The 57,671-nt window shown below is 32.5% G+C and carries 53 protein-coding genes (2 of these 53 running past the window's edge); 23 read left to right on the top strand and 30 right to left on the bottom strand.

From position 1 onward, the window contains the following. The 6 genes from VOI25_RS04805 to VOI25_RS04780 all read right to left on the bottom strand — a co-directional run. Positions 1-115, bottom strand: partial view of a DUF2256 domain-containing protein gene (locus VOI25_RS04805; RefSeq protein WP_323787864.1) — the 5' portion only. It extends 29 nt beyond the left edge of the window; only the first 115 of its 144 coding nucleotides appear in the window; its start codon is at positions 113-115; its stop codon lies off the left edge, out of view. Next, complete coding sequence (locus VOI25_RS04800; RefSeq protein ID WP_323787862.1) at positions 108-1,532, bottom strand: SDR family oxidoreductase; 1,425 nt, start codon at positions 1,530-1,532, stop codon at positions 108-110. Before VOI25_RS04800 ends, VOI25_RS04805 begins: the two co-directional genes overlap by 8 nt. Positions 1,533-1,540: 8 nt before the next feature. Continuing rightward, positions 1,541-2,155, bottom strand: coding sequence for a flavin reductase family protein (locus VOI25_RS04795; RefSeq protein ID WP_323787861.1), 615 nt, complete (start codon positions 2,153-2,155; stop codon positions 1,541-1,543). Further along, positions 2,155-3,465, bottom strand: coding sequence for an ABC1 kinase family protein (locus VOI25_RS04790; RefSeq protein ID WP_323787860.1), 1,311 nt, complete (start codon positions 3,463-3,465; stop codon positions 2,155-2,157). Before VOI25_RS04790 ends, VOI25_RS04795 begins: the two co-directional genes overlap by 1 nt. Positions 3,466-3,475: 10 nt before the next feature. Then, positions 3,476-4,132, bottom strand: coding sequence for a TetR family transcriptional regulator C-terminal domain-containing protein (locus VOI25_RS04785; protein WP_323787859.1), 657 nt, complete (start codon positions 4,130-4,132; stop codon positions 3,476-3,478). Between the two features lie 101 nt (positions 4,133-4,233). Then, positions 4,234-4,890, bottom strand: a complete 657-nt coding sequence (locus VOI25_RS04780) for an MIP/aquaporin family protein (protein ID WP_323787858.1) — start codon at positions 4,888-4,890, stop codon at positions 4,234-4,236. A 101-nt stretch (positions 4,891-4,991) separates the two neighbouring features. Between VOI25_RS04780 and VOI25_RS04775 the strand changes: the two genes are divergently transcribed. Beyond that, positions 4,992-5,843, top strand: coding sequence for a DUF2911 domain-containing protein (locus VOI25_RS04775; protein ID WP_323787857.1), 852 nt, complete (start codon positions 4,992-4,994; stop codon positions 5,841-5,843). Between the two features lie 104 nt (positions 5,844-5,947). Here VOI25_RS04775 and VOI25_RS04770 read toward each other — a convergent pair whose 3' ends face one another. The 6 genes from VOI25_RS04770 to dnaA form a co-directional block, all read right to left on the bottom strand. Continuing rightward, a complete protein-coding gene (locus VOI25_RS04770) occupies positions 5,948-7,651 on the bottom strand; it encodes a sodium:solute symporter (protein WP_323787856.1) in 1,704 nt (567 codons plus the stop codon). A 111-nt stretch (positions 7,652-7,762) separates the two neighbouring features. Next, a complete protein-coding gene (locus VOI25_RS04765) occupies positions 7,763-10,264 on the bottom strand; it encodes a PIG-L family deacetylase (RefSeq protein WP_323787855.1) in 2,502 nt (833 codons plus the stop codon). An 84-nt stretch (positions 10,265-10,348) separates the two neighbouring features. Then, a complete protein-coding gene (locus VOI25_RS04760) occupies positions 10,349-11,065 on the bottom strand; it encodes an SAM-dependent methyltransferase (RefSeq protein ID WP_323787854.1) in 717 nt (238 codons plus the stop codon). A gap of 2 nt (positions 11,066-11,067) precedes the next feature. Beyond that, the gene (locus tag VOI25_RS04755; RefSeq protein ID WP_323787853.1) at positions 11,068-12,465 is read right to left on the bottom strand and encodes a PQQ-dependent sugar dehydrogenase; all 1,398 of its coding nucleotides are present in this window, start codon (positions 12,463-12,465) and stop codon (positions 11,068-11,070) included. A 69-nt stretch (positions 12,466-12,534) separates the two neighbouring features. Next, the gene (locus VOI25_RS04750; RefSeq protein ID WP_323787852.1) at positions 12,535-12,999 is read right to left on the bottom strand and encodes a low molecular weight protein-tyrosine-phosphatase; all 465 of its coding nucleotides are present in this window, start codon (positions 12,997-12,999) and stop codon (positions 12,535-12,537) included. A gap of 8 nt (positions 13,000-13,007) precedes the next feature. Beyond that, positions 13,008-14,435, bottom strand: coding sequence for a chromosomal replication initiator protein DnaA (gene dnaA, locus VOI25_RS04745; protein WP_323787851.1), 1,428 nt, complete (start codon positions 14,433-14,435; stop codon positions 13,008-13,010). 191 nt (positions 14,436-14,626) lie between these two features. Between dnaA and VOI25_RS04740 the strand changes: the two genes are divergently transcribed. Further along, the gene (locus VOI25_RS04740) at positions 14,627-15,037 is read left to right on the top strand and encodes a thioesterase family protein (protein ID WP_323787850.1); all 411 of its coding nucleotides are present in this window, start codon (positions 14,627-14,629) and stop codon (positions 15,035-15,037) included. Here VOI25_RS04740 and VOI25_RS04735 read toward each other — a convergent pair. The 5 genes from VOI25_RS04735 to VOI25_RS04715 are packed head-to-tail and all read right to left on the bottom strand — an operon-like array spanning position 15,034 to position 18,578. Continuing rightward, the gene (locus VOI25_RS04735) at positions 15,034-15,654 is read right to left on the bottom strand and encodes a YigZ family protein (protein WP_323787849.1); all 621 of its coding nucleotides are present in this window, start codon (positions 15,652-15,654) and stop codon (positions 15,034-15,036) included. The two genes, VOI25_RS04740 and VOI25_RS04735, sit on opposite strands and share 4 nt — an antisense overlap. Beyond that, positions 15,654-16,517 (bottom strand): EamA/RhaT family transporter, encoded by an 864-nt coding sequence (locus VOI25_RS04730; protein ID WP_323787848.1) that lies wholly within the window; start codon positions 16,515-16,517, stop codon positions 15,654-15,656. The genes VOI25_RS04735 and VOI25_RS04730 overlap by 1 nt, the downstream gene beginning before the upstream one ends. After that, positions 16,514-17,131 carry an HAD family phosphatase gene (locus VOI25_RS04725; RefSeq protein WP_323787847.1) on the bottom strand — a complete coding sequence of 206 codons (618 nt, stop codon included), beginning with the start codon at positions 17,129-17,131 and terminating at the stop codon, positions 16,514-16,516. Before VOI25_RS04725 ends, VOI25_RS04730 begins: the two co-directional genes overlap by 4 nt. Then, entirely contained in the window at positions 17,118-18,122 is a 1,005-nt protein-coding gene (ribD, locus tag VOI25_RS04720; RefSeq protein ID WP_323787846.1) for a bifunctional diaminohydroxyphosphoribosylaminopyrimidine deaminase/5-amino-6-(5-phosphoribosylamino)uracil reductase RibD, read from the bottom strand. The genes VOI25_RS04725 and ribD overlap by 14 nt, the downstream gene beginning before the upstream one ends. Then, complete coding sequence (locus VOI25_RS04715) at positions 18,123-18,578, bottom strand: hypothetical protein (protein WP_323787845.1); 456 nt, start codon at positions 18,576-18,578, stop codon at positions 18,123-18,125. Between the two features lie 53 nt (positions 18,579-18,631). Here VOI25_RS04715 and VOI25_RS04710 point away from each other — a divergent pair, with 53 nt between their 5' ends. Together VOI25_RS04710 and prmC are read left to right on the top strand one after the other, a co-directional pair. Beyond that, on the top strand, positions 18,632-19,123 hold the full coding sequence (locus tag VOI25_RS04710) for a GNAT family N-acetyltransferase (RefSeq protein ID WP_323787844.1): 492 nt from the start codon (positions 18,632-18,634) through the stop codon (positions 19,121-19,123). Beyond that, a complete protein-coding gene (gene prmC / locus VOI25_RS04705) occupies positions 19,093-19,977 on the top strand; it encodes a peptide chain release factor N(5)-glutamine methyltransferase (RefSeq protein WP_323787843.1) in 885 nt (294 codons plus the stop codon). The genes VOI25_RS04710 and prmC overlap by 31 nt, the downstream gene beginning before the upstream one ends. On the opposite strand, the gene VOI25_RS04700 is transcribed toward prmC, so the two are convergent. From VOI25_RS04700 to VOI25_RS04685, 4 genes are read right to left on the bottom strand one after another with little or no spacing between them, the layout of a single operon-like run. After that, positions 19,978-22,452 (bottom strand): beta-mannosidase, encoded by a 2,475-nt coding sequence (locus VOI25_RS04700; RefSeq protein ID WP_323787842.1) that lies wholly within the window; start codon positions 22,450-22,452, stop codon positions 19,978-19,980. It abuts the gene before it with no gap. A 1-nt stretch (position 22,453) separates the two neighbouring features. Further along, a complete protein-coding gene (locus VOI25_RS04695) occupies positions 22,454-23,653 on the bottom strand; it encodes a peptide-N-glycosidase F-related protein (protein ID WP_323787841.1) in 1,200 nt (399 codons plus the stop codon). Then, a complete protein-coding gene (locus tag VOI25_RS04690) occupies positions 23,650-24,351 on the bottom strand; it encodes a copper homeostasis protein CutC (protein WP_323787840.1) in 702 nt (233 codons plus the stop codon). The genes VOI25_RS04695 and VOI25_RS04690 overlap by 4 nt, the downstream gene beginning before the upstream one ends. 1 nt (position 24,352) lies before the next feature. Beyond that, on the bottom strand, positions 24,353-26,620 hold the full coding sequence (locus VOI25_RS04685) for a beta-N-acetylhexosaminidase (RefSeq protein ID WP_323787839.1): 2,268 nt from the start codon (positions 26,618-26,620) through the stop codon (positions 24,353-24,355). A gap of 60 nt (positions 26,621-26,680) precedes the next feature. On the opposite strand from VOI25_RS04685, the gene ligA reads away from it, so the two are divergent. Together ligA and VOI25_RS04675 are read left to right on the top strand one after the other, a co-directional pair. Next, the gene (gene ligA / locus VOI25_RS04680) at positions 26,681-28,675 is read left to right on the top strand and encodes an NAD-dependent DNA ligase LigA (RefSeq protein WP_323787837.1); all 1,995 of its coding nucleotides are present in this window, start codon (positions 26,681-26,683) and stop codon (positions 28,673-28,675) included. A 97-nt stretch (positions 28,676-28,772) separates the two neighbouring features. Then, positions 28,773-29,513, top strand: a complete 741-nt coding sequence (locus VOI25_RS04675; protein WP_323787835.1) for a hypothetical protein — start codon at positions 28,773-28,775, stop codon at positions 29,511-29,513. On the opposite strand, the gene VOI25_RS04670 is transcribed toward VOI25_RS04675, so the two are convergent. Then, entirely contained in the window at positions 29,498-29,893 is a 396-nt protein-coding gene (locus VOI25_RS04670; RefSeq protein ID WP_323787834.1) for a DoxX family membrane protein, read from the bottom strand. The two genes, VOI25_RS04675 and VOI25_RS04670, sit on opposite strands and share 16 nt — an antisense overlap. Before the next feature lie 148 nt (positions 29,894-30,041). Here VOI25_RS04670 and VOI25_RS04665 point away from each other — a divergent pair, with 148 nt between their 5' ends. Next, positions 30,042-30,815, top strand: a complete 774-nt coding sequence (locus VOI25_RS04665) for a hypothetical protein (RefSeq protein WP_323787833.1) — start codon at positions 30,042-30,044, stop codon at positions 30,813-30,815. 2 nt (positions 30,816-30,817) lie between these two features. Here the strand turns inward: VOI25_RS04665 and VOI25_RS04660 are convergent, their stop codons facing one another. Continuing rightward, the gene (locus VOI25_RS04660; RefSeq protein WP_323787832.1) at positions 30,818-31,729 is read right to left on the bottom strand and encodes a metallophosphatase; all 912 of its coding nucleotides are present in this window, start codon (positions 31,727-31,729) and stop codon (positions 30,818-30,820) included. Between the two features lie 5 nt (positions 31,730-31,734). Next, positions 31,735-32,490 (bottom strand): 5'-nucleotidase C-terminal domain-containing protein, encoded by a 756-nt coding sequence (locus VOI25_RS04655; RefSeq protein WP_323787831.1) that lies wholly within the window; start codon positions 32,488-32,490, stop codon positions 31,735-31,737. Between the two features lie 72 nt (positions 32,491-32,562). On the opposite strand from VOI25_RS04655, the gene VOI25_RS04650 reads away from it, so the two are divergent. From VOI25_RS04650 to VOI25_RS04575, 16 genes are all read left to right on the top strand, one after another. Next, on the top strand, positions 32,563-33,081 hold the full coding sequence (locus tag VOI25_RS04650) for a DUF6913 domain-containing protein (protein ID WP_323787830.1): 519 nt from the start codon (positions 32,563-32,565) through the stop codon (positions 33,079-33,081). Continuing rightward, positions 33,081-33,959 (top strand): 4-hydroxy-tetrahydrodipicolinate synthase, encoded by an 879-nt coding sequence (gene dapA / locus VOI25_RS04645; RefSeq protein WP_323787829.1) that lies wholly within the window; start codon positions 33,081-33,083, stop codon positions 33,957-33,959. Before VOI25_RS04650 ends, dapA begins: the two co-directional genes overlap by 1 nt. Positions 33,960-34,082: 123 nt before the next feature. Further along, on the top strand, positions 34,083-34,898 hold the full coding sequence (locus VOI25_RS04640) for an outer membrane protein assembly factor BamD (RefSeq protein ID WP_323787827.1): 816 nt from the start codon (positions 34,083-34,085) through the stop codon (positions 34,896-34,898). A gap of 10 nt (positions 34,899-34,908) precedes the next feature. Then, the gene (locus VOI25_RS04635; protein WP_323787826.1) at positions 34,909-35,241 is read left to right on the top strand and encodes a DNA-directed RNA polymerase subunit omega; all 333 of its coding nucleotides are present in this window, start codon (positions 34,909-34,911) and stop codon (positions 35,239-35,241) included. 5 nt (positions 35,242-35,246) lie between these two features. Next, positions 35,247-36,458 (top strand): bifunctional phosphopantothenoylcysteine decarboxylase/phosphopantothenate--cysteine ligase CoaBC, encoded by a 1,212-nt coding sequence (gene coaBC, locus VOI25_RS04630; RefSeq protein WP_323787825.1) that lies wholly within the window; start codon positions 35,247-35,249, stop codon positions 36,456-36,458. Further along, entirely contained in the window at positions 36,451-37,338 is an 888-nt protein-coding gene (locus tag VOI25_RS04625; protein WP_323787824.1) for a DUF4835 family protein, read from the top strand. The genes coaBC and VOI25_RS04625 overlap by 8 nt, the downstream gene beginning before the upstream one ends. 94 nt (positions 37,339-37,432) lie before the next feature. Further along, on the top strand, positions 37,433-39,085 hold the full coding sequence (recN, locus tag VOI25_RS04620; RefSeq protein WP_323787823.1) for a DNA repair protein RecN: 1,653 nt from the start codon (positions 37,433-37,435) through the stop codon (positions 39,083-39,085). A 123-nt stretch (positions 39,086-39,208) separates the two neighbouring features. Then, positions 39,209-40,021 (top strand): enoyl-ACP reductase FabI, encoded by an 813-nt coding sequence (locus VOI25_RS04615; RefSeq protein ID WP_323787822.1) that lies wholly within the window; start codon positions 39,209-39,211, stop codon positions 40,019-40,021. A 188-nt stretch (positions 40,022-40,209) separates the two neighbouring features. Further along, on the top strand, positions 40,210-43,230 hold the full coding sequence (locus tag VOI25_RS04610; protein ID WP_323787820.1) for a T9SS type A sorting domain-containing protein: 3,021 nt from the start codon (positions 40,210-40,212) through the stop codon (positions 43,228-43,230). 132 nt (positions 43,231-43,362) lie between these two features. Continuing rightward, positions 43,363-45,108 carry an FG-GAP-like repeat-containing protein gene (locus tag VOI25_RS04605; protein WP_323787819.1) on the top strand — a complete coding sequence of 582 codons (1,746 nt, stop codon included), beginning with the start codon at positions 43,363-43,365 and terminating at the stop codon, positions 45,106-45,108. Positions 45,109-45,251: 143 nt separating this feature from the next. Further along, positions 45,252-47,141, top strand: coding sequence for a T9SS-dependent choice-of-anchor J family protein (locus VOI25_RS04600; RefSeq protein WP_323787818.1), 1,890 nt, complete (start codon positions 45,252-45,254; stop codon positions 47,139-47,141). A 72-nt stretch (positions 47,142-47,213) separates the two neighbouring features. Beyond that, positions 47,214-48,227, top strand: a complete 1,014-nt coding sequence (locus VOI25_RS04595; protein ID WP_323787817.1) for a glycosyltransferase — start codon at positions 47,214-47,216, stop codon at positions 48,225-48,227. Then, positions 48,217-49,185: a CdaR family protein gene (locus VOI25_RS04590; RefSeq protein WP_323787815.1), complete on the top strand. Its 969-nt coding sequence runs from the start codon at positions 48,217-48,219 to the stop codon at positions 49,183-49,185. Before VOI25_RS04595 ends, VOI25_RS04590 begins: the two co-directional genes overlap by 11 nt. Next, entirely contained in the window at positions 49,182-49,781 is a 600-nt protein-coding gene (gene coaE, locus VOI25_RS04585; protein ID WP_323787813.1) for a dephospho-CoA kinase, read from the top strand. Before VOI25_RS04590 ends, coaE begins: the two co-directional genes overlap by 4 nt. Before the next feature lie 63 nt (positions 49,782-49,844). Continuing rightward, the gene (locus VOI25_RS04580) at positions 49,845-51,413 is read left to right on the top strand and encodes a HAMP domain-containing sensor histidine kinase (RefSeq protein ID WP_323787811.1); all 1,569 of its coding nucleotides are present in this window, start codon (positions 49,845-49,847) and stop codon (positions 51,411-51,413) included. Between the two features lie 3 nt (positions 51,414-51,416). Continuing rightward, positions 51,417-52,127, top strand: a complete 711-nt coding sequence (locus VOI25_RS04575; protein ID WP_323787809.1) for a response regulator transcription factor — start codon at positions 51,417-51,419, stop codon at positions 52,125-52,127. A 109-nt stretch (positions 52,128-52,236) separates the two neighbouring features. Here VOI25_RS04575 and VOI25_RS04570 read toward each other — a convergent pair whose 3' ends face one another. From VOI25_RS04570 to VOI25_RS04545, 6 genes are all read right to left on the bottom strand, one after another. After that, positions 52,237-52,428: a cold shock domain-containing protein gene (locus tag VOI25_RS04570; protein WP_323787808.1), complete on the bottom strand. Its 192-nt coding sequence runs from the start codon at positions 52,426-52,428 to the stop codon at positions 52,237-52,239. A 94-nt stretch (positions 52,429-52,522) separates the two neighbouring features. Beyond that, positions 52,523-53,425: a tRNA (adenosine(37)-N6)-dimethylallyltransferase MiaA gene (gene miaA / locus VOI25_RS04565; protein ID WP_323787807.1), complete on the bottom strand. Its 903-nt coding sequence runs from the start codon at positions 53,423-53,425 to the stop codon at positions 52,523-52,525. Continuing rightward, on the bottom strand, positions 53,418-54,296 hold the full coding sequence (locus tag VOI25_RS04560; RefSeq protein ID WP_323787806.1) for an ion transporter: 879 nt from the start codon (positions 54,294-54,296) through the stop codon (positions 53,418-53,420). The genes miaA and VOI25_RS04560 overlap by 8 nt, the downstream gene beginning before the upstream one ends. A gap of 22 nt (positions 54,297-54,318) precedes the next feature. Next, positions 54,319-56,277, bottom strand: a complete 1,959-nt coding sequence (locus VOI25_RS04555) for a DUF3857 domain-containing protein (RefSeq protein WP_323787805.1) — start codon at positions 56,275-56,277, stop codon at positions 54,319-54,321. Between the two features lie 4 nt (positions 56,278-56,281). Then, complete coding sequence (locus VOI25_RS04550; RefSeq protein ID WP_323788155.1) at positions 56,282-57,646, bottom strand: exonuclease domain-containing protein; 1,365 nt, start codon at positions 57,644-57,646, stop codon at positions 56,282-56,284. Between the two features lie 12 nt (positions 57,647-57,658). Further along, on the bottom strand, positions 57,659-57,671 hold the end of the coding sequence (locus tag VOI25_RS04545) for a YggS family pyridoxal phosphate-dependent enzyme (RefSeq protein ID WP_323787804.1). The gene runs 650 nt beyond the window's last position; only the last 13 of its 663 coding nucleotides appear in the window; its start codon lies beyond the right edge, outside the window; its stop codon occupies positions 57,659-57,661.

Here is a 57,671-nt window from a genome sequence, read left to right as displayed (position 1 = left end):
CACTACAATATTTTACATGGTCCCAGTTCTTTTCCCATTTTTTTCGCCAATCAAATGGTAAACCACAAGTTTGACAGGTTTTAGCTGGTAAGTTTATCTTTTTATGATTAGACATCAACAAGTTTGTTAATCATGCCTTTGAATATAAATCCGTGAAAAGGCAAAACACTATACCAATATAATCTTCCCCAAAGTCCACGAGGTCTAAAGGTTGCCGTTTGTTTAAGCAAGCCATCTTCAATTTTAAATTCTAACCAAGCTTCACCAGGAAGTCGCATTTCGGCATAGAGGAGTAGTTTTTTTTGTTCTTTATCTGCGAAAATTACGCGCCAAAAATCTAAAGCATCACCAACATCTAAGTCGGTTGGACTAGTTCTTCCTCGACGTAATCCGATACCTCCAAAAAGTTTATCAATATAGCCTCTAATTTTCCAAAGAAATGTTCCGTAATACCAACCGTTGGTTCCACCTATACTCCAAATTTTATTGATTGTTTTTTCGGCATTTATAACCTTTCGTTCTTTGTAATCTGTAAAGCATCCATATTTAGGAACATTAATATATTTATGAAGATTGTTTCGAAGTCTACCACTACTAATCATGGAGTCTTTCCAACTGGAAACAATACTATTTTGTTCTATTTTTTCAAAGGCCAATTGAACAGCTTGTTTGTAAGTAAGAGGTTTGACATTTAGAATTTCGTTAATATCACTTGATTTTCCTATGATTTGAACACCCATACTATCTACTAAAGATGACGCCAATTTATAGGATGTTGATGTTACAAAATATAACCAATACGACGATAGTTTTGGAGTCATAACTGGAACAGTCAAAATGTATCGTTTCAATCCTCTAACTTCTGCAAATTGCAACAGCATTTGCTTGTATGTTAAAACTTCAGGACCGAATACATCAAAGGATTTGTTGTATAAATCTTCTCGTCCTGCACTTCGATATAAAAAGGCTAAAACATCCCTTACAGATAAAGGTTGTGTTTTGGTATTGAGCCACTTTGGAGCTATCATAAAAGGAAGTTTTTCAACTAAATCTCTTATGATTTCGAAGGAAGAACTTCCAGAGCCTACAATAATTCCAGCTTTAAAAATTGTTAGACCATATTGATCAGATTCTAAACATTCTTCAACATTTTTTCGAGATTGAAGATGCTTGGATAGATTGTCTTCATTTGTAATTCCACTGAGGTAAATGACTTGTTTGGCATTCGTGGTTTCAATGTAAGTTTTGAAATTGATTGCACATCGTTCTTCAAGGGATTCAAAATCTTTTGAAGAATTTGACATAGAATGAATTAAGTAATAAGCAATATCAATGTCTTTAGGAATGTTGTGAAGCGTTTCAGGCTTTAGGAAATCGGCTTCAACGACATCAATTAAATCCTCTTCAGCGTAGTTCTTATCAGCACGAAGTTTATCTCGAATCGCACATACAACGTGATGCTCATCATTGACTAATAACGGAATTAAGCGTTTTCCAATGTAACCAGTTGCACCTGTTACGAGAATTTTCATATGTTAAATTATTTAGGTCTTTGATAGCCAAAACGGTTATTTTCTTGAGGAACCGCATAGCCATCTAAACCGTTAATTGCAGCGACGTTGGCTTTAGATAAATTTATAAACCCATCGTCTTCAAGTATGTCTTCATTGACATGTAAGCCAACTATTTTTCCTATTACTAAAAGCGTATTGTTTGCTTTGATTTCATATTCTTCAACATATTCCATGGCTAATTGTAAAGGTACGTCTTTTACAAAAGGCGCTTCAAAGTCATTTTTGTATTCTGAAATTAAATTTGTTTTATCAAATTCTGAGATTTCGGAATCGTACTTAGCTGAAGTATGATGCGCATCTTCTAGAATAGGTTGATGTATATGATTGATGGTGTAAAACCCTGAAGCTTTTATATTCTCATAAGTATTTCTAAATACAGTGGTTGGTCTTAAGAAAAAACCTAACATTGGAGGATTGGAACCAATATGAGTAACAGAGCTAAAAACGGCAACATTTTCGACTCCAACTTTAGATTTAGTGCCTAATAAATTAGCAGATTTGTAACCAGAACAACTATTAATTAGGTTTATTCGGTATACATGGTGAAAGTTGTCAATATCTTCATTACTTAAGTGAATCATTATAAGGTTCGAAAATTATTGATATTGATGTCTTTTGCTTTCAAATCAAACATTAAGTTGTATAAACCAAAGAACGTTCTGTTCATATAAATGAAGTGCTTCGAGCCTCTGTTTCCATTCATTTTACGCAATTCTGTGTTTTTAGAATACTTTTCACCAAGAGCAGCAATTTTTCCAAAGAAAGAGGCATCTGAAAAATCAAAAATCTCAGCATGTAATGGCTGTGTGAACAGGCTTAACATGTCATGAAACATCTCCGTGAAAAAAGCTATTTCTTGTTTGGAATCGTCTACACGTAAAATTTCAAGTTCATAAAGTTTCGTTTCAAACTTTACTTTATTCGTGATATTTTCTTTTTCAGCAAGTTCAAAATAAGGTGTATAAAATTCTTCAGGAATAGTTTTCATGCATCCAAAATCTAAGGCAATGAGCTCTGCTTTTTCAGAAATTAGAAAATTTCCAGGATGTGGATCTGCATGCACTTTTTTTAGATTATGAATTTGAAACATATAAAAATCCCAAAGTGCTTGGCCCAATTTGTTTGCTTTTTCCTGATGGGTATTATGAGCTACAAATTCTGAAAGGTGCTCACCAACCATATAATCCATTGTGATTATTCTTTCATTAGAAAGCTCTTCATAATACCTTGGGAATTTTAAGTTTTGAATATGAGAGCAAGCTTCAACAATTTCTTTACTTTGTTTCACTTCAAGAATGTAATCAGTTTCTTCAACCAGTTTGTTTTCTACTTCTTTAAAGTACTTATCAGATCCTTTTCCTTTTATGTTAAACATACTCATGGCAATTGGTTTGACCATTGCTAGATCTGATGCGATACTTTCTGCAACGCCTGGATATTGGATTTTCACAGCAAGTTTTTTCCCATCCTTTGTTGCCATATGGACTTGTCCAATACTGGCAGCATTTACAGACGTTGCGTTAAAAGTATCATATAATTCATTTGGAAGTTTTCCAAAGTATTTTTTAAATGTTTTCATCACCAATGGAGGTGAAAGTGGTGGCACTGAAAATTGTGCCAACGAGAATTTTTCAACATAAGCCTGTGGCATGATGCTTTTTTCCATGCTAAGCATTTGAGCAACTTTCAAAGCGCTGCCTTTCAATTGTTTTAAACCATCATAGATATCAGAAGCATTATTCTCATTTAGTCGTTCTTTAGCTTCTAGTTCTGTTTTGGTTATTTTGTCACCATAATATTTAAGATAATTAACACCAACTTTAGCACCAGTTGAAACTAGTTTCGTGGCACGTTGTATTTTAGAAGTTGGAATGTTGTCAATGGTTTTCATTTAGGAAAATTTAATTCATGTGTATTTTTTCTTTGAAAATAAATTTCCCAAAGTCAATAAGGCTTCGAATAGGAGCGACGTCTAAAACATCAAAACTAGTATTTACTGATTTTTCAATAAATATATCTGTTTTTTCAAAGCTAGGAGACGAATCGTCTATCCAGAATTTCATAGTTAATAATAACTGTAACCATGCAGATTCTTTAAGTCCACGACGTTGAATTCTATCGATTTGCTCTTGCTTTATGTCTATTAATTCAATGTCTAAATGATCGATATAATTCGTGAATGAATGTTTTAATTCTGAAAGTGTTTTTAAGCCTTTTAAACTGTTTTTGTGTTGCTCTAATACATATATAACATAACTTCTGTTAGCTGTTAAATTTTCAAAAAATGTAAAGTAAAAACTCAATAATTTGTTTCGAGCATCAAATGAAATATAATCTTCATTTTGCTCTAAGGCATTGAGAGTATTATCAAAAAAGGCTTTAAAAATATGATTTTCTAAGGTTTCAAAAGAACCAAAAAAATCATAAAACTTCCGTTCTTCAAAATTATTAGCTTTTGCAAACGCAAAAACAGTTTTAGGTTTATGATTATGTTGTAGGACATAATCTGTATACCAAATTAGGATGTCGTTGACAGTTATATTTTTCTTTTTTGCCATGATTAATTAATATGAGGTAAAGATACATAATGTTTAACTATTTTTTAAATAAGTTAAACAAAATTTAACAAGATATTATCAATTGGCTTTATTGTAGAAAATTAACAGCAGTTTTCATCTTTAATAAAGGTACAGCTTATTACTGCTAAGAATGCACCTATAAAAGGAGCAGTTAGATACAACCAAAGATGCTGAAGATTTCCAGATACTAAAGCTGGTGCAAGTGATCTAATAGGATTCATAGATGCTTTTGTCATTGGACCAGCAAACATGGCTTCAAGTAAAATTACACCACCAACTGCAATGGCTGCCATGGTACCAAGTTCTTTGCTGCCAGTAGATACATTAATAATAACGACCATTAAGAAAAATGTGAGTAATAATTCAAATACAAAAGCTTTATATGGTTCAAAACCATCTGCTGGGAAGGTACTACCTAAAGTTTGGCTTTCAGGAAATAAAAACCATAAAACAAAACAGGCTAAAAAAGCACCTATGGCTTGTGATAGCATGTATTTTGGAACTTCATTCCAAGGGAATTTTTTGGCATATGCAAAACCGAAAGTAACCGCAGGATTAAAATGGGCTCCGGAAATTTCTCCAAAAGCATAAATCATACACATGACGACTAATCCCCAAGTAACAGCAACTCCAACATGTGATATACTACCGTTAGTAATTTCATTCACAGTCATTGCTCCACAACCACAAAAAATCATGGTGAATGTACCTATTACTTCAGCTATATACTTTTTCATTGTGTTTTTGCAGATTTTAATTTATAGTTTTCTTAACAAATAAAGAATCGTCTTGTTCGTAAATTTACAAGAATTTAAAACTAATCATTAAATCTAATACAATGAAAAAATTATTACTAGTATTTGCAGTATTTGCAATGGCTTTCAATGTAAATGCTCAAATTGAGACACCACAACCTAGTCCATTTTCAAAAGTGGAACAAAAAGTAGGGTTGACAGATATTACCATTGAATATTCTCGTCCAGGCGTAAAAGGAAGAACTATATTTGGAGGTTTAGAACCATGGGGAACAGTTTGGAGAACTGGTGCTAATAAAAATACAATTATCACTTTTGGTGATGATGTTACAATAGCAGGACAGGATGTTAAAGCAGGCTCATATGCAATGTTTACTAAATTAAATTCAGCAACGCAATGGGATGTTATGTTCTATAGTGATACTGAAAATTGGGGAACACCTAGAGAATGGGATGATACTAAAGTAGTTGCTACTGCTAAATTAGAGGTAATGGAAGTTCCTTTTAGTATTGAGACTTTTACAATTGATATCAATAACATCACCAATGACGGTGGAACAATTGATATGATTTGGGAAAAATCTTATGTTGGAATTCCTTTTACTGTTCCTACTGGTGATAAAGTTATGGCTAGCATTTCTGCAACCATGAATGGACCTTCTGCAGATGATTATTATGCAGCAGCTGTTTATCACCTAGAATCTGGAAATGATATTGGTAAAGCTGTTACTTGGATTGACAAAGCAATTGATATGACAAAGGATAAGCCTAAATTTTGGTTTATTCACCAACAAGCATTAATTCATGCTAAAGCAGGTAACAAAGATAAAGCAATTGCGGCAGCTAAATCATCTTTAGCATTAGCAAAAGAAGCTAAATATGATGCTTATATCAAGAAAAACGAAGATGTATTAAAGGAATGGGGAGCAATGTAATATATTAGATATTTAGAGTGCTTCGCTCTTAGATTGCTAGACAAATAAAAAAACCTTCTGAATTTTCAGAAGGTTTTTTATTATGGGTTAGGTAGGTTTATTACTTAAGCTCTTGAATAGGTGTTGTTTCTGCTTATACTTTGAATTAAGCACGCTATACTAATAACAATCACACAACCAACAAAGTTCAACCATAAGAAAGGTAGGTTAATGTATTCATATTCATTTAGTAAGAATAAACCAATGACAAGAACTTGAGTGATTAAAGCTGCTGTAAATACGGCATTACCTTTTACAAACTTAAAGAAGAAACCAAGTAAGAATATACCTAGTACATTACCGTAGAATATAGACCCTATAATATTGACTAGTTGTATTAAATTCTCTGCGAGATTTGCAACACATGCAACTCCAATAGCAACAATTCCCCATCCTAATGTGAACCATCTAGATGCTTTTACCATTTCAGTGTCAGACTTTTCAGATGTATTTCTTTTGTACAAATCCATTGTGGTAGTACTGGCCAATGCATTTAATTCACTTGAAGTACTAGACATTGCTGCACTTAAAATTACGGCTAGAAGTAAGCCAATTAGCCCTCTTGGTAAGTTGTTTAAGATAAAGTGGATAAATACATAATCTTTATCGTTGCTTTCAACTTTAATATTTTGAGCATCTCCAGCTTTTTCTATCAAAGCTCTTGCATCTGCTCTAAGATCATCATTTAAACTATTTAAAGCTGCAATTTCTGCAGAAACATTTTGATCGTTTGAATTTACAAACGAGTTAATAAGCGCTTGTTTATCTTCAAAAATGAGTGCTTGCTTATCTTGAATTGTTTTGTATTCATCAGCAAATTGAGAGTTTAAAACAATATCTGTTGCAGTAGGATTAAAGTTTACTGGAGCTTGGTTAAATTGATAAAAAACAAATACCATAACACCTACTAATAAGATAAAGAACTGCATAGGAATTTTTAAAAGTCCGTTGAAAATTAATCCCAATTGCATTTCCTTTAAAGATTTTCCAGATAGATAACGCTGAACTTGACTTTGGTCTGTACCAAAGTAAGATAACATTAAGAATGTTCCACCAATGAGGCCACTCCAAACGGTATATCGATTATTAAGATTAAAAGAAAAATCTAGAACTTCCATTTTGCCACTTGCACCAGCTATATTTAATGCTTTTGTAAACGTAATATCTGCTGGGAGTTTGCTTATGATTAAAACAAATGCAATAATCATTCCTGTGAAAATCACAATCATTTGATGTTTTTGCGTCACATTTACGGCTTTTGTTCCTCCAGAAACTGTATAAATGATGACTAAAACACCAATAATAATATTAAGTAGAAGTAGATTCCAGCCTAAAACGGCTGAGAGAATAATAGCTGGAGCAAAAATGGTAATTCCTGCAGCTAAACCACGTTGAATTAAAAATAAAATAGCTGTTAACGTTCTGGTTTTTAGATCGAATCTATTTTCTAAAAATTCATAAGCTGTATAGACTTTTAGACGATGGTATAATGGAATAAATACCATACAAATTACTACCATAGCAATTGGTAAACCGAAATAGAATTGCACAAACCCCATCCCATCATTAAATGCTTGTCCTGGTGTTGAAAGAAATGTGATAGCGCTCGCTTGGGTAGCCATAACAGATAGACCTATGGTCCACCATTTTGAAGTATTACCACCTTTTAAATAATCTTTTACATTTTTACTACCTCGAGATTGATACGTTCCGTAAACAACAATAAGTAATAATGTACTAATAAGTACAATCCAATCTAATGTTTGCATCTTAAAAGGCTTTAGTTATAAAATAAAATGCAATGACGTAGATGATGTTAGCAACCAATACAAGAGTGTACATACGATTCCATTTATGCTTTTCCATAGTTAGTAATGTATTTAATTGATGTCATTTTTTCCTAAAGACAGCATATTTGCAAAAAGTCTGTAAGCTCCAGAAACTCCAGCAGGAAATTCTCTAAAGAAACTTAAACCTGTATAGATATAATGTCCTTTCCCATGTTTTGCGACTAACAAGCTTCCAGATTTTGGTGATTCATCTTTATCATTCATTGAAAGGATAGGAGTGAATTCATTTGACCATTCATTCGGGAAGTATAAACCACGTTCTTGCGTCCATCCTTCAAAGTCTTTCGAGGTAATTTTATTTGGATAATTTAAAATTTCATGATTTTCTGCAAGCAAAGTAACTTCAGCATTTTCATCGGTTACTCTATCACGAGATAATTTTAAATCATAAGGGGCAATTGCATCAACTTTTACCCTATGACTTGTATTGTATTGAACAATCATGTTTCCGCCTTGAGCGACATAATCAAAAAGTATTTGCTGTTTGAATTTCAACTCTTCAACTGTGTTATAAGCTCTAATTCCGATGACTACTGCATCAAAGCGATTTAGGTTTTCTGCTGAAATATCTTCTGGTTTAATAGTCGTTACATTATATCCAATTTGTCTCAAACTTTCAGGAACAACATCACCAGCACCTTCTATGTAACCAATATTTTCTCCACGTTTTTGAATATCTAATCGTACAATTTTACTTTCACTTGGTAATAATACGGTTTGAAAAGGAATATGGTCATAATCAATTTCAATCAATTCTCGAGTATATATTTGTTCTCCAATATGGACCATTGGTGTTAAAAGGCCTTCACTTTGTTCTTTAGGAGGAATAACTGTAAAGGTTAGTCTTTGTTCTTGGCCTCGATTTGCGATATTAACTTTTTGCTTTTCAGGATAAACGCTCCAATCATTTGGATGCGCTATTTGTACGAAGCCATCAAGATTGTCTCGTCCAGATTTTACTATGACTTCAATTTCGCGCTGCACATCAGAATCTAAAATAATGACACCTTCTGAAATTTTTGCTGAAGCTTCAGGTATGATTTCAAATGGTTTGTATAATTCGCCTTTGTCAGGTTTAGAATATCGATAAACCACTGGTTTTGTAAAGGTTATTGGAACTTGGTTAATCACCAGGTTAAAATCAACATTAAAAACACGAGGCGTTTCTGGAAGTCCAATAAATTTAGGATCTGCTTTATACATTCCTAAAGTTCCTTTTTCAGCTAGCCAATATGGTGTCGTTGGTTTTTGGTTATTTGGAATGGTAATCGGTTCTTTAAAATCAAACTTGGTATTTTCTTTTAGATTTATCTCTTTGGAAATTTGTAATTCATTTGACGTATTAATGCTTCTAAGTAACATAGATTGTTGACTTCTATTAAGGACTTCAATATTAAGATTAATAGTTTCATTTGGAGTCGCCCAATTGGTTTCAGCTGAAACTTCCAAATACAATCCAGCGCAAGACTCAATAATTGATTTTAATTCTTTGGTTTTTATGGACTTCCAATGTTCATTTTCAACTTTTGTTAAAAGTTGATATGCTTGTAATAATTTTGGAAGATGTTCTGAAGGGTTTCTAAAATTGAAATTAGTTTCAACCTCATTTAATAGGTTACCAATTGCGTTTCCGCCTTTAATACGATTCCAGGAGGTATCAACACCTTCAAAAATATTAGTGCTTCCATTTGGAGATTCACCCTTCAAAAATTCTATGTATTCTTCTTGTGATCCTCGGTAAGTTAATCGTCCGAATCCTTGACATAAATGCTGATTGCTGGCAATTGAAGCTAATTCATTATTTGAAAGTCCTTTTAAAGGATAGTAAATGCCAATATCAAACATCATCATATTACTTTTATCGACTTTATCAAACTCCTCTCTACTGCCATATCGCCACCAAGAGGTATTATAAAACAATCGTTTAGGTTGCCATAATTCTGTTGTAGACAATTGTTCTGGATAGGATAAAGGATTATTTACAAGGTCAAAAGCTTCCATGCTTAATAAGGCTGAACTTGTATGATGACCATGGGTTCTGCCTGCTCGTCTGTGATCAAATCTATTGATAATGACATCAGGTTTAAATTTTCTAATGGCAAGCACTACATCACTTAGTACTTTGTCTTTATCCCAAATAGATAAAGTTTCGTCGGGATGTTTTGAATAGCCAAAATCATTTGCACGTGTGAATAATTGTTCACCGCCATCAACACGTCTTGCAGCTAATAATTCTTGTGTTCGCATGACACCTAGTAACTCTCTAATTTCAGGACCAATAAGGTTTTGACCACCATCACCTCTGGTTAATGAAAGGTAAGCAGTTCTTGCTTTAACCTTATTAGACATATAAGAAATAAGTCGAGTGTTTTCATCATCAGGATGTGCTGCTACATACAATACTGAACCTAAAAAGTTTAATTTTTGTATGGATTCAAAAATTTCAGAAGATGAGGGTTTATTTGGTTGTTGTGCTAAGGCAAGTGATGAAGTAAATAGTAAAATTACTATAAAATGTAATTGTTTTCGCATAATAGATTAGTTAGCTAAAAATCAAATATAGCAAAGTAATCTAGGGTAGTGGTTTGTTTTAATGTTTCTTTAACTTAAAAGAAATTAGTCTTTGTGAATTACGAAAATAGCTGGTCGTTTATGTAAATCTACTTTTACATGTTTCCATTCACCAACAGTTAAAGTTTTTATGTATTCTGTTGGTAAGGTGATGTCGCAAGCGATACAAACTCGCGTTTGAGGGTGTAAAGCGCTACAAATGTCTTCGATAATTTTATTGTTGCGGTAAGGTGTTTCAATAAAAAGTTGGGTTTGATTTTGCTCGTATGACATGCGCTCCATTTTTTTTAGAGTTGCTTTTCGTTCGCTTTTATCAATAGGAATATAGCCATTAAAGGCAAAGCTTTGTCCATTCATACCAGAACTCATTAATGCCAATACAATTGAAGAAGGTCCAACGAGTGGAACAACTTGTATATTGTTTTCATGAGCTAACTTTACAACATCTGCTCCAGGATCTGCTATTCCTGGGCAACCTGCTTCAGATAATAAACCCATAGATTTCCCGTGTTTGCATGCATCAAGAAAACTTCGTATTTCTTCAGGTTGCGTATACTTATTTAAAATCTCAAATTTTAGGAAAGATTGTTGTTTTCTTGAATCGATTTTTTTTATAAATCGTCTAGCCGTTTTTTCATTTTCAACGATATAGTCATCAACTAATTCAATTATTTTTTTTACTGAAATAGGTAATACTTCTAATGGAGGATTATCTCCAAGACGCGTTGGAATGAGGTAAAGTTTTCCGAAATCTGTGTTCATTTCTAGTTCACTACAAGTTTACGTGTATCCTTATTTCCATTTATATCAGAAATTTCAACAAGGTAAATGCCATTAGCCATATTCTTTGTAGATATCGATATGCTTTGGTCTGTAAATCCAGTAACAGTTTTAATAGTTTTACCTAAGATATTGTAAAATGTGATTGTGTTGATTTGAATAGACGTACCTGTTGCATCAAAATTTAGAACTGAATCTGAAGGATTTGGATACATTTTTACTGATTTGAAACTTTCGTCATCAATACTTAGGTTGGCATCTGTAATTCTCGAAATCGTCCCAGAAACTAAGCCAACAACATATAATTCACCATTTATATCTTCAGCAAAAGCAGAAAATCCACCATTAAATTGATCTTCAAACGTCAATTGAAAGACATCTGGAGATGTTTCTCTCACGACACCAATTTGATCACTACAATAATCTGCAAAGAAGTAAAGTCCGTCTAAACTACTTTGTTGAGTTCCTCTATATCTATAACCTCCAGTAATTGAACACTTAAATGGACTTCCGCCATAGGCATATTCTGCAACTGGGAATGTAAGGGTGTTCATTGGAGGACAACCAGCAGTATCAAATACAGAATTACCTTCATAGCATTTCCAACCATAGTTTTCGCCACCTGAGCTTGATGCTAATACCCTGTCTATTTCTTCTCTATTGCTTTGTCCAACATCTGCAATCCACATGTCACCATTATTGCGATCGAAAGAAAATTTCCACGGATTTCTCAAACCATAAGCCCAAATTTCATCAAGAGCAGCAGTATTACTTACAAAAGGATTATCTACTGGAATACCATAATTTCCATTACTGGTTCCATCAACATCAATTCTAAGCATTTTTCCTAATAACACGCCTAGATTTTGAGCTCTATTTCCCGGGTCACCTCCTGATCCACCATCACCAGTTGAAATATATAAATAACCATCATTTGGTCCGAAATGCATATCGCCTCCATTGTGATTACCAAAAGGTTGAGAAATTGTCATTAAAATAAGTTCAGAGCCTGAATCGGCTGTATCTGCAGTACTTCTTGTAAACCTTGAAATTACGGTGTCTCCAGAATTATTGATATAATTCACATAAAAGAAGCCATTTGAAGCATAATTTGGATGAAAAGCCATAGCTAATAATCCTTGTTCGCCACCATTATTGATTACAAGTGGATCGATGTTTAAAAATGCTGTTGAGTTTGTAGAACCGTTAGCATTCAATATTTTAATGATACCAGCACGTTCAACAACAAATAATCTGTCATCTCCAGCGTGTTTGACATTTACTGGACTTGAAAATCCAGTAGCAAAAGTTTCTAATTCAATATCTTGAGAAAAACTAAATGCGTATATCATACACATAAAGTATAGGGTAATTTTTTTCATAGCTATGTAATTTTTAGGACTCTTTTTGCTAAAAATACAAAAAAACTAATAATTGATTAAAGAAAATTCCTATATATCAATGTTTTGCAGTTTTTTTGATAGAAGAATACATGCTTTATCTAAGAGTTGAAAAACGTGTTCAAACCCTAAATCATCGCCATAATAAGGATCTGGAACCTGTTTATTTTCAATAGAATAGTCAACGTCAAGAATGCATTTTACTTTAGCTATATCATTTGTGTTTCTAGCTAATGCTAGCACATTTTGGTAGTTTGAGTCGTCCATAGTAAATATGAAATCAAAGGTGTCAAAATCTGATACTTTGAATTGTCTGCCTCGTTGATTTGAAATATCAATACCATGAGATTTCGCGACTTTAATAGAGCGATGGTCAGGAGCATCACCAATATGATAGTTGGCTGTACCTGCAGAATCTACATAAAATTGGTTTGAGGGTAATTTAGATTCTAAAATACCATGTGCTAATGGAGATCGACAAATATTGCCTAAACAAACCATTAAGATACTAGTCATGATATTGCTTATAAGGATAGTTTCTTAGAAAGGTCTTCAACGTACTTTCTAAATTGCTTATCTGTAGAAGATAAGTTATCTACAGTTTTACAAGCATGAAGAACCGTAGCATGATCTCGCTTACCTATTTGTGAGCCTATACTTGCTAAGGAAGCTTTAGTGTATTTTTTAGCAAAGAACATGGCTAATTGTCTAGCTTGAACAATATGACGTTTTCTTGTTTTTGATTGAAGTGTACTAACATCCATTTGGAAATAATCTGAAACGACTTTTTGAATGTAGTCTATTGATACTTCACGTTTCGTGTTTTTGACGAATTTCTCAACAATTTCTTTAGCTAAATTAACTGTAATTTCTTTTTTATTGAATGATGATTGTGCAATTAAAGAAATAATAGCACCTTCAAGTTCACGTACATTAGTTTTGATATGTTTTGCAACATATTCAATAATATCATCTGGCATTTCAACACCATCACGATATAACTTGTTCTTTAAAATTGAAACTCTAGTTTCAAAGTCTGGGCTTTGAAGTTCTGCAGAAAGTCCCCATTTAAAACGAGATAATAAGCGTTGCTCAATGTCTTGCATATCAACAGGTGCTTTGTCACTTGTTAAGATAACCTGCTTTCCGTTTTGATGTAAATGATTAAAAATATGGAAGAATACATCTTGAGTTCCAGATTTTCCAGATAAGAACTGTACATCATCAATTATTAAAACATCTATAATTTGATAGAAGTGAATGAAATCATTTCTATTATTTTTCTTTACGGCATCAATATATTGCTGAGTGAATTTTTCGGCAGAAATATATAGAACAGTTTTTTCAGGATATTTATCTTTTATATCAACACCAATAGCATGAGCTAAATGCGTTTTTCCTAAGCCAACACCACCAAAAATCAATAAAGGATTAAATGATGTACCTCCAGGTTTATTCGCGACTGCTAATCCTGCATTTCTAGCCAACCTATTAGAATCACCTTCTAAGAAATTTTCGAAACTATAATTTGGATTGAGTTGTGATTCAATTTTAACATTTCTAATTCCTGGAATCACAAACGGATTCTTTAATTCAGGATTTTTGTTTTTAAGAGGAACATCTACATCTTGAGATTTCATTGCGCCTCTATTTGAACTTGGAATTTTTTCAGTAAATGGTTGCTTGTTACCATAGGTGTTTTCCATTTTGATAACATAAACCAGTTTTGCTGTTTCACCTAATTGTTTGGTTAAAGCGACCTTTAGGATTTTTACATAATGTTCTTCTAACCACTCATAGAAAAATTTACTTGGTACTTGAATGCTTAATGCATTATCTGAAAGTTTAACTGCGATTATGGGCTCAAACCAAGTTTTATAGGCTTGAGGTTGAATATTGTCTTTTATAAAAGACAGACAGTTAGTCCAAACCGATTGCGCAGTTACATCCATTCTCTAAGTGTAATTTTTATGTTGTTAGTTAGTTAGCAAAAAAAAGAGAAATCCTAATTTCTCTGGGTTGATTTTTACATGACAAATATGTGAACAAATTATTTAATAAAAAAATCAAAAGGTGTTGATTTTCTAGAATTTTTTCCTCATGTTTAAATCGAGTCGAAATTACAAAAAAAATATCAAAAACGATGACGAATCTGACTAAACCTGATGAAATACAATTTAGAGTGCGATATGGAGAAACAGACCAAATGGGAGTTGTATATCACGGTAATTATGCTCAATATTTTGAAATAGGACGAACTGAGTGGCTACGAAAAATGGGTTTTTCTTATAGACAAATGGAAGAAGAGGGAATTATGTTACCCGTAATTACTTTATCTATAAATTACAAAAAGTCAGCGTGTTATGACGACCTCATTAAAGTAAAAACTAAACTTGTAAAAAAACCGACGGCTAAAATTGAATTTGATTATGAAATTTTAAATGAAAATAATGAAATTTTGACAACTGGAAATTCTGTTTTGGTATTTATGGATATTCATAAGAATCGACCTACAAGATGTCCAGAATATATTTTAGATAAACTGCAAATTTAATCGTTCAATGTTCGTATTTCAATTTCATATAGACGGTCAAATATTTCAAAAATAGAATCCGCTTCATTTAACCTTACCGAAATATTAAGTTCACAATTTAATTCTAAAGTTTGTTTTATCACATTTAGATTTTTTTCTTTTACAATGCGCATTACCTTATTCATATTTTTATAGTCGAACGTGATACTATATTCAATATTTATTGTTTTGGATACAATTTTTGAAGCTTCTAAAGCCATTTGAGCTCCAGTTCTATAAGCATTAATAAGTCCGCTTACACCTAATTTTACGCCTCCAAAATATCGAACTACTACAATAAGGATATTTGTTACATCAAACGATTGTATTTGTCCGTAAATTGGCATTCCTGCACTATTATTGGGTTCACCATCGTCATTAGCTCTAAAACTATAGTCATTTTCAGACTTGCCTAACTGATACGCATAACACCAATGCCTTGCTTGGTGATGTTGTTTTTTTAAATCTTCAAGATGTGATTTTACATCTTCTTCAGTGTTTACAGGAAATGCATAACCGAAAAACTTACTGTTCTTATCTTTAAAAAGCACTTCAGGAGATGCTTTGGTTATTGTGTTATACGTGTCTTTTTCAGTCATTAAGACAAAGTTACTAATACAATTGAAACTATAGCCAACAAGATGCCAAACCAATTCGTTTTTGAGATTGATTCTTTAAAAGCTAAAAGTCCTAAAAGTGTTGATATCATGACAATTGCCACATTATTTACCGTAAATAAAGTAGAACTTTCTAGACTTTCATGATTTAGAGCTTTTAATAAATAACACATAGAATAGTAGTTAACTATACCTAATGCGCTACCTGCTATTATTGTTTTAAATGGAATGTTACGTGACTTCTTAAATGACCTATAAATAAGAATACTTGAGCCTATAATAAACGCAAACGCAAAGATGGTTGCAGAAAATATAGGAATTCCATTTTCTGAAATGTATGTTGTTTCAATATATTTTATAGACGTGTCTATAATTCCTGAACCAAAAAATAATAGAATAGGAAACAACAGACCTTTAGCCAAATTACTTGTCGTTTTTGGTCGTACTGAGGTCAAGTATACTGCAATAAGTGCGAGAATAATTCCTATAATTTTTTGAGCTCCAACACCTTCGTTGTATGCATAAATACCAAAAACTACTGGAATAATAACACTCATTTTAGAAGCTACCGAAACAACTGAAATCCCATTACGTTGGGCCGTAATTGCCATTACATTAAAAACAGCTATAAATAAGAATGCGAGTACAATAGCTCCAAGTAACCATTTTGATTCTAAAATTTCGCCGACATTTAAAGGTTTGTCATAACTCAAAACACCAAATAAACAGGCTGTGAAATAATTCACAACAATCGCTTGAAGTGTATTGATTTTGAATTTATCAAGAAGTTTGAAAATGATAAAAATGAGCGTTGAAGCTGTTATGCTTAATAGTAAATATATCAAAACAAGTCTTCTTTAATAGAGAATAAATCGATGACGTTCTCTTTAGTTTCATCAATATTCCAAATATGAATGCCTAATTTAGATGCCGTATCTGTGTTGTCTTTAGTATCGTCTATAAACAAACATTCTTCAGCTTTTAAATTATTTTGTTTTAACACAAATTGGTAAATATCTTCATTTGGCTTTCTTAAATTGATCTCATGTGATAGATAAAACTGATCAAAACAGGATTTAAACTCTTCATAAAATGACACTTTTTCTTTAACCCAATTAATATGAATTTCGTTGGTGTTGCTAAGCAATATGAGTTTATACTTGTTTTCCTGTTTTAAATTCTGAAGGAATTCTAAGCGATTCTTCGGAAAATCTTTTAAGATGAAATTCCAAGCATCAATAATATTGTTTTTTGATAGCTTCTGAAAATTATCAGTATAGAATTCAATAAATTCTTCAGAAGAGATTAGTCCTTGTTCATAGAGCGTATTGATGGCAATGAGATCTTCAGGTAATTCATCTAATTCAAATATATCGAGTGCATTTTTCATGGCACCTTCTTTGTCTAAATTGATGAATACATCACCAAAATCGAATATGATTGTTTTAATTGTTGACATATATTTTTAGGTAATCTTCTACAATAGTTTGTTCTGAAATTAGTTTTCCTGAAATTTTAGGCGCTTGTGTGCCTGTTTTAAATTCTGATCTTCCAGTAAAAATGCGAGCTTCATCCCAAAGGTTTTCATCTATAAAGGTTTGTAGCGTTCGCAATCCACCTTCAATAATAACTGAATTAATGTCTTTTGAATGAAGATAACTACAAATTTCTTGAGCTAAAGGGTTTTTAAAATCAACTTCGTTTTCGGAAATACAAATAGTTTCAGATTCAGAATTAAATACAGCATGCTTTTTAGATAATTTATGGTTGCGGTCAATCACAAATCTAATGGGATTTTGTCCTGTCCAATCTCTAACCGTTAAACTCGGATTGTCTTCTAAAACCGTATTGGTTCCAACTAAAATAGCTTGTTCTTCAGCTCGCCATTTATGGACTAATTGTCTTGAATATATATTAGTAATCCAAACGGGTTCAGTCTTGTCTTTAGTTTGAGGAGCAATGAAACCATCACTAGTTTCTGCCCATTTCAATATAATGTATGGTCGTTTCTTATTATGAAACGTAAAAAAACGTTGGTGATGCGCTTTGCATTGGTCTTCTAAAACACCAACCGAAACGTCACATCCAGCCGCTTTTAGTTTTGCAATGCCTTTTCCAGCAACTTCAGGATTGTCATCAATACAACCAATTACGACCTTCGGAATTTGATGTTTAATGATGACATCTGAACAAGGTGGTGTTTTTCCAAAATGTGAGCAAGGTTCGAGCGTGACATAAAGTGTGGCTTCATTTAATAAGTCTTTGTTTTTAACCGAATTGATAGCGTTCACTTCTGCATGATGTCCTCCATAAGCACTAGTGTAGCCTTCACCAATGATTTTATTATTATGAACAATAAGAGCACCAACCATGGGATTTGGAGCAGTGCTACCTAATCCGTTTTTGGCAATGTCTATGCAGCGTTGTATGTGTATTTCGTGATTAGCCAATTAGAATTTAATTTTAACATCTTTGGTTTCATCAACAGCATAAGTATGTGAAAAACCAAAAACTTTATATTTAATCTCACCTTTATATTGCACCTTTATTTTTTTACTGAATAAACTTCCTAATAAGCCACTTAAACTTTTATCACTAAACAAACTATCTGTTGGAACATCAGCTCTTAATGGAATAGAAAATTCTATCTTGGCTGGAACTTCAAACGATTCAGTTGAAACTGAAGCCATTTCATTACCATTTACAATAACTTTTATACCATCTGTTTTTAATGCACCTCCAATATCATTCGGATTCATAAATAATGCATCAGCTGTAAGCGTTATTGTTTTACTTGTGGATTCTAAAACTTTAATATTTTCAACACGTAAAAATTCTGGTTTTTCTTTTACAGAACAGGATATAAAAGTGATGACAAGTGTTGATAAGATTATAAGCTTCTTCATATGAGTATTTTCAGATTTGTACTATCTTCACAGAGCAAAAATAGACTATTACAGTGAGCAAAGATACTATTGTTATTCGAGAAATACGTCCTGAAGACAATCCGCAAATTGAAGCAATTATTAAAGGGTGTTTCCCGGAATTTAAAATTCCATTAAAAGGCACAGCCTATGAAGATGCTGAAACGCCATTTATGTTCGAATCTTATCAAGGCGAACGCGAAGTTTATTATGTAATTGCAAATGAAAATGAAGTTTTAGGTGGTGGAGGAATAAAACCACTTCAAGATTTTGATGCTAATGTATGTGAACTTCAAAAGATGTATTTTTCACCAAAGGTTAGAGGTAAAGGCTTTGGTAAACTCATGTTTAAAAGGTGTTTACAAGCGGCTAAAGATTTCGGATTTGAAATCTGCTATCTCGAATCTGCTTCACAATTAAAAGCTGCTATTCATATTTATGAGGATTTTGGATTTGAGCATAGAACAGAACCTTTAGGAAACACAGGACATTATTCATGTGGTGTTTGGATGACGAAGACATTATGAGGTTAAAAACTATTCTTGATAGGTTCCATTCGTCATTAGATGATGACTATGGCAAAGATGAAGTCAATTCATTCTTCGATTTATTATTGGAACATTACTTAAGTATAAAACGAATTCAATTGGTTTTAAACCCTGAATATGTAATCACTAAAGAACAAGAACTTTTGTTTTTAGGTGCTTTAGAAGTGTTAAAAAGTAATACACCAATACAATATGTTATAGGCGAAACTGAATTTTACGGTTTGCCATTTAAAGTAAATGAACACACTTTAATTCCGAGGCCAGAAACTGAAGAGTTGGTAAGCTTGATAATTGAAGGGGTCACTTCGAGCACAGTCGAGAAGTCTTTAAACCTCCTTGATATTGGAACTGGATCAGGATGTATTTCAATTTCTTTAGCAAAAAATCTTCCAGCAGCAAAGGTTCATGCTTTAGATATTTCGGAAGCTGCGTTAACTATTGCAAAGCAAAATGCGGAATTGAATGGTGTAGAAGTAGTTTTCATTCATGATGATATTTTGAATCCAGATATGTCTACATCTACTGGTTATGATATTATTGTTTCTAATCCACCTTATGTTAGAAACCTAGAAAAAGCTGAAATTAAACCCAATGTACTTGACAATGAACCACATTTGGCTTTATTTGTTGATGATGAAAACCCACTACAGTTTTACAAAGCGATTTGTGAGTTTGCGAAAGCCAAGCTTAAAGTAGGAGGTGTTTTGTATTTTGAAATCAACGAATATTTAGGTCAGGACATGATTCAGCTTTTAGAAGACTTTGGTTTTAAATCTATTGTGTTGAAACAGGATTTATTTGGTAAAGATCGCATGATTAAATGTACGAAGTAGTTAATTCACTAATTGGTTCAAACTTTTAATTTTTAAATCTTCAAGGCTTGAAGCTTCCGTTTCAAATGTAAGTGTTACTGCTTTATTCGGCAACAAATCAAAATAGTTGTCGCTAAAATGTCCTTTATTTATTGTGTAAAGAAACACATTCTTCTGAAGTGTTGTACTTTGCAATTGAATTTTAAATCCGCTTTCAGTTTTAGTAATAGTTTGTTTTATTGGAGCTATTTGGAGTTTCAAATCCTTTGGTTTAGATAGATAGAAATGTGTAGTTTTATTACTTAGCGTTGTAGTCACGACAATTTCATTTGTATTCAAATTAAGTGTGCTTAAATCTAATTGATATTTGATAGCACTTGAATTTCCTTTAATATCCACTGTTTCATAAATGTCATGAAGAACTTTTCCATTAAAGTCTAAAATTTGAATCCATAACATATCTTGAAAGGATTCTAATTTATCATTTATGATATACGTTTTCAAAGTGTCATTTTCAACACTAGTTGATGCGATTACATTCTCAAAACTCTTTTTCGCATGATAATGCAAGGCTTTCCAATTCCCAAAGTAATCAATACTCGACCATGACACAGCTGGCCAACAATCGTTAAGTTGCCAAAAGAGCGTTCCCATATTATAAGGTTTTGCTCTGCGATGCGCTTCAATACCTTTGGTAATGCCATAGGCTTGTAGCAACTGACTTACATACACATAATCTTCTGGATGATTTGGAACAGGAAAATCACGTCGCATATAGTCATCGATTAATTCGAAACCGCGAACATGTTTTTGGTGATTTTTAAACCCGTCTGAAGTAATTTCTATAGAATCATTCTGATTAATGTATCGAATGGCTTCATAACTAGGAAATGACTGAAATCCAAACTCACTCATAAATCGTGGCACATTCGCTTCTAAATGTTCAAAAGGATACGCATCATGCCAAATCCACCAATCATGCGCATCACCTTCAGTTTTGTATTTTGGATTTCCACGACCATATTTTGGAGATGATTCCCAGTAACTGGTATTTGAATACTGATCTACAGCTTGAGGAAGAATACGGTCAAAGACTTTTAGATAGTTATTCCAAATCTCATCCTTTTCTTTTTCACTTCTATTGGCTTGCCAACCCCAACGATGCCAACCTTCAGAGTTTTCATTATTGCCGCACCATAACGCTAGTGAAGCATGATTTCGCAGACGTTTTATATGTTGAATGGCTTCCTTTTGAACATTCTTAAGAAAATCTTGATCGCCAGGATACATGGCACATGCAAACATGAAATCCTGCCAAATTAAAATCCCTTTTTCATCACATAAATCATAAAAAACATCTTGTTCATAAATGCCTCCTCCCCAAACTCTGAGCATATTCATATTGGCATCTACTACATCATTTAAAAGCTTCTCATAATGCGAATCTGTTACTTTGTTTTGCAGGCTATTTTGCGGAATGTAATTCGCACCTTTCATATATACAGGAACATCATTGACCTTAAAATAGAAGGATTCTCCAATGCTGTCTTTTTCGGTTACCAACTCAATTGTTCTTAATCCCTTTTTAACAGATATGCTGTCGAGAATTCTTTTGTCATCACGAACAACAACCTTAATATCATACAAATATGGTTCACCAAGATTATGTGGCCACCAGAGTTTTGGGTTTTTGATAGTAATTATTGGCAATACCTCAGGTGTATACTCAAGCAATTTGCCATTAGCATGTAAAGAGTCATTAAGGAAAACCTCATAATTTAAGTCATTACTTTTAGTTTTTTTTAAGTCTATAAATGGAGCAAGGATAGCAATTGAATCATTTAATTCTACTTGTTTAAATTCAATGTCTTTAATTTTTAAATCATTCCAAGCTTTTAATTCTATAGGTTTCCAAATTCCAGAAGTATTCAGTTTTGGTCCCCAATCCCAACCATATTGAAACTGTGCTTTTCTAGTAAAAATGCGATGGCCTTCAGGTAGTTGATAGGATACTTTTGCTTTTTCTTTTTCTTGGGAAATTGAGGTGTGTTCTAACACGATACGCAAATCATTTTCAAGTTTTAGAATAGATTTAACATCCACTGTAAATTCTCGAAAGGCATTATTGGTATCTAGAATTAAGCTATCATTTAAAAATACGGAAGCATAGGTGTCTAAACCTTCAAAATTGAGTTCGATATGCTTTTTTTGAAGTGTTTGTGCTTCAATTGAAAAGTTTGTTTTGTATTCCCAATTGGTTTCTGAAATCCATTGTAAACTATCCTCATTACTACCAATAAAAGGATCTTCAATACGTTTATGATCAAATAAATCGGAATGTACATTTCCAGGAATAGTAGCAGACTTCCAAATGGAATCAGTTACTGCCTTAAATTGCCAATTGTTGTGCAAATCAATAGTTATAGGAACATCGTGTTTTGGTTCGCAACTAAAAAGCACCATAAAAATGGAAACGTAGAAAAGTAGTTTTTTCATCTTAATTGTCATAAACGATATAAGCAGATACCATCCAATAGTTGTTTTCATTGTCTTTTGCTTCTTGGGCTTCAGGAATTGCAATTTTCAAAACGTGTTCGCCTTGCTGTAAATCTCCTAAATCCATAATTTCTGGTTTTACGTCACTTCCGGGACACCAGTTAGAACGCGATAAATCTGACGATGCAATACGATCATCTGAAAGTTCCTCTTCCATGAAATCCTTGGCTAGCCAAGTTCCAGACGTAGGATTGAAGCGCCTAAAACTAGCACAATCATCTCTCCAAGGAATCCATGATTTAATAGTTTTACCATCAAAATCAATACGATGCTCTTTCTTCACAAACTCATCACCTTCTGCATGACCTCCATGACCAGTTGTTATAAAGTATAGTTTTGCATTTTTGTATATAGAAGCAGTAGTAAAGTTTACTTCAATTGGCTGTTTTGAGAAATCATCATAAAGTCGTTGCTCTGAAGCATATTTACTAGTGTTTACTAAAGGAATAACCGATTGTGATGTCTTAATATGATTAGGAATAGCACTTTCTGTAAAGTTTAAATCGACAGAAATAGTGTAACCTTCTTTTGTCCAGGTGTCAATCATAACACCAATATAAACTTCACCTTCTAATAATGGAATAAGGTGTGTGATGTCTTGAGACCATTTTACTTGTTCTTCCCAATGAGGAATATAAGGCGGTTTTCTGTTTTTTACACGTTCATCATTTGTGAAATGACCAACGCCAAAAGGTGTCATAAATCGTAACAATTCAACATTAGGTATGTATTTTAAACTGTCTTTTTGAAATGGAATAGTCGCAGGATATTTTTCGTTGAGTTGCTTCAAATCAAATTGTCCAGTTTCAAAATCTACAAGATTGAGATTTGTGAGATTTGGTATGACAAACAAAGAACCCGATTTATCCCAAGGATCTCCATTTGAGGTTAATGTTACATTAACAGTAGCATTGGGTTGTTTTTCGTATACAGGAATTTTTACTTTTTTCACAAGCACACGTCCTGCATCTAATCTTAAAATACTATCATCTCGTTTTATAGAATCTGATTTAAATGCCATATCGAAATACAAGTTTGTGTTATCAAATACCGAAATATTTGAATCTCCAATCGATTTAGGAGGTTGAGGTTGGCATGAACTGATTAGAATAACCAGTAATAAGAGACTTTTAAATTTCATGAGTTGATTTGTTTTAGAATCGCTTTAATTTCAGTAACATTTGAAATAGTTTGAGGTGTGCTTCCAAAATAGACTGAAGTTGCTGTTGATATAATTTCCGAAGCGGAAGCATGAATTTCGTTAAAACCTGCATCTTTAAATCTTTTAGCATTTTTAGAAGAAATTCCACTGCCAACCAAAATTGTAATACGGTCGTTTGCTTGAGATTTTAAAGTTTCTAAAGTTTCAATTCCATCTATGGCTTTTGGTTGTTGTCCCGAAGTTAAAACTCTATGAACTCCTAAATCAATGAGTTGTTCTAATGCTATTACAGGGTTTGGTACCACATCAAAAGCACGATGGAAGGTAAACGACAAAGGTTTTGATAGTTCAATTAGTTCTTGGGTTCGTTCTATATCAATCGTATTGTCGAGATTTAAAACACCTGAAACAATACCATGGCAACCCAAGTCTTTACAGATTTTAATGTCCTGTTTCATGATCTCAAAATCAGCTTTGGAATATTGAAAGTTTCCACTTCGAGGTCTGATTAATACCAATGTTTCGATATCTAATTCTGAAACGACTTGTTTAATCAAACCGTAACTTGGAGTGATTCCTCCAACGGATAATTCACAGCATAATTCGATACGAGGTGCTCCAGCATCTTGAGCATTTTTGGCGGATAGGAATGAATTGGCACAAATTTCTAACAACATATTAATTAATTATGATTTCGTCTATGAATGTCCAAGCTTTATTGCCAGCGCCTTGTTTGCCTTCTTTAATGATTCCATAGTTTGGAATGCTAAAATTAATGGTTCGTGTATTAACTGGTTTCGTAATTTTAATAGGAATTAATAATTCTGTAGAATTTGAAATATCTATTACAAAAGGTGATTTGTTGTCAAAACTAACAGCAATTTCTTTAGGAGCATAAATCCATTGTCCGTTGCCATTATGGAATCTTGTTTCAATAGAATTAATTTCTGTTTCTTCTCCTAAATCAATAGTTATTTCTAAATCTTCTCCCCAAAATCCTAACCATTCTTTGTCACCATAACGCGAATCACTTCCTGAAATTCCATTAATCAAACCTTGAGTACCACTTCCAGAGTACACAGGACTTGGTTCTTTATTGATAGTAATGGTTTTGCCAAGCCCTTTATGGTAATTGATGGATTCAGAAAAGATGTTACCTAATCTTTGTTCTGAATCAAAAACAGCAGCTTTAATTGTCTTGCTATTTTCAATTGGAATGGCTTGGGTGTAGATTTTAGAAGATAATTTGGGTCCACTACCATCTAAAGTATAGCGAATGGTTTTGTCATCTAAAACCGTTGAAAGTGCATATTCTGTTTTGTTGTTATCTGAAATGAGTTCGCCTGAAATCTCATATAAATGATTCGCATAATTAACATCTAGAGCATCTAATCGTTTGTTGAAATGTTCAACACGTTTGGCAAAATCTAAATAGTTTTTGTCTTCAGTTTTTGACCAAACAACTTCGCTCATGGCTAGTATTCTTGGGAATGCCATATATTCAACTTGATCTTCAGTTGGCATGTATTCCGTCCATATATTCCCTTGAGCACCTAGAATATATTTAGCTTCCTCTTTATTTAATTCTGAAGGGATTGGATTAAAACTATATACTTTTTCTAATGGTAAATAGCCTCCAATAGCTAAAGGTTCGTCTGGATTTGTAGACTGATAATAATCAAAGTAGCAATGTGATGTTGGCGTCATTACAACATTGTGTTTTTGCTTTGCTGCTTCAACTGCACCTCTTGTTCCTCGCCAAGACATGACCGTTGCATTTGGCGCCAAACCACCTTCTAGAATTTCATCCCAACCAATAATTTGTTTGCCTTTAGAGTTGAGATATTTTTCAATACGAGTAATGAAATAGTTTTGTAATTCATGTTCATCTTTTAAACCTTTGGATTTAATTCGGTTCTGACATTGGTTACAAAATTTCCATTTGGTTTTTGGCGCTTCATCACCTCCTATATGAATGAACTCACTTGGAAATAATGCAATGACTTCGTCTAAAACATCTTCAAGGAATTGGAAGGTTTCGTCTTTAGAACAATAAATATGTTCAAAAACACCCCATTTTTCAGCCACATCAACCTGTTCACCTGTGCAGCCTAAATTAGGATAAGCACTAATAGCAGCTTGTGCATGTCCTGGTAATTCAATTTCCGGAATTATTGTCACATGACGCGATTGCGCATAAGCGACTACATCTTTAATCTGTTCCTGTGTGTAAAATCCGCCATAACGTTTGCCATCAAACTGATGAGGTTGGTCGCTAAAATGTCCAATTAATGTTTCATGTCTAAAAGCTGCAACTTCTTGGAGTTTTGGGTATTTTTTAATTTCGATTCTCCAACCTTGATCTTCAGTTAAATGCCAATGGAAGGTATTCATTTTCAGCATCGCAAGTGCATCAATGTAGCGTTTAATAAAATCTACCGAGAACATGTGTCGACCAACATCTAAGTGCATGCCACGATATTGAAATTGTGGTGCATCTTTAATTGTTGCACAAGGAATTGCAATCTCTTTTTTGGTATAAGTACCATTTTCAAATTCGGGAGGCAAAAGTTGACGTAAACTTTGAACGGCATAAAAAGCGCCTTGATCTGTTTTTGCTTTAATTTCTATTTTGTTAGGTAAAATTACTAAGGAATAGCCTTCATTAGTCATAGATTCGTCTATATTTAATGAAATCTTGGAATTACTTTCAAGCTTAATGTTACTTACTTTTTCGATATAAGATTTTAGAAATTCAGCAGCAATTTTGAATCTATTATTATGTTGAATTCCGGTTGAATTGTCTAAAACAAAGGCTCCCTTATTGATGTAATGTGATGAAGGGACAGGAATAATTTGAGTTTTAATATGTGGAATTTCAATATCTTGACAACTGAATAAAAAGCTGATAAAAAGACAGAAAAGCACAATTGTCTTGACATTCATTTTAGTATATTAGATGCTTTAAATATAAGGTAAAAAGTTAACTTTTCACGACGATTTTTAATGAGTATAGAAGCTGAAATCCAATCACTACGCAACGAATTACGCGAACATAATTATAACTACTATGTTTTAGACAATCCAACTATTGCTGACTTTGAGTTTGATATGAAACTTAAACAGTTGCAAGATTTAGAAGCTAAATATCCTGAGTTTTATGATCCTAATTCTCCAACATTACGTGTAGGAGGAGAAATTACTAAGAATTTCGAAACCGTTGCACATCAACATCGTATGTATTCTTTGGATAATTCGTATTCAAAAGATGATTTATTAGACTGGGAAAAACGGATTGAAAAAATTATAGATGGAACAGTTGAATTTGTATGTGAGTTAAAATATGATGGCGCTTCTATAAGCTTAACGTATGAAAAAGGTAGTCTAGTTAGAGCCGTTACAAGAGGCGATGGAACACAAGGTGATGATGTGACAGCTAATGTCAAAACCATAAAATCTGTGCCATTACAATTGAAAGGTGATTACCCTGAAAAGTTTGATATAAGAGGTGAAATCGTGTTGCCATTTGAAGGCTTTCATAAAATGAATGAAGAACGACTTGAGGCAGGAGAGGAGCCTTACCGTAATCCAAGAAATACAGCATCAGGAAGTTTAAAATTACAAGACAGCGCTGAAGTTGCTAAACGACCATTAGATTGCTTGTTATATAGTATTATTGGCAGAAATTTGGGGTTTTCAACGCAATTTGAAAGCTTGGATAAGGCTAGACAAATGGGTTTCAAAGTGCCAGAAGCAGCAAAGCTTGCTAGGTCTGTTGATGAGGTTTTAGAGTTTGTAGACTATTGGGATGTACATCGACATAATTTACCTTATGAAACGGATGGAGTTGTTATTAAAGTGAATAGTTTGCAACAACAAGAAGAATTAGGTTACACTGCAAAAGCGCCTCGTTGGGCAATGGCTTACAAGTTTAAAGCTGAACAAGTCTCGACACGATTAAATGAAATAACCTATCAAGTTGGTCGAACTGGAGCGATTACACCAGTAGCTAATTTAGAACCAGTAGAATTAGCTGGTACAACTGTAAAACGTGCATCCTTGCATAATGCAGATCAAATTGAAAAGTTAGATATTAGAAAAGGTGATGAAGTCTATGTTGAAAAAGGAGGTGAGATCATTCCGAAGATTATTGCAGTGGATTTAAGTCAGCGACCAGAAAATTCAAAACCAACACAATACATAACACATTGTCCGGAATGTCAGACCGAATTAGTCCGACAAGAAGGAGATGCAAAACATTATTGTCCGAATTACAATGGTTGTAATCCGCAAATTATTGGTAGAATTCAGCATTATATTTCAAGAAAAGCAATGGATATCGAAGGTTTAGGTGGAGAAACGGTTGCCTTGTTAGTTAATGAAGGCTTGATTTCTAATTATTCAGACTTGTACGCTTTGACTAAAGAAGATGTATTGCCTTTAGAACGAATGGCTGAAAAAAGTGCTGAAAACCTTATTAATGGAATTGAAGCATCAAAGCAAGTACCATTTGAACGTGTGTTGTTTGCACTAGGAATTCGATATGTAGGTGAAACTGTAGCGAAGAAGCTGGCTAGGCATTATAAAAGTATAGATGCTATTGCTCAAGCTTCAAATGGCGATTTAGTTGCTGTAGATGAAATAGGAGAACGCATTGCACAGAGTGTTATCGAGTTCTTTTCTTCTGAAGAGAATATGAATTTCATTAATAAATTAAAAGCAAATGGACTTCAACTAGAATTATCTGCAGAAAAGTTAGCCAATCAAACAGACAAACTAAAAGGCTTATCAATAGTCGTCTCTGGAGTATTTGAAACGGTGTCAAGAACTGAACTAAAAAAACTAATTGAAGACAATGGCGGAAAAGTGTCATCTTCAATTTCCTCTAAAACTAATTATTTGGTTGCAGGTGATAAAATGGGACCAAGTAAACGTACAAAGGCTGAATCACTTCATATTCCTATTGTATCAGAAAGTGAGTTTTTATTATTAATTAAGTAAATTCCTACTTTTAAATGTATTTCATCGATTAAATAAGATTTTAAACGTTTAATCGGATGATATTTTTATATTTGCTTATTAATAATTAGATAATAATATGCAGATAGGAAAGTTTTTAGGAGCACTCATTTTAGCTCTTAGTATATTTTTTCTTGGACTCCAGTTCAAAGGCCTCGAAATTGAGGCTGCAGGAGTAAGGGCTTTAGCAGTCGTCTTACTAACGTTTCTGTATGTTATAAGGAAAAAAAATAAGCATCCTTTGTTCTTATTATTTTTGGTGTTCTTCGCTATATCTGAAATTCTAAATTATATCACGTGGACCATAAACTTTGATATTACGCCAGATATAGACTATTTTTATTATATAGGTAATTCACTTTATATTATATCATATCTATTTTTAATAGCTCGAATTGCTGTTTCAATGAACATCAAAAAGGTATTTTTGAAATTTCCATTTCAGATATGTTTACTCTTTATTTTAGGTTTATTTTTTGTGTATTTCGTTTCGGATACTACAAAAAAAGATTTTTCGTATAATGAATATTACCTAGAGTTGCTTTATAATTCGGTAGTGATGCTTTTAATGGCCATGGCACTTATAAATTATATGTATAGAGATGATAAGAAATCAATGAATTTATTAATTGGTGCTATTTGTATCATGTTTTCAGAAATCATACAACTCGCATATTTTTACATAGCAGACTTTAATTTGCTTAATGTTTTATGTTCTATGTTTTTAGTTTTTGCTTTTATTTTCTTTTACTTACAGTCATGTTTGCAACATAGAGAAATTGTTGATTACAACCAGCAGGATATTCATGTTGAAGGCTGAAATCGTTTTCCAATTATAGGAAGATCTTTCCTATATATATAAAGTATAATTCCAGAAAGTATAAACGTTACTACAGCTGTTATAAATAGAACACCTCCATCACCATTTATTTCGACACCTAATTGGGTGAGATGCATCATAATTGCGCCTCCTATAATTCCTAAGGTTAATACTGCTCCAGCCCATGCCGTCTTCCTAAAAAGTAATAAAAGGCCAGCAATAAGTTCTGCAATTCCTATGCCTATTCTTCCAAAAGGTTCTAATCCAACTTGCGTGAAAATATAAACACTATCGGGATGTGCAGTAAACTTGAATCTTAAAGTTTGAATCAAAATTATAGCGACAATAATTCTTAGTACTAATGGAAAATATTTTTTCATGTCAAAAGTGGTTTTATGTTTAGACGTAATATTCCTTGAAAACTTCTAATTCAGGCTGAAATCATTAAAAAAATCGATAAAAAGTATAAATTTATCGTTTAAGTGTAATATTTTTTATATATTTGCCTACCTACTTATTGGAAATATTATGAAAAAAGCCCACAAATTTTCGCCAAATTTGATTATGGTCATCGTACTTACGGTCATCGTTTTGTGCTCTGCAGTAGCAACTTATTTTGATTCTATAATGGTACCAAAAACGGTTAAACTTATAACAGTTACCATTTTAATGACCTTCTATTTTTGCCAATTAAACAAAATGGCAAATGTATTTCTAACTACGTTCCTTGTATTCTTTATTGGTGATGCTTTTGCTGTATTTAGTTTTGGTGAAATCATGCTAAAACTTTCTAAGAGTATGTATATTGGTGGTTACTTACTGCTGATTTTTATTTTATTGGGTAAGCTCAAGAAAATTAAATTTGATAGTTTAGTATCTGTATATCTAATACTTGTCCTTTTATTAAATTCTTATTTTTTATATGTACTATTCGAAGTTGCCAAAGAGAATTTTGTAGACGAAGTGAATTTAGTACTTTATGTATGTCACGGAATAACTTTAATTGCGTTAATGTATTTCTCTTTTGCGGTTTATCTCAGCAAAGAAACTGGACAATCCATTACATTTTTATTAATGGTTTTCTGCTTTGTATTTTCTGATGTTTTACATTATATAAACAACCTATATATTTATTTTTGGTTATTTGAAGTCTTTGAAAGAACATTACACATTAGTGCTTTGTTTTTACTTTACAAGTATGTTTATGACTTTCATACGTTAAAAAATAATGAGAAGAAAATGAATCTAAGTGATTATTTTGTGACAACTACTCAGCAATTAAGAGATATGAGTGTAGAATAATGTTATACAATAATAGATGTTCCGTTGGCAGATTTGTTTTTGTTTGAATCAAAATAAAAGTCGATTTTACCTAAATTAATTCCAAAGCAACCTACTTGATTAACTAAGGTGTTTTTACCTACTATATTTTTCACTATAGTTGGCTTATCTAAAAATGTATGCGTATGACCTCCAATAATCAAATCGATGTCTTTTGTAGCTTCAGCAAGTCTTAAATCACCTATTTTTCCTGGAATATTACTGTAATCATAACCTAAATGTGACAAACAAATAATAAGATCACAGTGTTCGTCTTCTTTCAAAATTCGACTCATATCTTGAGCAGATTCGATAGGATTATTATATACTGTTTCTTTGTACAAATTTTCACTTACCAATCCTTGTAGTTCAACACCAAGACCGAAAATTCCAATTTTAATCCCGTCTTTTACTATTATTTTATACGGTTTCACATGCGTATCCATAACCGTATTCGAAAAATCATAATTCGCAGATACAAAGTCAAAATCAGCATGAGGTAATTGTGCGTACAAGCCGTCAATGCCATTATCAAAATCATGATTACCAATAGTGGCCACATCATACTTAAGCATGCTCATTAATTTAAACTCTAATTCTCCGCCATAATAATTAAAATAAGGTGTGCCTTGAAAAATGTCTCCAGCATCTAATAATAAGGTGTTGGGATTGTCTTCTCGTATTGAAGTAATTAAACTAGCACGTCTAGCCACACCTCCTTTATTTGGATTTCGACCATCATCTGGACCAAAAGGATCAATATGACTGTGTACATCGTTGGTATGTAGAATTGTTATTTTCTTTACAGAAGAAGCAAAAGATGATAAGCCAAATCCTCCAAGTCCAATTAAAGCGGAAGCTGCCGTTGTTTTCTGAATAAAATCTCTTCTTTTCATTTGGCTTATTGTTTTATTTGAATAAATCGATCATCTATAACAGGAGCAATGGTATCTTTTTTAGTAAAATAATCGATAAGCACATTTCTAATTTTATAATTAAGATCATGTAGTTTTTCATTCGGTTTAAAAAAGGTCATCCGATCACCTCCATTATATAAATAATCATTTGTTGCTACATGATACGTTTTACTTGGATCTATATTTTCGCCACCAATTGTTGCCGATTTTAATTCTAAATTTTGATCTAGAATAATTTGTAGGCCATGAATGGGATGTGCACGTTGCTCCTTAACTAAGTAATTTACTAATTCTTGTACTTTATCTCCTTTCATATCTACAACTACAACAGAATTTTCAAAAGGCATCACACTATAAGCCGTTCGTGTTGAAATAGCTCCTTTAGAAATAATAGAACGAATACCACCATGATTAAGTAATACAAAATCAATATCATGTCCTGTTCTTGATTTGAAAACTGGATTAGATTGTTCGTAAACAGCATCTGCCATCATATTTCCTATTGCAGTATTTAAGTGACCATCTCGTTTTGAATAGGTGTCTTTGGCGTAAGAAATTACACTATCAAGACTTGTGTTAATCTGAATCCTGTATGGTTCTATATAATCTTCAATAGATTGATCTGCCTTTAAACTATCTGTAATTGCTATTTGTCGTCCTTCAATTTTATAAAGATGATTTGACTTGCAAGACGAAAACAGAATTAGGGATAAGCATGTTAAAAAAAAGATGTTTTTCATAAGGGATTTATGCAATCGTTAACAAAACATGCAGTTACTTTTTTACTACATTTGTACAAAGCATAAATATAAATGATTTTAAAGGCATTTAAGGCAAATTCCAATCAAAAATATATTAACAAATTACTAAATGCACGTCAAGTTGCTGTTAGTAATATGAAGATGAAATCTGTTGGTGTTATTTTGAATATGAATGAGTTTTCAGATTTTGATGCTTTTAGAAATTATTTTAATCAACTTGGAATTTCTCAATCTAAAATTAAAATAATAGCGTTTGTTGAAGATGCTAAAGATGCTAATCCGCTTTGGGACACTTACTTTAATCCAAAAGATTTTGGATGGAAAGGCAAAATTAAAAATGTTGATTTACAATCTTTTATCGATACTAAATTTGATGTGCTAATTAGTTATTACACCAATGATAGTTTAGAATTAAAGCTAATAACTGCAGCTTCAAATGCAAATTTTAAAGTAGGATTATCACAAGAAGATAAACGAATGTACGATTTAATGATAAATGTCAAAACAAAACAAATTGAACTTTTTATTAGTGAATTGACCAAATATTTACACGTATTAAACAAAATATAATGACAAAATTTCAAGGCACAGGAATCGCTATAATAACACCATTTAATGATGATCTATCTGTAGATTATTCTGCATTAACTCATTTAGTAAATTATAATATTGAAAATGGTACAGATTATATAGTTATTTCGGGCACTACAGGTGAAAGTGTTACCATAACTAAAGATGAAAAGAAAGAGATTACAGCGACAATTATTAAAGCAAATAATGGACGAGTTCCTTTAGTTTTAGGTATTGGAGGGAATAATACGGCTGAGGTAATAAATGAAATTAATTCAACCGATTTAAGTGAGATAGACGCAATATTATCGGTATCTCCATATTATAGTAAACCTACTCAGGAAGGCATTTATCAACATTTTAAAGTTATTTCTCAAGCTTGTCCTGTTGATATAATTATGTATAATGTGCCTGGCAGAACATCTTCAAACATGTCTCCTGAAACAACGTTGCGTTTAGCTTCTGATTTCAATAATATTATTGCTGTAAAAGAAGCTGGAAATAATGTGCATCAGTATTTAAAACTATTGAGAGATAAACCGGATAATTTCTTAATCATTTCTGGAGATGATGATTTGGTACTAGGTGTTGTATTAGCTGGTGGTGCTGGAGTAATTTCAGTCATTGGTCAAGCTTTACCTAAACAATTTTCTAAAATGATTCGTTTGGGGTTAGAAGGACAGGCGAAAGAAGCGTATGCGATTCACTTTAAATTAATGGAGATTACTAGTTTAATTTTTTCAGAAAATAATCCAGCAGGAATTAAAGCTGTATTAGACGTTCTTGATTTGGCTAAACCGAATGTAAGATTGCCATTAGTTCAGGCTACAGAAACATTGAAAAAAGCTATTAAAAAAGAACTTCAAGGACTCAATTGATTCTTAAAAAGTTAAAATATACTTAAACATACTTACGGTCTGTTTTCAACGTTTACTTTAGCAACAAATATTAGTTTTTATTATACGTTAGAAATACGTACTTTTGCAACCTGTTTTTTATTTATGAAGAAATTTGTTTACATCCTTTTATTAGCCATCACACTATCATCATGTAGTGAGTACCAAAAAGCCTTGAAATCTGAAGATTTAAAGACCAAAGTAGATATGGCTACAAAACTATTTGAAGCTGGTAAATTTTCGAAAGCTGAAAAACTGTTTAAACAAGTCATACCTAAATACAGAGGTAAGCCTCAAGCAGAACGATTAATGTTTATGAGTGCGATGTCGTCTTACCAAATGGAGGATTATCATATTTCTGGATACCATTTTGAACGATTTACAGATGGTTATCCAAAAAGTGATAAAGCAGAAGAAGCTGCATTTTTGTCTGCCAAGAGTTATTATATGTTATCTCCTGTATATTCAAAAGAGCAAGGAGAAACTATTGAAGCACTTGAAAAATTACAATTATTTATTAATAGATATCCAGATTCTGAATATTTAGCTGAAACAAATAAGCTAATAAATGAATTAGATTTTAAATTAGAAAAGAAAGCTTTTGAAATCGCAAAGCAGTATAATAAAATTGCTTATTTTGAATCATCAGATTATGAAGCTGCTATTAAGGCTTTTGATAATTTTTTAATTGAATTTCCTGGAACTAGCTTTAGAGAAGAAGCCATGTTTTATCGCTTGGATTCTTCATTTAAATTAGCCATTAATAGTATTAGAAACAAAAAAGAACAAAGACTAGCAATAGCTATGGGCTATTATAATACGTTTATAAAATATTATCCTAATTCTGAAAGAACTGATGAAGTAGCTAAAATGAATGAGGAAATGCAAACCCAATTACAACAATTCAATACCAAAAGTTAATCATAATATTATGACAGATTTAAAGAAAACGAATGCTCCTGTATCAACGTTAACGTATGATAGAAATATTATCGATGCGACAACAGATAATATCTATGAAGCAATTTCAGTAATTTCTAAAAGAGCTGAACAAATTAATACTGATATCAGAAGAGAATTAGTAGATAAGCTAGAAGAATTTGCGACTTATAATGATAGTCTTGAAGAAATCTTTGAAAATAAAGAGCAAATTGAAGTGTCTAAATTCTACGAAAAATTACCAAAACCACATGCGTTAGCAGTACAAGAATGGTTAGATGATAAAATCTACTATAGAAATACTGATGACGACATTCAGGAATAATTAGGATGTCTATATTAAGCGGCAAAAATATACTTTTAGGCATTACTGCTGGTATTGCTGCTTACAAAACAGCCAGCCTAGTTAGGTTATTTATAAAAGCAGGTGCTAACGTAAAGGTCGTTATGACACCTGCTTCTAAAGACTTCATTACACCTTTAACACTTTCAACTTTATCTAAAAATCCAGTGCATTCTTCGTTTACTAATGACGATGATGACAATGACATGTGGAATAATCATGTCGAACTAGGTCTTTGGGCAGATCTGTTTGTTATTGCTCCAGCAACAGCAAATACAATGTCTAAGATGGCAAATGGTACTTGTGATAATTTATTGCTTGCAACATATCTTTCAGCTAAATGTCCAGTATATTTTGCACCAGCAATGGATTTAGACATGTATAAGCATCCATCGACTTTAGCGTCTTTTGAAAAATTAAAATCTTTTGGGAATGTTATGATTCCAGCCACTTCTGGTGAATTAGCTAGTGGTTTAGTAGGAGAAGGTCGAATGGCTGAACCTGAAGATATAATTTCGTTTATTGAAAATGATGTTTTAGAGCAACTTCCGTTACGTGGTAAAAAGATATTAATTACTGCTGGACCAACTTACGAAGCAATTGATCCAGTTCGTTTTATTGGTAATCATTCTAGTGGTAAAATGGGATTTGAAATTGCGAAAGCAGCATCAAATTTAGGAGCAGAGGTGATTCTTATTTCTGGACCTACACAGCAAAAAGTATCACATAGCTTAATAGATGTGACGCATGTTACAAGCGCTTCTGAAATGTATGACGCTGCACATTTACATTTTAATTCGGTAGATATTGCTATTCTCTCAGCAGCTGTAGCAGATTATAGGCCAAAAAATGTTTCAGATAAAAAAATAAAAAAGGCTGTTTCAACGTTTAGTATTGAGTTGGAGAAAACAAAAGACATTTTAAAGTCGTTAGGTGCGATTAAAAACAATCAATTTTTAGTTGGATTTGCACTAGAAACTAACAATGAACTTGATAATGCAAAAGGGAAGTTGAAAGCTAAAAATTTAAACCTTATTGTATTAAATTCTCTAAACGATAAAGGAGCTGGTTTTGGTGGTTCAACAAATAAAGTTACTTTTATAACAGATACCGAAGAGGTCATAGAACACGAGCTCAAATCTAAAACAGAAGTTGCTCAGGATTTAATGCAACAAATTATTAAACAACAGCATGCGTAAATTTATTTATTTTTTACTATTTACATTTTCATTTCAATCATATTCACAAGAACTTAATTGTGAAGTCATAGTAAATGCTCAACTGACTGGAAATGAAAACGTTCAGGTTTTTAAAACTCTTGAACGACAACTAAAAGAATTTATAAATAATACAACTTGGACTAATAAAACGTTTAAGCCACAAGAGCGTATCAATTGTAGTATGGTCATTAATGTAAATGATTATACAAATGATATTTTTAACGGGTCTATACAAGTGCAATCTGTAAGACCAGTTTATGGCTCATCATACAGCACTCCAGTTTATAACTATAATGATAAGGATTTTGATTTTCAGTATTTAGAATTTCAAAACATGGTGTATAATGAGAATCAGTTTGAGTCTAATTTAATTTCAGTTTTAGCATTTCACGTCTATATGATTTTAGGAATGGATGCAGATACCTTTTCTCCTAAAGGAGGCGCAGAATACTATACACAAGCTCAAGTGATTTCAAATTATTCTCAACAAGGAAATTTTAGTGGTTGGAAACTTGAAGATGGCAATCAATCCCGCTTTATTCTTATCGATAACGTATTATCTGATACTTATAAAGAATTTAGAGATGTTCTTTATGAATATCATAGAAGTGGTCTAGATCAAATGAGTAAAGACACAAAAGAAGGAAAGTTGGCCATTGCAAAAAGTATAGGAGCTTTAAAGCAAATGAATAGCAGACGACCAAATTCGTATTTGCTACGTGTATTTTTTGATGCAAAAGCAGAAGAAATTGAAGATGTTTTCAGTGGTGGACCAACAGTCAATATCTCAGATTTGGTTTCTACATTAACTAAAATTGCTCCAATGCATGCTTCAAAATGGCGTAATATTAATTTCTAGAGTTTACGTTTTTATCCTTATTTTTAACTTTAATAATTGCACTTCAAAACTAAGATGCAAAAAGTAGTTTATTAGATGCCATTTAACTTGTAATATGCTCACGAATTTAGCCATAAAAAATTACGCTCTTATCGACGAATTAAATGTAAGTTTTAACACTGGACTTACAATTATTACTGGAGAAACTGGAGCAGGTAAATCAATTCTTTTAGGAGGATTGTCACTTATTTTAGGGAAACGAGCAGACTTAAGTAATGTAAAGGATAAGTCGAAAAAATGCATCATTGAAGCTACTTTTGATATAGCTAAGTATAATTTAAAGTCCATTTTTAAATCAGAAGATTTAGACTACGAAACTCAAACAATAATTAGAAGAGAGATTTTACCATCTGGTAAATCTAGAGCCTTCATTAATGATACTCCAGTTAACTTAAACAGTTTACAGGTATTAGGAGAGCGTTTGCTAGATATACATTCTCAGCATCAAACCTTGCAACTTACAAATGATAATTTCCAATTTCAGGTTATCGATGCGCTAGCAAATAATGAAAAGATCTTAATAAATTATAGTGTTGTATTAAAAGAATTTAAACGTTTAAAAGGCGAACTTCTAGAACTTCAGGATAAAAAAAGTGTAGCAATAAAAGAGTTAGATTATAATTCGTTTTTGTTGAATGAACTCGAAGGTGCTAAATTGATTTCTGGTGAATTAGAAACGTTGGAAACTGAATATGACACGCTTAATAATGTAGAAGAAATAAAGGAAAAATTGTCTTTGTCTAATGATTTAATGAGCAATGAAGATATTGGAATTATTTCTAACCTAACTGAACTAAAACATCAATTTTCTAAGCTTTCAGGTTATTCAAATCAATACCATTCTATTTTTAGTCGAATACAAAGCAGTTTAATAGAATTAGATGATGTGTTTTCAGAAATCGAAAATCTTCAAGAGCAATTGGAAGCAGATCCTAATCGATTAGAACAGGTAAATGCTAAGCTTCAAATAATTAATAATTTGTTGCAAAAGCATACTGTATCTAGTATTGAAGAATTACTTGAAATAAAAGAAGAGTTAAATTCCAAGGTTTTTGAAACTGAAAACCTAGATGCTTTTATATCAAAAAAAGAGGATGAGATTAATGCTCTTGAATTAAAATTAATTTCAGAAGCAGAATCCATTCATAGCAATAGAACTGCCATTATTCCTAAATTAGTATCTCAGTTAGAATCCATTTTAGCCACGCTTGGAATGGCGAATGCTAAGTTTAATATCCAATTAGTTCCTACAAATTCATTTTTGAATAACGGAAGGGATGAACTTCAATTCTTGTTTTCAGCCAATAAAGGAGGACAATTTAATGAACTTAAAAAATCGGCTTCAGGTGGAGAATTATCTAGAATTATGTTGGCTATAAAGTCAATTCTATCAAAATATATGCACTTACCAACCATAATGTTTGATGAGATTGACACTGGTGTTTCTGGTGAAATTTCAAATAAAATGGCGACAATAATGCAACAAATGAGTAAGTCTATGCAAGTATTTACAATTACACATTTACCACAGATTGCAGCTAAAGGTGATACCCATTTTAAAGTGTTCAAAGAAGATGTAAATAATGTGACACAGACACAACTCAAACAATTAAGTCCTAATGATCGAATTGTTGAGATTGCTCAAATGTTAGGTGGAGTAGACGTATCAACCTCTGCAATTGCGCATGCAAAAGAATTACTGAATTAAAAAAACAAAGTATAAAGTATAAAGATTAAAGTTTTCTTAACTTTGAAACATGTATTAAAATTCATTTGATTAATAAAAGCAAACGCTTAATAGCTTTACAACTAACGACTAAATAATAGTAATATGTCATACAATTTATTAAAGGGAAAAAAAGGAATCATTTTTGGAGCATTAGATGAAAATTCTATCGCTTGGAAAACTGCTGAACGTGTTCATGAAGAAGGAGGAACATTTGTATTAACAAATGCTCCAATAGCTATGCGAATGGGACAAATAAATGAATTAGCTGAAAAAACAGGTTCTCAAATTATTCCTGCTGATGCGACCTCTGAAGAAGATTTGCAAAACCTTGTAGAACAATCAATGGAAATCCTTGGCGGAAAAATTGATTTTGTATTGCATTCAATTGGGATGTCAGTTAATGTTAGAAAAGGAAGACCTTATACAGATCAAAAATACGATTGGACCCAAAAAGGAACAGATGTATCTGCAATGTCCTTTCATAAGGTAATGCAAACACTTTATAAAGCCGATGCCATGAATGAATGGGGAAGTATTGTTGCATTAACATATATGGCAGCGCAACGTGTGTTTCCAGATTATAATGATATGGCAGATAATAAAGCCTATTTAGAAAGCATAGCACGTAGTTTTGGTTATTTCTTTGGAAGAGATAAAAAAGTACGAGTGAATACCATTTCACAATCGCCAACTCCAACAACAGCTGGACAAGGTGTAAAAGGTTTTGATGGTTTTATTTCTTATGCCGAAAAAATGTCGCCATTAGGTAATGCTACTGCAATGGATTGTGCTAATTATACCATTACATTATTTAGTGATTTGACAAAACGAGTAACACTTCAAAACTTGTTTAATGATGGAGGTTTCAGTAATATGGGAGTAAGTGATGCTGTTATGGATAAATTTGTTGAATAGATAAAAAATTCACATTTAATAAAAGCCACTTAAGACTAAATTAAGTGGCTTTTTTATTTGAAAAAATGTAGTGTAAATATGTATTTTGTCTGTGTTTTTGACATTTAATCGATTTGCTAAAGAAGGGTTCTACATTCATTTTTAATATGATTAATTTAATGCAATTAATAACTAAAACTAACTCAAATATGAAAAAAATTACTTTAGGTTTATGTTTTGCGTTAACACTTTTGATAGGTTCAAATTTAAGTGCGCAAGTCCTAAACGAATCAGCGAATTGGCCAAGTGTTGATTGGCTATTAACAGGTACTTATAGCGTAGCTGCAGGAGCTTTAGAAGCAGACCCTACCGTAGATGCTAATTTTGCTTATGATGACGATGATGCTGGAAATGGTAGTGATGACAGTATTGCTGCAGAATCTCCAGTAATTGATTTAACAGCTGCTTTTGGAGCAGGTGAAACCTTGTTAACCGTAAATGTAGATTATGTGTATAGAAAGTTTTCTGTCGAGGAATTTCTGAGATTTCAGTATTTTGATGCAGATGCAGTTGCTTGGGTAAATTGGGAACCAGAGTCAATGCCTGGTAATGATTTTACTCTAACCGATGATTTTTGTGCAGGAACTCCGGTTTCATATACAACCGTGGAATTAGATATTGCTAGCTTTACGGCTTTACAACAATCTGGATTTCAATATAGAATACTATTTGATGATGATCCAAATGGCGCTGCTTGGGAATATGGATTTTGTTTAAATTCACCAACAATTACTTCAGCAGCTCCTCTTACTTGTGCTCAAGCTGTAGTTAATGGGACTGCAATTGTTAATGATTGTGGGAATGGGCAATTTCAATTAGATGTAGATGTCGATAGTGTTGGTGATGCAACTTTTATCAATGATGGCACAACGACATTTGCTATTGCAGCTGGAAGTAACATAGTTGGACCTTATGCTAGTGGAACTAATGTTTCCTTAACCATTGAACATAGTGATACCGCTTGTGATTTCACACTTGCTGATACTACTTTTACTTGTCCTACAATACCAGGAGTAGATGCAATTTTAACTATAAATGGCTGTTTAGACGTAGATTCTTTTAATGATGGGTTATATGATGCAAGTGTTAAAGATATTTATTGGGCTCAGCTAGATTATGATGGAGGTTGTTTTGAACTTACCGTAGATACTGAAGGAGGTGATTTTGACACTGAAATAGGCCTTTATGACTCTAATGGATTTTTAATAGAAAATGATGATGATGATGGAACTGATGCCTTGAGTACTATAACTATAGATGCACTTCCAGCAGGAACATACTATATTGCAGCTGGAGCTTTTAATATGGCTTTTGGAGCCGATAATTTTAATGTCACTTCAACACAAACAGCTACAACAGGTTCTCTTTTTATTAATGCAAGTACGCCATCAGACAACACAGTAGATTTCTGTAATTTACAATTTCCATTTGAAGGTAATATAGAGACTGGACAAAACTTTGATGTTTTTACACAAGTCTTTGAGTCTGGAGTTACAGAACCACAAGGTGCTCAAGGAGCTGGTATTGTAGCTTGGATTGGTGTTAGTGAAACAGATGCTACAACCACAGCAGATTTTACTTCAGGTGATTGGACATGGATTTTAGCTGAATATAATGTTAGTGGTCCAGCTACCAACAACGATGAATATTTTGCAGAAATTGGTTCTGGAAGAACAGAAGGAGTGTACTATTACGTTAGTCGTTATTCAATTGATGGTGGACCGTTTACATATGGAGGTATAAATCCTGGTGGTTCAGATGGGAATTTTTGGGATGGAACAAACTTCGTGTCTGGAGAATTAACCGTTACTAATCCACCACCACCAAGTAATGATTTATGTGAAAATGCAACTCCTATTGCTTGTGATGATGTATTAACTGGTCAAACCACAATTCAAGCAACTGGAGGAAGTGCGACGTCTTGTAATGGAACAATTGGAGATGATGTATGGTATCAAATTTCTGGAAATGATACTGAAATTACGATTACCGTTGATGCTTCTGTTCAAGAAGGGCAAATAGGTGTTTATGAAAGTACTGATGGCACTTGTGGTGGTTTCACACTTGGAACTTGTGTAGCTTCAGTTGATGATCTTGGAGGAAATCCAACTTCAGTAGCCTTCCTAGCGAATTCAGGAACTGAATATTTTATTCAAATAGGAAATTGGATTAATGGAGATCCTGGATTGGTATTCCAAATTAGTGCAACATGTACTACATGTCCTGCACCTTCAAATTTAGATGCTAATAATTTTACAGAAACTACGGCTGATTTAAGTTGGGACGAAAATGGAACTTCAACGGAATGGAATATTGAATATGGAGTTCCTGGCTTCATGCAAGGTTCTGGAACTACCTTAGCTCCAGTTAGTACAAATCCTTATGCACTTACCGGACTTACAACTGAAACAGATTATGAATATTATGTGCAAGCAGATTGTGGAGGAGAAACTAGTGATTGGGTTGGCCCATTTGCATTTTCAACATTGCCACCAGCTCCATCAAACGATGATTGCAGTGGAGCTATTCCACTAACACCAGGAGTTGACTTCGCTGCAAATCCAGTGGATGGATCTGTTATAGGAGCTACACTGGCTTCTGAAACTAATAATTGTGGAGTAAATGGTCCTGGAGTGTGGTACTCAGTTGTAGTGCCTGCAGATGGGAATATTACAATTGAGACAGGTCCTGATTCAGCTACTGGAGATACAGCATTTGATTCAGTGATTGAAGCATATTCAGGAGTATGTGGATCTTTAAATTTAATTGAATGCGATGATGATGATGCAGCAACTTTTAACTTCTCGATACTAGATTTAACTGGATTAAATTCTGGAGAAACAATTTATATTAGAGTTTGGGAGTATGGTGGAGATGAAAACGAGCCTTTTGCTATTTCTGCTTACAATGCGACTTTATCTCTTGATTCATTTGAAAACGAAAACGCGTTTGCATATTTCCCTAATCCTGTAAAGAATTTATTAACATTAAAGTCGAGAAATGTGATTCAAAATGTATCAGTAATCAATATGTTAGGACAAGAGGTTCTTAGAGCAACTCCTAATACTATAGAGAGTAATTTAGATATGAATACCTTAAACCAAGGTGCATATTTTGTTAAAGTTACAATTAATGATTCTACTGAAACGATTAGAATTATTAAACAATAGATTATTTTTTTAGTAATGGTAAAAGCCACCTTTCAGGTGGCTTTTTTTTGCTCTAATGTGATTTAGAAAAAATTAAACATGAAGTGTACCTAATCTTTTTTAATTAAATTTACTTTCAATAGAAATTAAATCATGAATAAAAAATACTTAACTGTTAGTTGCTTATTATTGCTTTCAAGTGTTATTCAATCCCAAATAAGCTTTGATGAAACATCAAATGTACATGGCTTAAACGCTTCTTATGGTATTGGCTTTGTTGGTGGTGGAATTTCGTTTTGTGATTTTGATAATGATGGTTGGGATGATGTTACTTTAGCAACAGGAGCAGGAAGTCCTATTAGATTTTTTAAAAATAATATGGGTTCTTTTACAGAATTCTTTCCAAGTATTACCGACTTTAATTACGAGTATAAGCAAGTGATTTGGATAGATTACGATAATGATGGTGATAAAGATCTTTATGTTTCATCATATATTGCTCCAAGTAAGCTTTATAATAATGATGGTAATTTTAATTTTACAGATGTTACATTATCATCAGGAATTTTTACAAGTAATGAAAAGAACTTTGGTGCTTCTTGGGGAGATTATAATAATGATGGGTTTTTAGATGTTTTTCTCACTTACCGTTCGGGAATTGAAAGCAATAGACTCTATCAAAATAATGGTAATGGGACGTTTACAAATGTTAGCAATACAGCAGGTATTTCTAATGTTGGACATCTTTCGTTCTGTGCCAGTTTCTTTGATTATAATAATGATGGTTGGCAAGATATTTATATCGCGAATGATAGAATTGTTACTACAAACATTCTGTATCATAATAATGGAGATGGCACTTTTACTGATGTAAGTGTTCAAACTGGAGCAGATGCACTAATGGAAGCAATGTCAACCACAATAGGCGATTATAATAATGATGGTTGGTTAGATATATATATTACCAATACAAATTATGAATTCCCTGAGATTCCTGAAGCAGAAATTGGAAACGTGTTTTTAAGAAATAATGCAGACGGGACTTTCACCAATGTCGCTATATCAAATGGAACAGATTTTAATAGTATTGCTTGGGGAGCCGTTTTTTTGGATGCCGATAACGACATGAATTTAGATCTTTATGTCAGCGGAATGCTCGATGATTCCTTGTATTTGCCTTCCGCCTTTTACGAAAATGATGGCACTAATAATTATGTAATTCCTAGTAATGCTGGATTTATAAGTGATGTAGAAGAAAGTTATTCCAATGCTATTGGAGATATTAATAATGATGGCTATCCAGATATTATTGTGAATAACGAAGCTGCAAATATGTTTTTATGGGAAAATAATTGTAGTGTTAATAGTAATAATAATTGGCTCAAGGTAAAACTAGAAGGAACAGTGTCGAATAAAGATGGTATAGGTTCTTTTATAGAAATATCAATAAACGGGAATAAACAGTATAGATATACTGTCGCAGGTGAAGGTTATCTATCTCAAAATTCTAATACTGAGTTTTTCGGTTTAGCAGATAATTCAGTTATTGATTATGTAAAAGTGAAATGGCTAAGCGGAATTGAAGATGTATATGTAAACGTTAATGCAAATCAAATTCTAGATGTAATGGAAGGAGGAACCTTAGCAACTGAAACCTATTCATCTTTAGAGGCTAAAATATATCCTAACCCTGTTTCAGATAATGTATTCATTGAACATTCGAAACCTATTAAGCATTTGAAGCTGATAAATACTATTGGGCAAACTGTTTTATCTAAATCTTTTTTAAATCATGTGACTTCAACAAAAATTAATGTTTCCAATTTGGAATTGGGGCATTATATTTTGGTAATTCAAACAGGTAACGGCATAAATTATCAAAAATTAATAAAAAACTAAACTTAACGCTTTGTCGATTATTTTTGCTGTTAACCGATTATTTTTATATTTTTGATGATTAGGGACTTTCTGTATTACTTATTTAACAGATAATCAATACATTTAACGACAAATTTACTTTATTAACTAATACTTATTTTAATATGAAAAAAATTACTTTATTAATGATTTTTGCTTTAGTATGTTCATTTAATTCAAATGCACAATACGTAGATGAAGATTTTGAAAGTGGAACATTTCCTCCAACAGGATGGATTGATGCAGTAGGTACTGCGCTTGCAGATAATGGAGACGCATGGGCTGAAGATGCAACTCGTGCTAATTCACCAACAAGAGCTGCATTTTTTGATGATTTTAATAATGGTGAAGACCACGACAGATGGTTAATTTCGCCTGCATTTGATTTATCTACAGCGGCTAGTCCAGAATTACTTTATTTTGACAATGTTAATTTTGCTGGTTTTGCAGCGACTCAAGAAGTTTTGTGGTCAGATGATTATACAGGTTCTGGAGATCCTGCTTTAGCAACATGGAATTCACTAAATGCTACTATTGGAACTGAAGATGTTTGGGTTCAAAACGGACCATATGCTATTCCATCAACTGGAACTCAGGTTTATGTAGCTTTTCATTACTTAGGAACTTTTGCTGCTGAGTGGTGGATTGATGATGTTTTAGTAAGAGATGCATTAACATGTACTCCTGCTATAGGAACAGCTACTTTAGTTGAAGATTGCCCTAGTTTTGAATTTAGCATTGATGTTGAAGTTACAGACTTAGGAGATTCTACAACAGTGACGGTTACAAATGATGGTGGAGAACCAGATGTAGATGTAACGAGCGTACCAACTACAGTAACATTGGGTCCTTTCCCAGCTGGAACAGCGGTTAATGTATCATTATTACATGATTCTGACAGTGCTTGTGATGTTAATTTAGGAAGCACAGTAGATGCTTGTCCTCCACCAGTACCTGCAAATGACGATTTTGCTAATGCAATTGCTATAGATTGTACTACTACAGGTTTAACAGGAAGTACAGCTTCTGCAACTTTAGATGAAGATGATGCTCCTGATGGTTTTGGTGCTGATATGGATGCGCAAAATGTATGGTTTAGTTATGATAGTGCTACTGAAGGTGCAGCTGATGTTACCGTTAGTTTATGTGGTTCTACTTATGATACATCTTTATTAATTTATACAGGAACTACTGGTAATTTAACTCTAGTTGCTGGTAATGATGATAATGATGCTGCTTGTGGTGCTTTTAGTGTACAAAGTGAATTAACGTTTACTGCTAATGGTACAGATACGTATTATATTGCTGTAGAAGGATTTAATTTTAATAGTGTTGGTGACTTCACTATGACTATTACATGCGCAGCTTCTTGTTCTCCTGCTCAAGCAAATCAAGATTGTGCTAGTGCAACAGGATTAACAGTTGACGGATCTCCAACGACACAGGACAATACGTGTGCAGTTGTTAATGCTACTCAACCTAGTTGTGATTTATTCCAAAGTATTGCAGATTTATGGTTTACGTTTGTAGCACCTGCAAGTGGAGAAGTTGATATTGTGACTTCTTTAGGTACTGCTACAGCTTCTCATTTAGCTGTATATGAAGGTACTTGTGGAGCTTTAACGGAGTTAAGTTGTAGTACTGTTGCTACAGCTGGTGCAAGTTTAACTGGCTTAACAGGTGGAAACACATATTATATTCAATTATGGAATAATGGTTCAGAAGAAGGTACAATTGATATTACGCTTTCTGATGCTTCATTATCTCTTAATTCTTTTGAGAATGAAAATGCATTTTCTTACTTCCCTAATCCAGTGAAGAATGAGTTGTCATTAAGAGCTCAAAATACGATTCAAAATGTATCAGTATTTAATATGTTAGGTCAAGAAGTTCTTAGAGCTACACCTAATACTTTAAATAGTAACTTAGATATGAATGGATTAAGCCAAGGTGCTTACTTCGTTCAAGTAACTATCAATAATGTTACTGAAACAGTAAGGATTTTAAAGCAATAAGCTTTATAAATATTATTTCAAAAGCCACCTTTAAGGTGGCTTTTGTGTTTTGTTTATTTACCTTTGTGTTGTATGGATGCACTACATTATTCATTTATTGTCCCTGTCTTTAATAGGCCGGAAGAGATTAAAGAGCTATTGCAAAGCTTTGTGGAAATTGAAGGCAATATCTCATTTGAAATTGTGATTATTGAAGATGGCTCTACAATAGATTCTAAAGCAGTTGTAAAGAATTTTGACTCTCAGTTGAATATGTCATACTACAGCAAACCTAATTCTGGACCTGGTGATTCTAGAAACTTTGGGATGAAAAAAGCAAAAGGTAATTACTTCATTATTTTAGATTCTGATTGTTTATTGCCTCCTCAGTATTTAAATGTTGTAAATAATGAACTTGAAAAGGAGTATGTAGATTGTTTTGGAGGTCCAGATGCTGCTGACGAATCCTTTACAAATTTGCAAAAAGCAATTAATTTTGCAATGACGTCTTTTATAACTACTGGTGGCATTAGAGGTTCAAAAACAAAGAATAAAAAATTCCAACCAAGAAGTTTTAATATGGGCATTTCTAAAGCGGCTTTTGAAGCGTCTAAAGGATTTAGGAGTATTCATCCAGGTGAAGATCCAGATTTATCAATTAGATTATCTACCTTAGGTTATAAAACTAAACTTTTCAGTAATGCTTTTGTTTATCATAAACGACGTATCTCTTGGTCTAAATTTTATAAGCAAGTACACAAGTTTGGATTAGTAAGACCAATACTTAATTTGTGGCATCCATCAAGTGAGCGCTTTATTTTCTGGTTACCGACCATATTTTGTTTAGGGCTTGTGTTTGCCATTATTTTGGCTGTTTTTGGTAATTATTTTTTATTAATTATATATAGTTCGTATGTTATACTTGCATTTGTAATGGCTTTGTTTCATACCAAAAATTTCATTATTGCAGTGCAAGCAATTTTTGCAATATTTGTTCAGTTTTTTGGTTATGGTTTCGGATTTTTAAAGTCTACTTTTGCAATTAAGTTATTGAAAAAGGAACCAAAGAATTACTATCCTAATCTATTTTTTAAAAATGCTAACTAAATTAAGATCCTTTTTGATTAGATCCATTAAGAATAAAAAGCTTAATGTTTTTGGCTTGTTTTTTTTATTAGCATTTGTAATATTGGTACTAAGTAAGTTATCAAAACAGTATACTGAAACCCTAACGGTTGGTGTTAATATCACTAACCTTCCTGAGGACAAAATTTTGACTAGCAAAGATGAAACAGTATTAAAAGTCAGGGTAACTACTTATGGTTTTAACCTTTTTGGCTCGTATTTTTATGATAAAACGGTTCCTATTGATTTGAAAAATGATGCTTATGTTTATAATGACACCTATGTTTGGTTAGCTAATCGTGCCATGTCAAAGGTAGAAAGTCAATTTGGTAATAGTTTTGAAATTGAGTCAATTCAACCTGACACTTTATTTTTTCCATTTGGCACATTGTCAGTTAGAAAAGTACCAATTAAACTTAATTCCAGTATCGCTTTTGCTTCAGGATATGATACCTTAAAGGGTATGGTGTTGGTACCAGATTCAATTAAAATTATTGGCTCAGATACAGAAATCAAAGCGATAAATTATGTTGAAACTTCAGAATTAAGCTTATTAAACATTAAAGAAAACATCAATACAACCATAAGTCTCGAACTGCCAGAAGAAGTTTCTACATTAAAATTATCTCAAAACGATATTGTCGTTACAGCAGAAGTTCAAAAATTTACAGAAGGCACCCTCGAAATTCCAGTTGTAATTAATAACCTTCCAACAGATATTCAAATCAATTACTTTCCGAAAACAATTAAAGTATCTTATGAAGTAAGTTTAAATGATTATAAATCTATTAAACCGTCCGATTTTAAAATTGAATGTGATTATTTAGAAATTGAGGATGCAAATAAATCGTATTTTACACCTATGTTTAAAAAAGTGCCAACTAATGTAAAGCGCGTAAAGATGAAACAAAATAAAATTGAATACATCATAACAGAATGACCATAGTTGGACTTACAGGAGGTATTGGTAGTGGTAAAACTACAGTTGCTAAGCTATTTGAAAGTTTAGGTATCCCAATTTACATTGCAGATATCGAAGCTAAGCTTTTGATGAATTCCTCCAGCGAAATCAAACGAGACCTTATTGAACTCTTCGGAGAAGAAGCTTATCTTAACAATGAACTTAACAAACCTTTTATAGCGGATAAAATATTTAATAATAAAACGTATTTGAATAAAATGAATGCTATTGTGCACCCAAAAGTTGGTGATCATTTTAGCAGTTGGTTAAAAGTACAACGTTCTCCTTATGTAATAAAAGAAGTCGCTATTATTTTTGAACAGCAATTACAATCACAATACGATCTAATTATTTCCGTTATTGCCAATAAAGACAAACGTTTGCAACGTGTAATTAGCCGAGATCAAAGTACTCCAGATAAAGTTTTAGCGATTATGAAAAATCAAATGAGTGATATCGATAAGGCTAAATTATCTGACTTTGTTATAGTTAACAATGACAAAAGTACACTCATTAATCAGGTTCAGAAAATACACCAATCTATCCTGAAACACATAGATAATTCTACAATTTAACTTTTGTGTTAATGTAAGGTTAAAGGAGCGCACATGTAAATGTTAAAATGTTAAATTTGAGCGATGGGCAAGAAGCTATTCATTTTATTGGTGGTTTTAATGAGTTTATCACTCATAGGCATCATTTTTGTACAGGCATTTTTTATTAATAATACTTTAGAAAATGAGGAAATCAACTTTACTTTAAATGTAAAGCGATCCTTAAGTTCTGTATCAAAAGCCATTGAAGAAAAAGAATTTGAAGTGTATTCAAAAAGACTTCAGAATCTTATTGAAAGCGGTGTAGATCCAGATTCAACAGCGTTGCGACAAATTTTAATTTTAGAACAAGATGATTTGTCCAATGAAACTAGAATTTATGGTAATGCCATTTCAGAAGAAAGCTTTAAAGTGCCATCATTGTTCTTTGACATTGGTTTAGATAGTTTCAATTTAAGTCGCGTAAGAAATACAAGAATAACTGAAACTTACGACAATAATAGAATTGATGGAGGATCCATAAGCTTGCAAAAATCTATAAGAAACATAAGTAATCTTACATATTTAGAAAAAGCTCAATTCGAGTCTATAACGAGAGATCAGTTTAAAAATATTCCTATTTACAAACGTGTTTCTGTTGATGATGTATCGTATCTTTTAGAAAAGCAACTTGAGAATAATGGCATTGATACAGGGTTTGAGTTTGCTATTTATGATAGAGATTTGTCCACAAAAGTGCAGTCTGAAAATTTTGATTTAAATCCAGACTCAACAATTGGAGTACCAGTTTTTCTTGATAACAATAAGGAAAGTGATTATATGCTTTATGTTGATTTTCCGCAAAGGCGGAAGTTTTTGTTGTCGTCTATTTTAGGAATGATAGTATTGTCAATACTTTTTACATCTGTAATCGTAATTGCATATTCCAGCGCCATTTATCAATTGATAAAACAACGCCAAATCTCGCAAATTAAAACAGATTTTATCAATAATATGACACATGAGTTTAAAACACCAATAGCAACTATAAACTTGGCATTAGACTCTATTAAAAATCCTAAAATAATAGGAGATCAGGAGAAAGTAATGCGTTATCTTAAAATGATTAAAGATGAAAACAAACGCATGAATGCTCAAGTAGAAAATGTATTAAGAATTTCTAAGTTAGAAAAAAATGAGCTTAATATAAGTAAGGATAGGGTCAAATTGCACGACATAATAGAAGATGCAGTTAGTCATATTGAATTGATAGTTGAAGATAGAAAAGGGTATGTGAAAACACATTTAAATGCTGAAAAATCATCAGTTCTGGCAAATGATACTCACTTTATAAATGTTATAGTTAATATTCTTGATAATGCAGTAAAGTATAGTGATGATGCTCCAAAAATTGATGTCTATACAGAAAATGTTGGAACGAATATATTATTAAAAATTGCCGATCAAGGTAATGGAATGTCTAAACAAGTACAGAAAAAAGTGTTTGAAAAATTTTATAGAGAACATACAGGAAATGTACACAATGTAAAAGGTCACGGATTAGGGTTGGCTTATGTTAAACGAATAGTAGATGATCATCAAGGTCATATATCAGTAGAAAGTGAAAAAGGAAAAGGCAGTGTATTTACAATTAAACTGCCACTAATATCATAAATTATGGAAGAACAAAACAAAAAAATACTTTTAGTCGAAGATGATCCAAATTTTGGAACGGTTTTAAAAGACTACTTAAATATGAATGATTATGATGTTGTTCATGCAAAAAATGGAATGGAAGGTTTCGAGAAATTCAAAAAAGATGATTTTGATCTTTGCATTCTTGATGTCATGATGCCTTATAAAGATGGATTTACGCTTGCAAAAGAAATCCGCGAAAAAAATACCGATGTCCCAATCATCTTTTTAACGGCAAAAGCCATGAAAGAAGATGTCCTGAAAGGTTATAAAGTAGGTGCAGATGATTATTTGAATAAGCCATTCGATAGCGAAGTTCTTTTAATGAAAATAAAAGCCATTATTCAACGTAAGGCTACAGATTCGATTACAGATAGTAAACAATTTGAATTTAAGATTGGTAGGTTCGATTTAAACTCTAAACTGCGTTTCTTGAAATTTGATGGAAAAGATCCAATAAAATTATCTCCTAAAGAAAACGAATTGTTACGACTTTTAGCACTTCATGAAAATGATTTAATGCCAAGAGAATTAGCACTGACAAAAATATGGAGAGATGATAATTATTTTACATCTAGAAGTATGGATGTGTATATTGCTAAACTTAGAAAGTATTTGAAACTTGATGAGAAAGTAGAGATTTTGAATATTCATGGGGAAGGATTTAGATTAGTTGTAAATCAAGACGCATAGAAATTATCTTCTATAAAATATGAATCCAGCTATTAAGCTGGATTTTTTTTGCCATAAAAAAAGCCTATCATTTAATGATAGGCTTGAATTTTAAAAAACTAATTAAATATTAGATAACTTTTACGTTAATCGCGTTTAATCCTTTTTTTCCTTCTGTTAAGTCGAATTCTACTTCATCACCTTCTCTAATCTCATCGATTAAACCAGAAATGTGTACAAAATGTTCTTTGTTGTTGTCTTCTTCAGTGATGAATCCAAATCCTTTAGAATCGTTGAAGAATTTTACGGTACCTTTACTCATAATAAATTTATTTATTTAAGCTGCAAAAGTAGTTTTTATTAATGGAATAATGGTGGCTTATTTGTTTTTATTTCAATAACTATCCTAAATTGATTTATTTGCTATTAGTTATTGCTGAAATAATAACTTCAGTTTTGGTGGTATAATCAAACCAAAAGGTATCCGTGTTTTTTTTGAACCAAGTCAGTTGACGTTTTGCAAAACGTCTCGTATTCTTCTTAATTTCTGATATTGCAAAATCTAAAGTCCATTGTTGATCTAAAAATTTGAATAGTTCTTTATAACCAACGGTATTTAAGGCATTCAAGTGTTGTTTAGATTGTAAACCTTTAACTTCGCTAAGTAAGCCTTCTGCCATCATTTGATCGACACGCTTATTAATTCTGTCATATATGATCTCACGTTCTGCAGTCAAACCAATTGTAATGGTTTTAAAAGGTCTTGTTTTACGGGTTGAGGTCAAAAAGGAGGAATAAGGTTGCTTACTTCCAATACAAACTTCTAAGGCTCTAATTAATCGGTGTGGATTGTCAATTGCAATAGACTCGTATGATTTAGGATCTAAAGTTTTCAGTTGTTCTTGCAAAGATTCTATTCCTTTAGATTTTAGTTCTTCATTTAAAGACACTCTAATATTGGGATCAATATTTGGAAACTCATCCAATCCTTTAGTAACGGCATCTGCATACAGTCCAGAACCTCCAACCATGATTACAATATCATTGGTTTTAAAAAGTGTTTCTAATGTTTTTAGCGCTTCTTTTTCAAAATCACCAACACTATAGATGTCTTCAATAGTTTTATGATGAATAAAATGATGCTGAGCTGAAGCCAATTCGGATGGAGTAGGAGCTGCAGTTCCAATTTGCATTTCTTTATAAAATTGTCTTGAATCTGCTGAAATAATTTCAGTATCAAAATGTTGTGCCAATTTTATGCTTAGCGCAGTTTTGCCGATAGCAGTTGGACCAACAATTGAAATAAGAACTTTAGTCATAATGTAATTTACAACCACATTTGTGGCAGAATTCTGCACCATCTTGATGCGATTGGGAGAGACAATTCACACAACATTGGGTATTAAGTTGAAAATCTTTTAGGTGTTTTTGTTCTTCGTCTGAGATTCTCTTTTTATCGTTGCTACCTGTGGCTTTAGTATACTCTGCAGACACAATGCCAGTTGGAACTGCAATTATTCCATAACCTAAAATCATGATTATTGAAGCAATGAGTTGACCTAAAGGTGTTTGTGGTGCGATATCTCCAAAACCAACTGTTGTAAGGGTTACAATACACCAATAGACACTTTTTGGAATATTTGTAAATCCGTTCTCTTCACCTTCAACCAAATACATAATAGTACCAAAAATTATGGCAGCAATAAGTACTGCGAATAAAAACACTGAAATCTTAGCTCTACTAGCTTTTATGGCATTTGCAAGTTGGTTTGATGCGCCAAGATATCTTGCTAATTTCAAAATTCTAAAGACACGTAACAATCTTAAAGCTCTAAGCGCTACTAAAGCATGAGTGCCTGCCAACATGAGCGATAAGTACTTAGGAATGGTCGACAATAAATCAATAATACCATAGAAACTCAAAATATATTTTAGTGGTTTCTTAACCGTTACAATTCTTGCAATGTATTCGATACTAAATAAAATGGTAATAATCCATTCAGAGATGTTTAAAAAGGTATGGTATTTTTCATCAAAACTGTTGATACTTTCTAGCATTACAAGAATTATACTTGCTAGAATAGTTATAAGCAGAATAACATCAAACAATTTTCCAGCAGGTGTATCGGCTTCATATATAATTTCATGAAGTTTCTGTCTCCAGTTCGTATTTGAATTTTGTTCGCTCATTGTATCAAAAGTACTAAAAACATTATTCTTTCTTCTCTAATACAATCAAAGAGTTACTTTGAATGTCAACAACTTTAGTCATTATCGTTTTTAGACCATCATAGAATACCGAATCATAAATAGGCTCGTTAAATGATAGTTTAAAATACATGGTTACTGAATTTTCGTTTTGTTGTGCAGAAAACAAAAAGGACCCTTTATTTCCCGGAAGTTTTAAGTTTGTTGGCTCTGGTATTTCAGTAATTGTATAGCTGTCATCTACATTTATTTTAAACTTATAAATAAAGGCATCTTTGTATCCAAAATCAATAGGATAACTTCTTTGTTGAAGTTTAAATGGGTTATCCTCAAAAAATTTAAATAAAAACGGGTTTAAATACACGGTTTCACCAACAACATCAGGCGAAGCTTCAATAGTGAAACTAGCATTAAAATCATCTCCTGTTTGTTCTGTATCAAAAACTTTAAAATCTGAAATATTTAATGAACTGTGCTCATTTTTGTAATCGTCAATGAAACTCTCACTATTACTGAAATAGGCTTTACGAGTGCCTAGAGAATGATATCCAGTAGACATATAGTCTACTTTTCCATGTAATACCTGATTAGAATCTAAATTTAATTCAGAGCTATAAACAATGAGACTTGGGTCTTTTATTTCAATAGGATACCATGAACTTCCATTTTTAAAATCAAGGAGTCTACCATACTGATTTAAACATCTAAATGGAATTTGTCCAAACGTAAAATAATCTTCTGTACCATCGAGAAGATAGGTTTGTCCATCGATATCTGCTTTTACTATTAAATAATTGAAATCGGAAAGTACTGGGTAAATTTTTGTGACAAGTCCATTATTTCTAGTTGAAAGTATGAGTGGTTTAACTTCAATGTCATGCTCCTTGAGAAGTAAATATAATAAGGTGTTGATATCTCCAACCGAACCCGTTTTGTTCTTGATTAGGTCTTTTATAGAAACGTGTTGGAAGAGGTTAAATGTTTCATTCCATATGTAATTGTTTTGAACATAATTTAAAATAGATTTTGCTTTTTCAATTGGGTTATCTATTGAGGAAATGGCATCAGGTAACAGGTCTTTTACCTTATTTTGTTGATTTAACTGCCTACCTAAATCGGTGTCCTTTTTAATTTCGTTGTCCGTGTTTTTCCAACTTTTAGTATAATTATTTACGTCTCCTGTAAAATTTCGAAATGTTTTTAATTCATATTCAATTCTTGCTAGATAATTAGTTCTAGTAGTCATGTAATCTTCATCAATAAAGGCAGGAATATCTACCATGACATATTTGCTAATACTACAATCTGCATTAGCATTTCCTGCTTCGAGGCATCTTTTTTTAATTTTTATCTCATTGGTTGTTAGTTTTTTACCACCAACTAGTTTAATGTTGTACTCCCAGTTTCCGGGAATACTTGTATTGTATTCACTATATAATTTAGGAATTTCGTCTTGAAAATTCCAACTCTTATATTTATACATAAAAGGAGATTCTAAGGTATAGCTATAATTGATGACTGAGCCTTCCTTAATATTAGGAAAAGCAAACTTCATTAATGTATAATTGTCGTTATATTTCTCTTCAAAAATATCAATTTTTTTGAGTGCCGTTTTAACTATTTTTCCGTTATCAACATTATAAACAGTCGCATTTATATCTTTAACTTTTTCTTTATCTCCATCTTTATTATCGTAAAGTAAAATTGATATTTCGGCATGTTCAAAACCATTTCGATTAAAGACTTTTAATTTACGTTTGATTTCGGTATTTAACTTGAAGCTATTTGGATCAACAAAACTATTTCCCATTTCATAAATCAGTAAAGCATTAGCAGTAGAGTCTTTTGCAAATGAGTTAAGTTCAATATCTGGTCGAGTGACTTCATATGAAATCGAAAACGTATTGGTTTGAGCACTTATATTTAAGAACACTAGGCATAGAATAAAACAAAAATTTTTCATAAGGCTATAATGGAATTGTCTTAATACGTTTATTACGTCTTAAGTAACTTTGAATAATATGTTGTGTATCTCTATTGTTTTCCATAGGTGTAATAATAGTTTGAAGGACTTCAATATTTGTGATTTGATAATTCAAATCAAAGAAACCTAAGCCTTTAAAAACACCATTCTGGATATATATCACACTTCGCTCATCAATATCTCTGCCTTTGTCAACAATAATCATGTCTTTATTGTCGTAACTGTATTTTTCAATAAGTTGATTAACACGTGTATTATAAGATTCTGCAGGCTCTTGTTCAACACAAGCACCATTACATTCCTTAATTGTATAATTAAAGCAGCTACTTTTGGTCTTATATAATCCAGTGAGTTTTTGACATAAATTAAAGTCTTCAACAACCCTAAACATAAAACTTTTAGCACTCTGCCGATTCGTAAATGTGGTTATTGGTTTTTTACTACCATCAGCTACATCAATATGAAGAATATTATAATCATTATGATCTTGATAACTATACAATGCATGTGTAAAGATATTTCGTCTTAAAGCTCTATTATGAATTGGTTTATTACGTTTAATTTCTTCACTTTCTTTTAATAATGCCACAAGTTCACTCCCTGTTTTCTCGTAGGTCACCGAAGCCACTTGCAGTTGTATTTTTTTAGATTTTGTGCTTTTATCAGTTAAATGCTGATTAATACGGTGTTTTATATTATTGCTTTTTCCTATGTAGATAATTTTCCCATCAGCATCATGAATATAGTAAATTCCTGTAACTGCTGGTAAGGCTTCAATAATAGCTTTGTGATTTGGATGTAATCGTTTTTCAGTAACTGCTTTTTTGATATTATTTTCAACAATTGACTTGTCTGAATCTTTTGCGAGTAACATTTTGAAAAGCTTTACTGTAGCCATGGCATCACCATTGGCACGATGTCTGTCGCTAACTGGAATTCCCAAGGACCTCGTTAGTTTCCCTAAGCTGTATGAAGGTTGATCCGGAATTAATTGTTTTGAAAGTTCAACAGTACAAAGTGTTTCACGTTTAAATCCGAAACCTAAGCGCTTAAATTCTGTTCTAAGAATGCGATAATCAAATGATGAATTGTGTGCAACAATAATGCAGTCTTCGGTAATTTCGACTATGCGTTTGGCTACTTCATAAAATTTAGGAGCAGTTTTAAGCATATTACTGTTAATACCTGTAAGATTAACTACAAAGGGTTGAATATCTCGTTCTGGATTAACAAGACTAATAAATTTATCTACGACTTTATGACCATCAAATTTATAGATGGCAATTTCAGTTATCCCTTCCTCGTTGTACTTTCCGCCTGTAGTTTCTATGTCTAGTATCGCGTAGATAAATATATATTTTTAAATTGAATAA

Origin of the sequence: Psychroserpens sp. (genome assembly GCF_034670085.1) — a bacterium.
In the GTDB taxonomy this organism is placed as follows: Bacteria; Bacteroidota; Bacteroidia; order Flavobacteriales; family Flavobacteriaceae; genus Psychroserpens.
Note: the sequence above shows the minus strand (reverse complement) of the source record. Positions and strands in the feature narration are given on the sequence as shown.

Excerpts from the sequence above, each read along its gene's own strand:
- VOI25_RS04800 (WP_323787862.1), bottom strand. The coding sequence starts at position 1,532 with ATGAAAATTCTCGTAACAGGTGCAACTGGTTACATTGGAAAACGCTTA.
- VOI25_RS04795 (WP_323787861.1), bottom strand. The coding sequence starts at position 2,155 with ATGATTCACTTAAGTAATGAAGATATTGACAACTTTCACCATGTATAC.
- VOI25_RS04790 (WP_323787860.1), bottom strand. The coding sequence starts at position 3,465 with ATGAAAACCATTGACAACATTCCAACTTCTAAAATACAACGTGCCACG.
- VOI25_RS04785 (WP_323787859.1), bottom strand. The coding sequence starts at position 4,132 with ATGGCAAAAAAGAAAAATATAACTGTCAACGACATCCTAATTTGGTAT.
- VOI25_RS04780 (WP_323787858.1), bottom strand. The coding sequence starts at position 4,890 with ATGAAAAAGTATATAGCTGAAGTAATAGGTACATTCACCATGATTTTT.
- VOI25_RS04775 (WP_323787857.1), top strand. The coding sequence starts at position 4,992 with ATGAAAAAATTATTACTAGTATTTGCAGTATTTGCAATGGCTTTCAAT.
- VOI25_RS04770 (WP_323787856.1), bottom strand. The coding sequence starts at position 7,651 with ATGCAAACATTAGATTGGATTGTACTTATTAGTACATTATTACTTATT.
- VOI25_RS04765 (WP_323787855.1), bottom strand. The coding sequence starts at position 10,264 with ATGCGAAAACAATTACATTTTATAGTAATTTTACTATTTACTTCATCA.
- VOI25_RS04760 (WP_323787854.1), bottom strand. The coding sequence starts at position 11,065 with ATGAACACAGATTTCGGAAAACTTTACCTCATTCCAACGCGTCTTGGA.
- VOI25_RS04755 (WP_323787853.1), bottom strand. The coding sequence starts at position 12,465 with ATGAAAAAAATTACCCTATACTTTATGTGTATGATATACGCATTTAGT.
- VOI25_RS04750 (WP_323787852.1), bottom strand. The coding sequence starts at position 12,999 with ATGACTAGTATCTTAATGGTTTGTTTAGGCAATATTTGTCGATCTCCA.
- dnaA (WP_323787851.1), bottom strand. The coding sequence starts at position 14,435 with ATGGATGTAACTGCGCAATCGGTTTGGACTAACTGTCTGTCTTTTATA.
- VOI25_RS04740 (WP_323787850.1), top strand. The coding sequence starts at position 14,627 with ATGACGAATCTGACTAAACCTGATGAAATACAATTTAGAGTGCGATAT.
- VOI25_RS04735 (WP_323787849.1), bottom strand. The coding sequence starts at position 15,654 with ATGACTGAAAAAGACACGTATAACACAATAACCAAAGCATCTCCTGAA.
- VOI25_RS04725 (WP_323787847.1), bottom strand. The coding sequence starts at position 17,131 with ATGTCAACAATTAAAACAATCATATTCGATTTTGGTGATGTATTCATC.
- VOI25_RS04715 (WP_323787845.1), bottom strand. The coding sequence starts at position 18,578 with ATGAAGAAGCTTATAATCTTATCAACACTTGTCATCACTTTTATATCC.
- prmC (WP_323787843.1), top strand. The coding sequence starts at position 19,093 with ATGTGGTGTTTGGATGACGAAGACATTATGAGGTTAAAAACTATTCTT.
- VOI25_RS04700 (WP_323787842.1), bottom strand. The coding sequence starts at position 22,452 with ATGAAAAAACTACTTTTCTACGTTTCCATTTTTATGGTGCTTTTTAGT.
- VOI25_RS04695 (WP_323787841.1), bottom strand. The coding sequence starts at position 23,653 with ATGAAATTTAAAAGTCTCTTATTACTGGTTATTCTAATCAGTTCATGC.
- VOI25_RS04690 (WP_323787840.1), bottom strand. The coding sequence starts at position 24,351 with ATGTTGTTAGAAATTTGTGCCAATTCATTCCTATCCGCCAAAAATGCT.
- VOI25_RS04685 (WP_323787839.1), bottom strand. The coding sequence starts at position 26,620 with ATGAATGTCAAGACAATTGTGCTTTTCTGTCTTTTTATCAGCTTTTTA.
- ligA (WP_323787837.1), top strand. The coding sequence starts at position 26,681 with ATGAGTATAGAAGCTGAAATCCAATCACTACGCAACGAATTACGCGAA.
- VOI25_RS04675 (WP_323787835.1), top strand. The coding sequence starts at position 28,773 with ATGCAGATAGGAAAGTTTTTAGGAGCACTCATTTTAGCTCTTAGTATA.
- VOI25_RS04670 (WP_323787834.1), bottom strand. The coding sequence starts at position 29,893 with ATGAAAAAATATTTTCCATTAGTACTAAGAATTATTGTCGCTATAATT.
- VOI25_RS04665 (WP_323787833.1), top strand. The coding sequence starts at position 30,042 with ATGAAAAAAGCCCACAAATTTTCGCCAAATTTGATTATGGTCATCGTA.
- VOI25_RS04660 (WP_323787832.1), bottom strand. The coding sequence starts at position 31,729 with ATGAAAAGAAGAGATTTTATTCAGAAAACAACGGCAGCTTCCGCTTTA.
- VOI25_RS04655 (WP_323787831.1), bottom strand. The coding sequence starts at position 32,490 with ATGAAAAACATCTTTTTTTTAACATGCTTATCCCTAATTCTGTTTTCG.
- VOI25_RS04650 (WP_323787830.1), top strand. The coding sequence starts at position 32,563 with ATGATTTTAAAGGCATTTAAGGCAAATTCCAATCAAAAATATATTAAC.
- dapA (WP_323787829.1), top strand. The coding sequence starts at position 33,081 with ATGACAAAATTTCAAGGCACAGGAATCGCTATAATAACACCATTTAAT.
- VOI25_RS04640 (WP_323787827.1), top strand. The coding sequence starts at position 34,083 with ATGAAGAAATTTGTTTACATCCTTTTATTAGCCATCACACTATCATCA.
- VOI25_RS04635 (WP_323787826.1), top strand. The coding sequence starts at position 34,909 with ATGACAGATTTAAAGAAAACGAATGCTCCTGTATCAACGTTAACGTAT.
- coaBC (WP_323787825.1), top strand. The coding sequence starts at position 35,247 with ATGTCTATATTAAGCGGCAAAAATATACTTTTAGGCATTACTGCTGGT.
- VOI25_RS04625 (WP_323787824.1), top strand. The coding sequence starts at position 36,451 with ATGCGTAAATTTATTTATTTTTTACTATTTACATTTTCATTTCAATCA.
- recN (WP_323787823.1), top strand. The coding sequence starts at position 37,433 with ATGCTCACGAATTTAGCCATAAAAAATTACGCTCTTATCGACGAATTA.
- VOI25_RS04615 (WP_323787822.1), top strand. The coding sequence starts at position 39,209 with ATGTCATACAATTTATTAAAGGGAAAAAAAGGAATCATTTTTGGAGCA.
- VOI25_RS04610 (WP_323787820.1), top strand. The coding sequence starts at position 40,210 with ATGAAAAAAATTACTTTAGGTTTATGTTTTGCGTTAACACTTTTGATA.
- VOI25_RS04605 (WP_323787819.1), top strand. The coding sequence starts at position 43,363 with ATGAATAAAAAATACTTAACTGTTAGTTGCTTATTATTGCTTTCAAGT.
- VOI25_RS04600 (WP_323787818.1), top strand. The coding sequence starts at position 45,252 with ATGAAAAAAATTACTTTATTAATGATTTTTGCTTTAGTATGTTCATTT.
- VOI25_RS04595 (WP_323787817.1), top strand. The coding sequence starts at position 47,214 with ATGGATGCACTACATTATTCATTTATTGTCCCTGTCTTTAATAGGCCG.
- VOI25_RS04590 (WP_323787815.1), top strand. The coding sequence starts at position 48,217 with ATGCTAACTAAATTAAGATCCTTTTTGATTAGATCCATTAAGAATAAA.
- coaE (WP_323787813.1), top strand. The coding sequence starts at position 49,182 with ATGACCATAGTTGGACTTACAGGAGGTATTGGTAGTGGTAAAACTACA.
- VOI25_RS04580 (WP_323787811.1), top strand. The coding sequence starts at position 49,845 with ATGGGCAAGAAGCTATTCATTTTATTGGTGGTTTTAATGAGTTTATCA.
- VOI25_RS04575 (WP_323787809.1), top strand. The coding sequence starts at position 51,417 with ATGGAAGAACAAAACAAAAAAATACTTTTAGTCGAAGATGATCCAAAT.
- VOI25_RS04570 (WP_323787808.1), bottom strand. The coding sequence starts at position 52,428 with ATGAGTAAAGGTACCGTAAAATTCTTCAACGATTCTAAAGGATTTGGA.
- miaA (WP_323787807.1), bottom strand. The coding sequence starts at position 53,425 with ATGACTAAAGTTCTTATTTCAATTGTTGGTCCAACTGCTATCGGCAAA.
- VOI25_RS04560 (WP_323787806.1), bottom strand. The coding sequence starts at position 54,296 with ATGAGCGAACAAAATTCAAATACGAACTGGAGACAGAAACTTCATGAA.
- VOI25_RS04555 (WP_323787805.1), bottom strand. The coding sequence starts at position 56,277 with ATGAAAAATTTTTGTTTTATTCTATGCCTAGTGTTCTTAAATATAAGT.